Source organism: Nitrosomonas sp. (assembly GCF_019752415.1).
Taxonomy (GTDB): Bacteria; Pseudomonadota; Gammaproteobacteria; order Burkholderiales; family Nitrosomonadaceae; genus Nitrosomonas.
In genome coordinates this window covers 1-57,671 of sequence record NZ_JAIEME010000034.1, presented here as the reverse complement: position 1 = coordinate 57,671, position 57,671 = coordinate 1, and the positions used below count along the sequence as shown (strand labels likewise).

Here is a 57,671-nt window from a genome sequence, read left to right as displayed (position 1 = left end):
TGAATAATCCTTATCCAGATACCGGTCCGCATCATCCAGGATGTTTTGGTATTCCGGATGTAGCAATATTACTTCCAATACAATCGTTTCAATACCGGATAATATTTCGCGCTGACGGTATTTGCGCCATGTATCAAAAAATAATTGGCGTGCCTGCTCTCTGGATGGTTTAAACATAGCGTGATTTGGGGTTAAATTTTCTTGTCTTTAAATTCGCATAAATGATTAATTGTGCATACGGTACATTCCGGCTTTCTGGCTTTACAAACGTACCGGCCGTGCAGAATCAGCCAATGGTGTGCATCCAGACGGAATTCTTTGGGCACTGCTTTAAGTAGTTTTAATTCTACCTCCAGCACATTTTTTCCGGGCGCAATAGCCGTGCGATTAGCAACCCGGAAAATATGAGTATCCACGGCGATAGTCGGCTCACCAAAAGCGGTATTCAAAATTACATTTGCAGTTTTACGCCCGACACCGGGTAATTTCTCCAGTTGCTCGCGCGTGCGAGGTACTTCGCTACGATGTTGCTGCATGAGTAACTGGCAGGTTGCCAGAATATTTTTTGCCTTAGTTTTATATAATCCAATACTTTTAATAAATTCGGTCAAACCTGTTTCGCCCAACGCAAGAATTTTTTCCGGTGTGTTGGCCCTGGGGAACAATTTCCGAGTTGCCAGATTGACGCTTTTGTCGGTGGCCTGCGCCGAAAGAATGACAGCAATCAGCAGCTCAAACGGTGAGCAGTACTCCAGTTCGGTAGTCGGATGCGGGTTTGCTGATTTCAGGCAAGCAAAAATTTCATGACGTTTAGCTGAGTTCATGTGATTTTATTGGCCAGATTATTTTGGACAGCCTCGGATCGTGCGGCTATTGCCCGCTTTATTGCAGCTTGAACAATTGCCTGTTTGCGCGCTTCCGCGGCTGCACTGATTATTTCCGGCTGCACGGTATTTTTGTGTTGGAGTGGTTTTTTCTTCGCTTGTTTTTCTCGCGCTAGTCTTTGCAACCTGAATTGATACCGTGAGCGTGCAGCATCCGCAGCCTGTTTTCTAACTGCATCGGCGGACAAACTGAATGCATCATTCCTTTTCTCGGTTACCGGAATCAGACTAATACAATCCATCGGGCAGGGCGCGATACATAATTCACACCCGGTACATTCTGCGGCGATCACTGTGTGCATTTGTTTGGCGGCACCGGCGATAGCATCGACAGGACAGGATTGGATGCAAAACGTACAACCGATACAAATACGCTCATCAATCCAGGCGACTACATTGGGTTTGGGAAAACCATAAGAGGTGTTCAGCGGCTTGGGGGGTACGCCCAATAATTCCGCCAATTTGTGAATCCCTTCCTGATCTCCGGGCGGACATTGATTGATATCGGCGCGGCCTGCCACGATGGCTTCTGCATAGGGTTTGCATCCTGGGAAGCCACATTTTCCACATTGAGTTTGCGGCAAAATGGCATCAATTTTTTCTATGAGTTGCTGATTCATTCTTACGCTAATGAATCACTCTGTTTAGCTTTATCAGCGCAAACAGCCCGTGCAATTTCTTTGACCAAATCAGGGCCCTGATAAATCAGACCGGTATACAATTGTATCAAGCTTGCGCCGGCTTCCAGCTTATCCTGTGCATCGTCTGCCGACATAATCCCGCCGACACCGATAATCGGTATGCTGCCTTGCAGCAGGTGATGCAGTTGATGAACAATCGCGGTGGCACGTTGCGTCAGCGGAGCACCGCTCAAACCGCCGCTTTCCTGTGCCACCGGCAAGTGCTCAATACTAGTCCGTGATATCGTCGTATTGGTTGCAATCACACCATCTATTTGATGCTTCATCAGTAGCGCAGCAATTGATTCAATTTCTGTCACCTCAAGATCAGGAGCAATTTTTACCACCATCGGCGCGTATTTGCCATGACTTTGTGCGAGTTTCATTTGCTCGTATTTTAGTTCGCTTAACAAATGATCCAGTGCATTGGCAGCTTGTAATTGCCGCAAATTCTGTGTGTTCGGCGATGAAATATTGACGGTGACATAACTGGCATAGCGATATACTTTTTGTAGACCAATCCGGTAATCATTCACTGCCTGCTCAAGCGGGGTATCGAAATTCTTGCCGATGTTAATTCCCAATATACCTTTATAATCAGAATTTTGTATGTTTTCTATTAATTGATCGACGCCATGATTATTAAAACCCAACCGATTGATCACAGCATTTGCTTCGGGAACCCGGAAAATTCTTGGGGGCGGATTACCTGGTTGAGGCCGTGGCGTCACTGTGCCGATTTCAAGAAAGCCAAATCCCAACGCAGCAAGCGCATCCAAATGTTCGCCATTCTTATCCAACCCCGCAGCAAGTCCGACTGGATTGGGAAAATCCAATCCCATGACGTTACGCGGCTGACAGGCAATAGCTGTGTTTTTTAGTAATCCAAGCTTTCTGGCTTGTTCGATAGCACTGAAAGTAATGCGATGAGCGGATTCAGGGTCCAGTTTAAAAAGTAGCGGGCGAAGGAATGTGTAGAGCATAGGGGATTTTATCCTGAACGATTGCAACTTGAGAAATTTTCACGAGAAACTGCTGTTGTCCAGCAATTGCCACTGACCGTTCGTCAAGACTTCCAGCGGTTGGAAATTGGCTTTATAGCACATCTTTCGATTTCCTTTGATCCAATAACCCAGATACAGATAAGTCAAGCCAAGTTTCCGGCATTGTTCGATCTGCCATAAGATGTTATAGGTGCCAAAACTTGCATTGGCGACATCCGCATCGAAGAAAGTATAAACCGATGAAAGCCCATCCGGCAGGACATCGACAATACTGACCATGCGCAGCTGGTCTCCTTCATGGAACTCAATCAGCCTGGAATTTACATGGCTTTGTAATAAAAAACTGTGGTATTGCTCGCGGCAATCATGATCCATACCGCCACCCGCATGGCGTTTTATCTGGTACTGTTGATAAAGCGCATAATGCACCGGTTTGTAATGCAATGGGAGCTGAATGGCTGTCAAATGCTGATGCTGTTTCCAAGTGCGGCGCTGTGTGCGATTGGGCGTAAAGCTATTCACGTTAACACGTACAGAGAGACACGCACGACAATGCCCACAACTGGGACGATAGGTGTAAAGGCCGCTGCGGCGGAAACCAGCCTGTATCAAATTTCCATAAGTCTGATTATCAATGAGATACTCTGGCGCGGCTACTTCAGAACATGCCAGTTCACCGGGTAAATAACTACAAGGATAGGTACTGGTGGTGTGAAATTTAATCACGGTATGCCCATTATTCAATTTGAACACGATCAAAGTGCCATTTGCTGCCGGGATTGGATCCGTTGATCAAGGTATCCAGCTTTTGACCGAATTCCACTCTTGAAATTTCCCGTGCACCCAAAGATGCCAGATGGCCGGTTTTAACCTGACAATCAATCAAGCCGTACTCCCAGCATTGTAATTGCTTTACCAGATGGGCGAAGGCAATTTTTGAGGCATCCGGAACAAGCGAAAACATCGATTCACCAAAAAATACCTTACCTAATGATACGCCGTATAGCCCGCCGACCAGTACGCCGTCTATCCAGGTTTCTATAGAGTGTGCCAGCCCCTTCTCGTGCAGTACTGTATAAGCAGCAACCATTTGCGGGTGGATCCATGTCCCTGCTTGTCCTTTGCGCGGTGCAGCGCAGGCATGCATAACCTGAGTAAAACTACAATCGGTACGAATCTGATAGTGGTCTTTTTTAAGTGTCTTGCGTAAAGAACGAGAAATCTTTAATTCATTGGGAAACAACACCATTCGCGGATCCGGACTCCACCAAAGTATCGGATCATCTTCATTAAACCAGGGAAAAATGCCTCTGCTATAGGCCTCAAGCAGACGCTGTGGCGAAAGATCTCCGCCAACTGCTAATAATCCGTTGGGTTCGCTGAGCGCGTTCTCTACGGGTGGGAACGATGAACAGGTTCTACTGCCGGAAATCATAAATTTTCAAAGAATAGATATTGATTGATATTAACTTGATATAGATCAAGGTTGCTATTTTAACGTTTAATTACCATCGGTTTCCGATTACAAATCAATAACCAGAATAATTAAAATATAACAGGAGAGACGTAAGTGAAAAATCTTTTAAACAAAGTGCAGCTGGCTTCGCGCATCGCTGCAGGTTCGTTTTTTATGGTTGCTGTGATGGCGGCACCGCAAGCTTCAGCGCATGATGTCGCTGCTGAGCGTATCAAGCAATTAGAACAAAGCCTGCAGGCCATTCAAGTTGAATTGCAAAGAATGAAATCTGAATCCGCTCAAGCAGCACAGAAGGTTAAAAGTATAGAACAAACTACGAGTCAGACAGAACAGAAAATAAATAGTCTTGAAGAGAGAAAGGCTGCATTCGTAGAAAGGACAGACATTAAAACGGAACGCATCGGTTCGGATATAACAGAAAAAACCCGTATGCTGCATTTCCGTGGTGGTTTTGCACATATGATGAATCATCGCAACGGCGTATCCATACAAAGTCAAGTATCACCGGTTGGTGCGCAGGATCAACCTGATAAACAGGGTTGGTATGTGGGAGCAGGTATTGATTGGGGCCTGACCAGAGACATGTGGGGGCTTATGCCAAAAACAACCGTTTTTGCAGAACTGATGTTTGAGTATAAGCAATTCGGCGCGCATGTTCTGGGTAACGGTGCGGTAGGTAATGCGCCGAGTGTGCTAGCAGGCGGCGCAGTAAATCCGATTAATGTAACGGTTAGCCAATTTACGGTATCCGCATCACCTAAAATCAAATTTTTCGAAGGCTCAAAAATTAGACCTTGGGTTATTCCTGCAGGTTTGGCAGTTCACGTCATGAGCCCACCATCCGAGTCTATTACGGTTTTGGCGCCTGGCGTTCAATTTGGCGCGGGTGTTGATTACAACATCTGGAAGGACTTTTTTATCGGTATCGAGGGTCGCTATCACTTGACAGCCGGCAGGACAGATAACGTTAATTTGAGCGGCATGACTGCTGGCGGTTATGTGGGTATTGGGTTCTAAAAAATTTAAATACTGCATTCAAGAAATTGAGAGTGATGGTTTAACAGGTAGTTGAATAAACAGAAATCGAATTTTTTTAGTTTTTCATCGTTGCTTTTAGTTCCGTTCGCAGCCAGAAGAGTATGTATGCGTAACGAAGCCTTGGCACCTCGCTAATTGTTTAGTGAGGTGTTTTTTTTGGTTATGGCCGGGCTCTGTATGTTCCCATTCAGCAGTGCGTTGCGGTATCAATGGAAATGTTCCTGGTAGGATGCTACTCGAGTAACACCGCGAGACTTAACCGGAGATACTGAGGTAGTATCAGATCAAATAATTGTAAAGCCTGCTGCTGTGATAGTAGGTATTCTTGTTTATCCATCCGGGCTCAATTCCCCGCTCCTTGGAACGCAAGCTGGTTGAAAAACCAGCAGATTGAAGAGCGCAGGTAATACCCTGTTGCTTGCGGAGAGGTGCTTTTATTGGCGTCATCGTTTTTTTTGTAAGTGCCTGAACAAACGATCGATCCAAAAAATTGCAAGGGAGCAGACAGATTCCTTGATCGCTCCATATTATCTGAAAAACCATAAAATCAAGCGTGCAAGGTCGATTCATATTAGAATCGCGCTTCTTTCTGTTAAATTCTGAATCAAAAACATGCATCCAATGCTAACCATCGCGGTGAAAGCCGCGCGCCGTGCCGGTAGTATTATTAATCAGGCTTCACAGAATCTGGATTTGCTTAATGTGTCGAAAAAATCACACAGTGATTATGTCAGTGAAGTGGATGGTGCGGCTGAAGACGCTGTTATCAAGGTTTTGCTAGCGGCTTATCCCGATCACGCGATTTTGGCGGAAGAAAGCGGTCACCGGGGTGATGAAAAGAATTCAGAATATCAATGGATTATTGATCCACTCGATGGCACGACCAATTTCCTGCATGGCTTTCCCAAGTATTCGGTGTCCATCGCAGTCAAGCACAAAGGTGTGCTCAGTCATGCAGTGGTTTACGATCCAACCAATAATGAATTATTTACGGCTAGCCGGGGTGGCGGCGCCTTTCTGAATGATCGGAGGATTCGCGTCAGTAAACGCACCCGGCTTGAAGATTGCTTGATCGGTACGGGTATTCCGTTTCGTGATTTGACGCATCTGGATGCTTATATTGCCATGCTCAAGGATATTATTCCGCGCACTGCGGGGATTCGCAGGCCGGGTTCTGCTGCACTGGATCTGGCCTATGTGGCGAACGGACGTTATGATGGTTTTTGGGAAATTGGTTTGGCGCCATGGGATATGGCCGCCGGTTGTTTGCTGATTACCGAAGCGGGTGGGTTGGTCGGTGACCTGGAAGGCAATGAGACACAATTGGAAAGCGGACAAATTATTGCAGGCAATCCCAAAATATTCGGTCAATTGCTGCAGGTGATTGCGCCCCACCTCACGCCCGCGTTAATCGAAGTGCAGCAGTCGGCAAGATCTCAGTGACCGGATTCTTCCGGTTCTTCCAAAGGCAAGTCTTGATTCTTGTCGCTGGAATCAATCAAGGATTTCATTTCTTCCAGTGGTGGAAGTTCTTCTAGCGAGCGCAGATTTAGATCATCCAGAAAATGTTGTGTCGTGGCAAACAATCCCGGTTTTCCGGGGACGTTACGATGTCCGACAGCTTCAATCCAGCCGCGCGCAATGAGTGTTCTGAGCACCGAACTGGAAACACCCACGCCACGGATTTCTTCAATATCACCGCGTGTCACGGGCTGGCGATAGGCAATAATGGCGAGGGTTTCCAGAACCGCGCGTGGGTAACGCGGTACTTTTTGCGGGGTCAACCGATCCAGATACGGTTGCATGGCCGCTTTGGTCTGGAACCGCCAGCCGCTAGCTACCGTGACCAGTTCAACGCCGCTATCACTCCATTTTTCGCGTATTTCTTCCAGTAATTTGGAAAGCACGGCAGCGCTTATTTCATTATGGAATAGCTTTCTTAACTCACTAATGGGCAAAGGATCCTGTGCCGCCAGCAATGCTGCTTCCAGAATCTGCCTGGTTTTCGCGAGACTCAGCGAGTCCAATGGATCAGGCTGATGAAGCGGCATCAATGGCGCAGACATAAATCATTCCAGAATCTTTTACCTGAGAAATTTCCAGCAACAATTCCTTGGCCAGTTCCAGGATTGCCAGAAAAGTGACGACAACTTCGGCAACTGTCGCTGAAGGGCTGAACAAATCATAGAATTCAACTTGTTTGTGCCCGCGCAGATCGCGCAGAACCTGACTCATATAGGCTCGCACGGAAAGGGTTTCACGCTTAATCTGATGATGGCGATTGACTTTGGCGCGTGTCAGAATGGCGACCCAGGCATGGTGCAAATCATCCCTATGGATATTGGGTAATTGTGCGACGGTATTTTGTTCGATCCACACCTGTATGGTGCTAAAGTCACGCTCAACTTGCGGCAATTCATTGAGGCGTACTGCGGCTTTTTTCATTTGTTCGTATTCGAGCAAACGTCTTACCAGCTCGGCGCGCGGATCGTGCTCTTGTTCCGTTTCAGTCTTTGGATTGGGCAAAAGCATGCGTGATTTGATTTCAATCAGCAACGCGGTCATGAGCAGATATTCCGCTGCCAGTTCCAGTTGATCAACGCGCATCATTTCAACGTAGGCCATATATTGCAAAGTGAGCTCGGCCATCGGAATATCAAGAATTTCCAGATTATGTTTGCGGATCAGATATAACAGCAAGTCCAGCGGGCCTTGGAAAGTATCCAGGAAAATTTCGAGTGCGTCAGGCGGGATATACAAATCCTGCGGAATCTCCAGCAACGGTTCGCCGCAGATTTTAGCGAACGGCTGGGGTTCAACAGAATCAATAACGGAATTCACTGCTGCCCCTGTTGCTCATTGGCTGATCGAATCAATTGCCCGGCTGAGAGGTTTATCAGGAATAACTGAGTCCCATGGCTTCGCGGATGTCACGCATGGTTTCTTCCGCCAGCTTGTTGGCTTTCTCGCAGCCGTCGGCGATGATATTGCGCACCAGGGTGGGATCTTCTTCGTACTTCATAATGCGCTCATACATCGGCGCCTGTTCAGCCAGAATCTTGTCGATGATGGGTGATTTGCAATCCAGGCAGCCAATTTCCGCATTCTTGCAACCGCGCTGTACCCATTCGCGGGTATTGTCGTCGGAATAAACCAAATGGAATTGCCATACCGGGCACTTGGCAGGATCACCGGGATCGCTACGACGAACCCGTGCTGGATCCGTCGGCATGGTGCGGACTTTTTTCCGGATGCTTTCCGGGTCTTCACGCAGGCTGATGGTGTTGTTATAGGATTTGGACATTTTCTGACCATCCAGGCCGGGCATTCTGGAGGCGTCGGTGAGCAGCGTTTCGGGTTCGGTCAGAATCATTTTGCCGCCGCCTTCCAGATAACCAAATAAGCGTTCCCGGTCGCCCAGACTGAGATTCTGTTGCTCATTCAGTAATGATCTGGCCTCTTCCAACGCATGTTCATCGCCCTGCTCTTGATACAGATTACGTAGCTCGGCATACAATTTTGATTTCTTTGAGCCCAGCTTCTTGATGGCTAATTCGGCTTTTTCTTCAAATCCGAGCTCTTTGCCATAAATATGATTGAAGCGGCGTGAAATTTCGCGGGTAAATTCCAGATGCGGCGCTTGATCTTCCCCGACGGGAACCCGATTGGCGCGGTAAATCAGGATATCCGCGCTTTGCAGCAGCGGATAGCCAAGAAAACCATAGGTGCTGAGATCTTTCTCGGACAATTTTTCCTGCTGGTCTTTATAGGTAGGCACGCGTTCCAGCCAGCCGAGCGGTGTCATCATCGACAGCAATAAATACAGTTCGGCGTGCGCAGGGACTTTGGACTGAATGAACAAAATCGCCTGCGAAGGATCGACGCCCGCAGCCAGCCAATCAATCACCATATCCCAGACATTCTGTTCGATAATTTCCGGCGTATCGTAATGGGTGGTCAAAGCATGCCAATCCGCGACAAAAAACAGGCACTCATATTGCTGCTGCAACTTCACCCAATTTTTTAATACGCCATGATAATGTCCTAAATGCAGGCTGCCAGTGGGGCGCATGCCTGATAAAACGCGATCAGCAAACATTTTGATATCCTAAATGTAAAATGTTGTTAGATATATAACCCAAAAATTGATACGATAATTATTTTAGCCCAAGTAATAACAGGCCCGATCACAGCACCCAGAACACCGCTGAACAACAATCCCAATAATATGATAAAGCCGTAAGGTTCGATACGGGAGAACAGGTAAGCTAAGCGGTGTGGCAGCAAACTGATGGCCATGCGGCCACCGTCTAAAGGCGGTAATGGCAGCAGGTTGAGTACCATCAGGATGACGTTGATTTCGATCCCTGCGATTCCCATCAGCGCCAACGGTTTTGCGAAACTGCTTTCGGGCATGGTAATGGCCAGTTTAATCATCAAAGCCCAAAAAAACGCCATCAGCAGATTGGCACCGGGGCCGGCTGCGGCTACCCAGAGCATGTCGCGTTTCGGTTGGCGTAAGTTGGAAAAATTAACCGGCACCGGTTTGGCCCAGCCAAATAAGAATCCCGCACCGACCGTCATCTTGCTGAGAACGAATAACGTCAGCGGTACCAGAATCGTGCCGATGAGGTCAATATGCCGGATCGGGTTGAGGCTGATGCGCCCCTCGTTAAAGGCAGTAAAGTCGCCAAAATGTTTGGCAATATACCCATGCGCCGCTTCGTGCATGGTGATGGCAAAAATAACCGGTAAGGCATAAATGGCGATGCCTTGAATAATTTCATCCATGACTGAATCCAAAGGGTTCGAGACTGCCTTTACCTGGGCGGATCAATTCGGGTACATCGGTCGTCAAATCAATCACGGTGGTCATTTCTATTCCGCAGGAACCGGCATCCATGACCAGTTCAACCTGATGCTCCAGGCGTTCGCGGATTTCTTCCGCATCATTCAGCGGAAACTCATCTTCCGGTAATATCAAGGTAGAACTGAGTAATGGTTCGCCGAGTTCTTCCAGCAGCGCCAGAACAACCGGATGATCGGGAATGCGCAGGCCGATGGTGTTGCGTTTCGGGTGTTGCATGCGGCGCGGAACTTCCCGCGTTGCCTGTAAAATAAACGTGTAGCTGCCGGGTGTCGTGGCTTTGAGTAACCGGTACTGGCTGTTGTCGACTTTGGCGTAAGTTGAAATTTCCGCCAAATCCCGGCATACCAGCGTGAAATGATGACGCTCATCCATTTGCCGGATAGTGCGGATACGCGCCATCGCATTTTTATCGCCGAGATGGCAACCCAGGGCATAGCAGGAATCCGTGGGGTAAACGATGATTCCGCCACTGCGAACGATTGCGACGGCCTGTTTGATCAGGCGTAAATGCGGTGTGTCGGTGTGAATAGAAAAAAATTGGGCCACAGTAAGGACTGTATCTGGATTAAATGAGTGTTATCAGTTTATCAACAATTGTTATACAAGTTCGGTTGCTATTGTGTTTTTCCAGTGATGCCAGACGGGTGTGCATCCCTGCGGAAATTCGGCTAATTGTCCCAGATCGTGAAAGCTTTCTCCCGGACCATGAAAATCAGAGCCGCATGAGGCCATCAGATTCTTGTTTTGCGCATGTTGCGCAAAGTGACGAACCTGCTCGGGCGTGTGACTCGACGTGACCACCTCAATGGCCGATCCACCCAGCACACAAAATTCATCAAGTAAATCATTGAGTACATTTTTGCCTAGATCGTAGCGTCCCGGATGCGCAATGATTGCACACCCCCCGCTGCCGCAGATCCAGCTTACCGCATCACTGAGCGCCGCCCATTCGTGCGGAGTATATCCCGGCTTGCCTTTCACCAGATATTTTTTAAATACGGATTTTACGTCTTTGGCATAGCCTTGCTCAACCAGAAAACGGGCAAAGTGTGTGCGTCCGATCAAACGCCGTTCGCCCACATGGGCATAAGCGCCTTCCAGGCTGCCGTGGATACCGATTTTTTCGAGTTCCGCAGCGATATTTGCGGCACGTTGCGAACGGCCTGCGCGGATAGCGGTCAGACCTTCGATGAGTGGCGTATACTCTGGATCGATGTCCAGTCCGACAATGTGCAAGGTACGACCGCGCCAACTGACGGATATTTCCACGCCGTTTATAAATGTGATATTTTTCGCAGCGGCTGTCTGGCGCGCTTCTGCCAACCCTGCGATGTCGTCATGATCGGTCAAAGCCAGCGTTTCAACACCGCGTAGCGCGGCGCGTTCGACCAGTTGAACGGGTGTTAATAAACCATCAGAAATTGTGGAATGACAATGCAGATCAATATTGAGCATGAAGATACGTTGCGCAAAGCAGGACATGCATCATAGCAAATAACCCCGTTTAAGAGAAATAATTGAGCTGGATAATTAAAGAGATAGTTAGAACTATGAAGAAATGCATATTTCATAAGGAGCTCGAATGACCATACCGCCGACCGTTCGCGATCATATTTCGGCTGCGCCGCATCGCAGTCTGTTTCTGGCTGGCGCGCTGCAAGGCGTGCTGACACTGCTTTGGTGGGTGTTTGATCTGACCGGGCGCTATGCCATTGCGGGATCCGCCACGGTTTGGAGCATCGCCCCGACCTGGGCGCATGCTTTCCTGATGGTCTATGGGTTTTTCCCGTTCTTTATTTTTGGTTTTTTGTTTACCACGTATCCGAATTGGATGAACGGTGACAAAGTAAAGCCGAGTGAGTACATGGCCACCTGTTGCTTAATGGCGCTCGGTGTTGTGTTGTTTTATATCGGGCTATTGACGCACAAAGTGATCCTCATCATGGGCATCGAGCTTATGCTCGCCGGTTGGGGCGTTGCGGTTTATGTGTTATTCCGCATCCTGTTGGGCACCGCGCCTGCTCAGGACAAACGCCATGCGCGCGTAATCAGTGCCGCGCTACTCATGGGTTGGCTGGGTATGGCTGCATATTTGATCTGGCTAGTTACCGAAAGCCCGGCTGCACTGGATTTTGCGCGCCATGCGGGCATCTGGTTTTTTCTGTTGCCGATCGTGTTGACCGTTTCGCACCGCATGATTCCATTTTTCTCCAGCCGGGTATTGGATAACTACGTATTGGTCAGACCCTACTGGATGCTCTGGGTAATGCTGGCTTGTATTGGTGCGCATGGCTGCCTGCAATCGCTGGATATGCCAGCCTATCTATGGATTGTTGATTTTCCGCTGGCGGGTTGTGCATTCTATTTATCGTACCGCTGGGGATTCCTGCGCAGCTTCCGCGTGAGTTTGCTGGCAGTATTGCATGTTTCATTCGCTTGGCTGGGTGTAGCCATGACGCTGTACGCAGTGCAAAGCCTGGTGTATATGCTATCCGGCAGCATGCTGCTCGGCCTGGCACCCTTGCACGCACTGGCGATTGGCTATTTTGCCAGCATGATACTGGCGATGGCGTCACGCGTCACGCTCGGGCACTCAGGCCGCCCGCTGGAACTGGATCACATTACCTGGATTCTGTTCTTAAGTTTTCAGGCGGCCGCAGTACTGAGAATATTGGCGGATATCTTGCCGATGATCGCGCCGATGTTGTATGTGGCTGCAGGACTTGCTTGGCTGGGCTGCTTCGCGTTTTGGGCAGCTAAGTATGCGCCGATTTACTGGCGGCAAAGGGTCGATGGGAAGCCGGGATAAGCTATAGACTAACCTGTGGATCTAAAAAGTTTGATAGGATGCAATCTAACTCATCATATCATTTTAAAAAACAAGGATAAATTATGAATTTAGCAATGATAGAAGTATTTTTGACGCAATATTGCGTCATTTCGAACTCCTAATTCTAGTTAGGTCCCATAAGGCAACTATGTCACTGGCCTCTACTCTTCCCGAAGTCCAAGTTCACGAAGTTGACGAGCAAACCGTTCGCGCGTACGAGCACGAGGGTCCACACTACTCGGAGGCGTTCAATCTGTTCAAAGAGGCCGCTGCGTACGTTTGCATACTCGCCAGTACGTCAGTCGGCCCAAGCCCAGTTTGGGATGTAAGGCAGGCTGTGCTCGGCGGACATCTTGTTCGCATGTTCAAGCTCATGAGATTCGTCCTCGAAGAATCCATTGAGAAGCGAGCGGAGATGCTAGCCATCTTGGTTCGGTTGCTGGCGGAGTGCGTTATCAATCTGCGGTACTTAATCCGGAATGACAATCCTGACCTCATTGACTCCTTTGTGGCTTACTCCCTCCAGCACGAGCGCGATCTGGCGAAGAGAATCAGAGAAAACATTCGTGAGAATGGCGGAGAAGAATTGCCTATCGAACGCCGCATGCTGAAGTCGATAGAGAAGACATTCTTGAACTCTGGCATCCCTGAAAGCGAATTGCCGAAGAAAAAGGTACACAACTGGGGCGACAAGAATCTCTACGAAAAGGCAAAGGACGTCCTTCTTGGCGAAGCATACCTCGCTATCTTTGGGGGACCGTCTCGCAACGTCCACGGGGGTTGGCACGACTTGCTTCAGCATCATCTCGAGTGCGTGGCGCCCGAGCAGTTCAAGGCAAACCTCGAGTTTACTCGACCGCGGCCACAGCCCATATACGCGCTCACCGGATTGATCGCGGAGACTCTCTCTGGATACACGGAACTCCTCGGCCACCCCGAAGTAACGCCTTTGTTCGCTCGCCTCAGCGACCTCCACCGTCGCAATAGAATGGCTTCGAATCTTCACGAGGAATACCTTGTACGGCGCAGAGATGAAGGGCGCTAATAAGCGAAGCACATTGCGCCGATTTTGACTGCGCACGGTGATGATGTCTTTCGTCTTATCCGCCAAAATTTCTTGCAGGCACGCAATCTCTTTGGTTTTTAGATCGTTGGTTGTAATCATTTCAGCTTGCTCAGATTAAGAGATGTCAGTGATTCTACGCAGAAGTTGTGGCGATACGGTCCATTTATTACCATCTTCGGCCAGGATGGAGACAGTTTTTTTGTTGTAACGCGTAATGATTCCGAATACCGGAGGTTCATTGTCAGGCTCGAAACAAACTTTGTCACCAATTGAGAATGCAAGCATGCTTGTGTGAGTGCGCATTTGGCGGAGAAAGCGAAGTCGTTCAACGATTCGTCTGTTAAGATCAATGAGTTCTGATTCATTCAATTGATCAATATCAATTCTCATGGATATTCCCCTTTCTTATTCGCTGGTTAACGAGAGTAAGAAAGCATTGTATCGTTTCTGATATTGAATATGCAGCAGTAGATTTATGTGATGTGTAGAGATTTTGACCTAATGAACTGACTTGACTAAACTTAGTCCAGTTAATCCCTGTGATACAAAAATACTCATATGCTTACCATCAACATCCATAAAGCTAAAATCCATTTTTATCGATTTGCTGAGAGAGCTGCAGCCGGTGAGGAAATCATCATCGCTAAAGCTGAAAAGCCCATTGCTAATTAAGTCATTGCTACTCGATACGCCGGATTGATTGCTTTATTCCCTGTAAAGAAATCATCCTTTGACTGGGCACTTCCCAGCTTCGGCACATCTTGCCATACTGAAAATTAATTTTTTAGCATCAATAAACAATCCCGTAGCAAAACCACGGGGAATCATGTGCTTAAAAAATAAAATGCTGTTTTCACCTAAATGATTTCAATTTGAGCACCATGTCATGATTGATACGATTATCTTTGATGCGGAAGGCATTGTGATTGATACGGAAGCGGTCTGGGACAGGGGGCAGGAAATTTTTTTACAGCGCAGAGGCTTTGTCTATGACCGGGAACGGATCAAACCATTGCTCACCGGGCGCACGCTTGCTGAAGGCGTTGAGGTGATGAAGCAAGCGTATCAGTTTGCAGGGGATACCGAAACGTTAGCGCAAGAGCGTGCAGATATCATGCAGGATCTTTTTATTCATGAAACCAGCTTCATCCCCGGATTTCTTGAATTCTACGAATCCGTGCACAATCGCTACAAAACCTGTATCGCCACGTCGATGGACCAAGCTCTGCTGAAACGCGTCGATCAGCGCCTTAACCTGTCGGCGCTGTTTGAGAACAAAATCTACACGCTGGATAAAGTAGGCTATCGCTCAAAGCCCAATCCGGACATTTTCCTGTATGCAGCACAGCAACTCCAATCATTACCGGAAAACTGCGTCGTCATTGAAGATGCGCCGCATGGAATTGACGCCGCAAAAAGCGCCGGGATGTGGTGCATTGCGATCACTACAACCTATGATCCCGGGAAATTAGAAAAAGCGGATTTTGTCGTCAGCGCGTACACAGAAATTGATCTTGACGCTGTGAATAAGTACGCATTAATAAAATCAGCTAACTAGCTTTCGATCAACGCCAGCGCTGCGCCGGATCCTGGCGGTAAAACAGCGCTAACTGCTCATAAACAGAGGAAAAGTGCTGCTGCGTGATGAGTGGCAACTCAAAAAATACTTCACTCAACACCGCGAAAAATTCCGCCGGACTCTCCGCCGCGTATGGATCGATGATGGTTTCATGCCGCTTTTCCACCTGATGGCAGAATTTGGCATAAGCGCTGCTGAAAACTTCATGCCAGGTATACGCGCTCATGTTGGCGTGCAACTCCGGGCAACCATTGGCGCCTTCGTACAGCATGTCAATCTTGTGCGCGAATTCATGGATGACCACGTTATGCCCGGGATGGGTATCGGTATCTGCCGCATCTTGCCAAGAAAGAACCACCGGTCCGGCAGACCATGCTTCGCCCGATGCGACGCGATGCACATGGTGCACAACGCCAAATTCATCCGCATAATCGTAATCCAGAATAAATTCTCCGGGGTACACAATAATCTGACTCCAGTTCTGATAGTACTCCAGATCAAGATTCAAAATCAGAACACAAGCCTGCAGCGCAATCGTCACACGCATTTCATCGGTGATTTCCAATTCGTGCGCGCCGTAAATCTGCTTGTCATGCAGAAATAAAGTGACGCACTCGCGCAAGCGCAGCAATTCTTCAGGGCTAAGCCCCTTCAGGCAACGCAGATGAATCATCTTTTGCCAGATGGAATCGGATATACCTTCTTGCTGAAGAATGTGGTTCCGGTGCCAATTCTTTAGACTCCACGACATGACGGTAATCTCCTGGTTGAGTTATTTGCAGTCATACACCAACAGTTGGATTGCAGTAATCCTGACAAATCAGGTGGCAAGCATTATTATTCTAATTATTTTTTAATTTCAAGCCAATAATGCCAACGGGAGATAGGTGTGGTCCAAGAATTCGACATCTTTCTTTCCCACAACAGCAGCGATAAACCGGCTATCCGTGAAATTAAGCGATTGCTGGCGCACGGTAGGGTGACGCTGGTGCGGGCGGAATATGATCTGGATTGTTGGACTGACCATTTCACGAATGGTAATTTGATGGCTTTTGCATTGCCAAAGCTTAACTTCGGGTGCGTGTATTTGTAGCAGCGGGATTTTCAGCAAGCCGTCCGTTGGCTAGATCAAGCCGTAGTCGGCTTGCGCACAGCAGGATATCAGGACATGCTACCTCGCGGCCTGCTTGCTCGTGCCGCGTCGTATCGTGACACCCGCAATCCCAAACATGATTTCACCCGCGCCCGCCAAGACTTGCAAGAAGTGTACGACATCGCTGAACCGAGCGGCATGCGGCTGCATTTGACCGATTACCATCTGGAAATGGCGCGGCTGCTGATTGCGGAGCGAGGGAATCCCCCTCGATCCCCCTTTTTCAAAGGGGGCCAGGGGAGATTTCAGTGCAAGAGCATGTAGCGCAAGCGGCGAAACTGATCGAAGAAACCGGCTACAAACGGCGCTTGCCTGAACTGCAAGAATTGCAGCAAATAATCCGTGAGCAGCCATTCAGTTAACGTCTTTTCATCGCTATTCGGATTTATTCTGTACTTGGGCAGAGTAAACCTAAACTAGCCGGGCTGTTTTGTCGTGCGCAAGTAAGGCTTGATGGTTTTAAACCCTTGTGGAAAGAGTTTTTCTGCTTCTTCATTGGAGACACTGGGTACAATGATCACGTCTTCCCCTTTTTTCCAATTGACTGGTGTGGCCACTTTGTATTGCGCAGTCAACTGCATCGAATCAAGCACGCGCAGAATTTCATTAAAATTGCGGCCGGTGGTCATCGGGTAGGTCATCATTAATTTGATCTTTTTATCCGGCCCAATGATAAATACAGAACGAACGGTCGCATTGGTTGCGGCGGTACGCCCTTCCGAGGTGCCTGATTCATCCGCAGGCAGCATGTTATACAACTTGGCGACAGCGAGATCGGTATCACCGATGATCGGGAATTTAACCGCGTGACCTTGCGTTTCTTCGATGTCTTTCGCCCATTGCTCATGGTTATCAATGGGATCAATACTTAAGCCAATTACCTTGCAATTACGTTGTGCAAATTCTTTTTCCAGACCGGCCATATAGCCCAATTCGGTGGTGCATACCGGCGTAAAATCTTTGGGGTGAGAAAACAGGATAGCCCAACTATCACCGATCCATTGATGGAAATCGATTGTGCCCTGAGTGGTTTTTGCAGTGAAATTTGGCGTGATGTCGTTGATGCGTAATGACATGATTTTCTCCTTTATTAGAATTTCTGAATCAGCCAGAACAGGCTTTAAACATAATAATTTTACAATTACATCATGGAGATTATCACGACAATGATTAAAACGAAATCCAGTCTTCTTCAGGTATGGATAGAGAATCTGTTTAAAGACAGAGATCGCGTGCTAGATGACTTATTCTGATAATACTACCAATGCCTACGCTCCTTATAAATTGATGAAATAGCAGCGTATGTACTTTCAGCCTGAGAACGAATGCGTTATAGTAAAATGCTTATGATTTTGGCTAATCCGTTGGGTTTAGTCGTGTCGAAATGGACGATTCTTGTCTTTGATTAAAGAAAGACTGATGGGTCGTCTGGATAGGCATTACACAGAAAAGGAAAATTTATGGCAAATTGGTTTGAAAATAATTCATTGTCCATTGGGCGTACGCCCCTGGTGCGTCTTAACCGGGTGACTGACGGCGCACCGGCATTGGTATTGGCAAAAATTGAAGGACGTAATCCGGCGTATTCGGTGAAATGCCGCATTGGCGCTGCAATGATTGACGATGCGGAACGCCGGGGATTACTCGGTCCTGGGAAAGAAATTGTCGAGCCGACCAGCGGAAATACCGGCATTGCGCTGGCTTTCGTTGCGGCCGCGCGGGCGATTCCGCTAACCTTGACAATGCCGGAAACGATGAGTGTGGAGCGTCGTAAATTACTGGTTGCGTTGGGCGCCAAATTGGAATTAACCGAAGGAGCGCGCGGGATGAACGGCGCTTTGGCGAAAGCGGAAGAGATTGTTGCTTCTGATCCGGGCCGTTATGTGTTGTTGCAACAGTTCAGAAATCCAGCCAATCCGGCTATCCATGAAAAAACGACTGGTCCGGAAATATGGGATGATACCGATGGCGCCGTCGATATTTTTGTAGCGGGCGTGGGAACCGGTGGCACGATTACCGGTGTTTCCCGTTATATCAAGCAAACCAAAGGCAAAGCCATCACGTCGGTGGCGGTTGAACCCGCGGCGAGCGCGGTGCTGTCACAGAAACGCGCGGGTGTGTCATTAGCGCCTGGGCCGCATAAAATTCAGGGAATTGGTGCAGGTTTTGTGCCCGATAACCTGGATCTTTCATTAGTCGATGAAATAGAACAAGTCAGTAATGAAGAGGCGATCGTGTATGCCCAGCGCTTGGCACGGGAAGAAGGCATTCTGGCCGGTATTTCCTGTGGCGCAGCCGTAGCGGCCGCGGTGCGTCATGCCAAACGTCCGCAGAATGCAGGAAAAACCATTGTGGTTATTTTGCCGGATTCTGCTGAACGTTATCTAAGCAGTATTCTTTTTGAAGGTATGTTTGATGAGCGGGGTTTGACGACATCGTGAACGATATCAAGAAAACGCAAGATCCCCTTTTGCGGAGCGCTTATTTGGATGTGGAGAATATTGTTGCTGAGTTGCGCGCTTTGCGTATGGCCTCGCTGCAGAGCCGTAACCGGGGGCATGACAAGCCACCCAAGTTGCCGTCGCGCAAGATTCTGATGGGTGTCGCTGAGGGTTTGAGTGCGGCCTTGTTTCCTAATCGACTGGGGTCGTCGGAATTTGCGGATGAAGGCATCGATTATTATGTCGGGCATACGCTGAACATGACATTGCGCGAACTAATGGTGCAAATTCAACATGAACTGCACTATAACGCTGGCTTGGAAGTTCTCAGTAATGAAGATCGTGAACAATCTATCGCTATAACGCAGGCATTTGCCAAACGGCTACCGGAGGTCCGGAGTCTGCTGGAAAGCGATATTATTGCAGCTTATGAAGGCGATCCGGCGGCGCGTAATGTGGATGAGGTGCTGGTTTGTTATCCTGGGATAATGGCTATTACGCATTACCGGCTGGCGCATGTTTTGCATGGTCTAGGGGCGCCATTGATCGCGCGCATGTTTTCAGAAATTGCGCATTCAGTATCCGGTATAGAAATACATCCGGGTGCGCAGATTGGTGGCAGGTTCTTTATTGATCATGGTACCGGTGTGGTGATTGGTGAAACTGCGATCATTGGTCAAAATGTGCGCTTGTATCAGGCTGTCACCCTGGGAGCTAAACGTTTTCCGGTGGATGAGAATGGGGCTTTGGTGAAGGGAAATTTGCGCCACCCTATTGTTGAAGATGATGTGGTCATTTACGCAGGTGCAACAATATTGGGGCGTATTACCATAGGACGAGGCTCGACGATTGGCGGTAATGTGTGGTTGACGCGCAGTGTGCCGCCGGGCAGTAATATTTCACAAGCCCAGATGCGGCAAGAAGTGTTCGAGGGCGGTGCCGGGATTTAAATAGCATTGCCCGAAACCAAATGGGTCATTTTTATTTTATCGCAACATAATAATAAGTTGCAGGTTCATATCCTGTTGAATCAAAATTGGGTATCGGTGGGATTACCGATCTGCTGCTTTGAGAGGTGAGTATGACTACGAACAAAATAATTCTCACGCTGGACGACGCCAAGAAAATAGCCGCAGGTGCAGAAGCGGAAGCCAAGCGGAATGAATGGCCAGTTGTCATTGTTATCGTGGATGACGGCGGTCATTTGCTCTACTTGCAACGCCTTGATCATACCCAATTCGGCAGTATTAACGTGGCCATTGAAAAAGCGCGTGCCGCCATTGCATTTCGCCGCCCAACTAAAATCTGGGAAGAAAATATTGCGGAAGGACGCCTGAGGTATCTGAATTTACCCGGCACATTGCCCATTGAAGGCGGATTGCCGATTACTGTCAACAATCAATTTGTCGGCGCGATCGGTGTCAGTGGTGTACGATCATTCGAGGATGCGCAGATTGCGCAAGCCGGGATTGATGCACTGTTATTATAGAACGGGAGTATTCGAAGTTCGGTATGGTTTCTACGGGTGCGTCTCTTCATCGGTTTGGGTTAAATAGATGAGGGTGATACCAATTATCGCAACTAAGCGGAATGCAGCTTGTTGTCCATTGGCCGTTTCTGATTGCCACATCAGGAACCATTCTCCGCCAATCGTCATCAATCCCGTAAACCACAGAATAAAACCGAGTGTTAATCCCAGGATTGCCAGACCTTTTGCCTGATTAAAGGAAGCGGGATCTTTAAGGTTTTGAGATAAACGCAAACCGCCCAGCCAGCCAAGTCCCGCAATGACGACTTCCATTCCAATGATAAGACCATAAACCGTATGATGAATGAGTGGGGAATGCATAGCCCGCCACATTCCCTGGTTATCAGGAAAGGTTGTATCCATCGTAAGGACGTGAGTCACGAGGGAAAAATTAGAGTTGTAATCAGTCAGATTGTTGAATGCTACCAGCGAGGCATACAGTGCAAAAGCCAAGACCATCACTGTTTTTGATAATCTCGTATACATGGCGTTAAAGATTGGATGCGACTAATAAATTATTGCTTAATATTATCGGAGGAAGTTGTGCGGGTTAGTATAAGCGATAAAAATTAACCCAGCCTGATCGCTGAACCCGGAACAGGCGCGTTCCGGCCGGATTAATTTAATAACGCTAGATTGCAAGAAACTTAGGATGCTTGCTGGATACCTGCCAATAACCAGGTGGCATCAGAATTCCTCAGATCTTTCTGTACATGCCAGATTTCATCAAATGCTTCTGGTTCGCCATTGGGTGCATCGCGTAGCTGACCGGTGAAGCGGACACTGGCGATTGCCAAATCATTGGTGGTTTCAACTTCCAGCAGATTGGCATCAATAAACAGTACTTCCGTTTTCTGCTGCGTATCACCTCGTTCATTTATTTGCGCACTGATTTCCGCAAACATTTCGGGGGTTGTGTAGTCACGGATTTCATTGACATCGCCATGGTCATGCGCAGTTTGTAAGCGCATGAACGAAGCCTTTGCATTGCGTATGAATGGTTCCACTTTAAAGTCTGCCGGAATATTCGGCTGACGGTAAGTAGTTTCGCTGCTATCCGCTGTTGCGGTTCCTGCTGGTGTGGTAAATGGCGGCGTGTTAAAGCGATCTTGCGTGTTTGTATTGGTGCCTGAATATTGCATCGAAGGCGTGGATTCCGCAGTTTTGGGTTTACGCAGCATGCGGATAACAAAGAACGCAGCGCCGATTAGTAACGCCAGCATGACCATATCCATCATGTTGATGTTCTCAAACGCGCCACCCATAAAGAGCGCGGCCAGTAAACCACCGGCTGCAAGACCTGCCAGTGCGCCCCCCCATTTACTTCCACCGCCTGCAGCTGCTGCCGCAGGTGCGGCTGCCGGGGATTTCTGGGAATTAGGTGCAGCTTGCTGCTGGTTAACCGATTGACGTTGTGTGCCTATATTTTTCCCGCCGCCCATACGCTTTGCTTCCGCATCAAAAGCAAGCAACCCGAAACTGAATATAGCCAAGGTCAGAAAGGTGAGTGTTTGCTTCATAGTTGTATCTCCCAAACTGTTATTAAAGTAATCAGTATAGCACCGGGTTTGCGTTGGCAGCTATACTGAATTTTTTGATGCCCTAGTATCTTGTCTGGCGTTGGGTAATTTCCTATTGAAACAAATGCTTAATCGATTGTTTCTAGCGCAGCAGGATCAAGCGGGGTATTGCATCACTGCCGATCCATACAATCGCATTCTGATCAAATTGCTGTCCCAATGTTTGAGCGGTATTCAGATCCAGTCCGGGCACAAAAAAACTTTTTTCTGCAGGCCAACTGTCAGCCGGATCAGTATTTAAGCAGTCAATGATCGGATAAGAATGGCGATGCAATAAATTCCTGAGTGATTCGTGCGCAGCACAGTTTTTTTCATTGCTTAACCGCCGACTGTATGGATTATAGGCGCTGATAATAGCCGCGCAAGACTGTCCCGAGGAAATCAGGAGTTTTGCGAGTGGTTTTGAGTATCGATCAATTCGTAGGGAAATTGAGTCAGAGTCAGAGCCAGCACCAATCTGATAATTTGCGCAAAGGTAGCCTGCAATAAGATTCTTGGCGATAACCGATTGAATCAAAATTATGTACTTGGATGAGCAACAGATCAGGTAATCAGGCTGAACTGAATCTTGTTTTTTTGCTATTCAAGTTAATGGCTACTGTGCTCATGATCATGCGAGTGGACTTTGGCTGAGCTGATGAGATTCTCATATTGCTCAGGTGTCATATGGCTCATTTTGACAACAAAAGCCGCCATCGCCCAGATCGAATCATCATCGTGACTAAGACCCCAGGCTGGCATGGCGGTCATTTTTAAGCCATTTTTTATTACCCAGAAATATTCTCTGATGTGTTCTAATTTTTTGACTGGGTCATTGACTGATTCTCGTTGATGGAAGATGGGGGCTTGTGGATACAAACCTATCGACAGTTCTGTCGGCTTCAAACCGGGGGCCAGATGGCAAGTTGTACACATGGCATTGTAGTGTACGGCACCTTTCAGCAGTACCTCTGCATCATCAAGGGGAGGTACTTCCAAGTGCTTGGCACGCGCTTCGATGGAGCTCTCACGTACCCATTCGATAATCTTTTCCGTGATGCCCCAGTGTTTTTCTGTGGCGGCCATATTGTAAGCGCCGGATCCAAGGGTAATGAATGCCAGTATGAGTGATGCCAATATCAGACTAAGAATCGTTTTCATTTTTTGACCTCAACAAATGATTGGGTGTTTGCTTTCAATGGGAATGAATTTGCAATCTCTGAGTCATCAGATTTACTAATTTCCAGTTTGGTTTGAATACTGGCGTGATCAAGGTGCGGCGCAAACATTTCGATAAAATCGAAGACATAACCACGTATATAGCTGTTGCGGCTTATACCAATGCGTGTCGTACTGGGTTCAAACAGATGACTGGCATCGACAGATCTGAGGTTTTTGTCTCGTTTAGGATCAAACGCCATGTTTGCCAGTATACCAACACCTAACCCCAGTTCTACATAAGTTTTGATCACATCCGAGTCTATAGCGGTCAGCACCACATTGGGCTCCAATCCCTGGTTTGCAAACGCCTGATTGATTTTTGAGCGCCCGGTAAAAGCAAAATCATAAGTAATGATCGGATATTGAGTAATTGCTTCCAATGTGAGTTTTTTTAGCTTCAGAAGCGGGTGCTTGGGTGGCACAACGACACATCGGTTCCACTGATAACACGGTAGCAATGTCAATTCTTGAAATTGTTCAATGGCTTCCGTAGCAATCGCAATATCCGCTTCGCCCGAGGTCACTAAAGCAGAAATTTGCATCGGACTTCCTTGCCGCAGGATTAATTTGACTTTTGGGTAACGTTCTGTAAAGCGCTTGATCACCGGGGGTAAAACATAGCGTGCTTGTGTGTGTGTTGTCGCGATAGTCAGTGTGCCACCGGCTTCATTAGTAAATTCCTCCGCGATTTTTCTTAGATTATCGGCATCGCGAAGCATCCGGGTGGCCGTTTTTATGATCAATTGCCCGGGTGGCGTTATTTGCACAATACGTTTACCATTGCGCAAAAAAATATCTACGCCAAGCTCCTCCTCAAGCATTTGTATTTGCTTGCTGATGGCGGGTTGAGAGGTATGTAATTTTTTTGCCGCTCTGGATAAATTCATATTCTGATTGGCGGTTTCACATAAATAGCGAAGTTGCTGGAGTTTCATAAGTCGTGCCTGTTAATAATAAGTGGTTATATCGATCTAACATAACATTATTTTGAATTATAAAATTGTATTGTTATGATGCTATTTTTTTAAAAATAAGTAGAAAGATAGCTAATGAAATTACCTATTAGATGCATCGTGTTAGATTTCCTGATTGACTCCAGCACAGTCAAAGTAAGTAAATATTCTTTGTGATGTTCTTATTGTTCGTGTTTTGATATTTGGTACAGTTTAGCTAACTGTACCATTTCACATCAATTTTTATGTGAAATGCGTGTATTGCATTTTGTCTGTGATTAAACGGCATAAGACGATTCCCGGTTCGTTTTTTGATAGAATAGCAATATTGCTATATTTTGCCCCCAGCAGTAGTGGTAGGTATCAAACTGGCCCTTGAAAGTTGGAATTAAAACCAGGCAGTGTGATCAATGTGCAATAAATTTAAGGCGACAAATAAGAAGTTGTTTTGTGTGTCAGAATGATAAGTGGCTGTGATGGTGAGTTGCTGATTCATTGACAAGCTTCAGCGGCTTCCCGTTAATGAAACAAAGGATTGATTGATGAGTACAAATATTGAGAATAAACCTAAACAGGTCTCATGGTTTAATGGTTGTGGCGGGCGCATTGGTGTGGTGGTGGGTGAGAGTGGTGAACATGCTTATATTGGTATGGCATTAAGGCATGACGAGGATGATGATGTAAACCATATTATGAAGTATGGTGCTAAATTCCCCTTGGATGCAGCATTATTGTTGCCCGTATCCAAGCGTTACACGCAATCAGAATCCTAGATATCAGTTTAATTTCTGACTATAAAAATATTTTGTTGCATACCTACTGAGCAGCATAAATGAATATGCGGAGAAACTAAAAATGTATCGCTATGATGAGTATGATCAACGAATTGTGGATGAGCGTGTCAAGCAGTACCGTGATCAGGTACTGCGGCGTCTTTCCGGTGAGTTAACTGAGGAAGAATTCTTGCCTTTACGGCTACAAAATGGTTTGTATATGCAAATACATGCCTACATGTTACGTATTGCGGTGCCTTATGGTTTGATCTCGTCGAAGCAGATGCGCATGTTTGCCCATATTGCCCGCAAATATGATCGTAATTACGGGCATTTCACGACACGCCAGAATATTCAGTTTAATTGGCTAAAACTGGAAGATACCCCCGATATCTTGGCTGATCTGGCTTCGGTCGAAATGCATGCCATTCAGACATCCGGTAACTGCGTGCGCAATATTACATCGGATGAATTCGCCGGTGTGGCTCAGGATGAAGTGGTAGATCCACGCCCCTATGCAGAGATTTTGCGCCAGTGGAGCACTTTTCATCCGGAATTTGCTTATTTGCCGCGAAAATTTAAGATTGCCATCAGTGGTGGAAAAGAAGATCGTGCTGCTGTTTATGCGCATGACATTGGCTTATCCGTCACAAAAAATGCGCAAGGCGAAATCGGTTTCCGGGTGCTGGTGGGTGGAGGATTGGGGCGTACGCCGATCATCGGCAGTGAGATTTGTGAATTTGTGCCCTGGCAACATATCTTGACATATGTAGAATCCATTTTGCGAATCTATAACCAATATGGGCGCCGGGATAATAAATACAAAGCGCGTATCAAGATACTGGTAAAGGCGCTGGGGATTGATGAATTTAAACGTCAAGTCGAAGCCGATTGGGCGGATCTCAAGGACGGCCCCGGCACTTTAACCAGTGAGGAAGTCAATCGCGTTGCCACGTTCTTCACTGATCCGGCTTATGAAAAATTAACCGATCATGATTCGCAACTGAATGAATTCAGAGCAGATAGCCGCTCATTTTCTAACTGGATGTTACGCAATGTGAAGGCGCATCGTGTTCCCGGTTATGCGATTGTCGTCTTGTCGTTGAAGAAGCCGGGCACTGTACCCGGCGATGCTACGGCGGAACAGATGGAAGCCATCGCAGACTTGGCGGAGCGCTATAGTTTTGGTGAATTACGCATCACGCATAAACAAAATCTGGTCTTGGCGGATGTCCGGCAGAAGGATTTGATCCGTTTATGGCAAGAAGCGACTGCGCAAGAACTGACCGCGCCCAATATTGGTTTGCTGACTGATATGATTAGCTGTCCCGGCGCGGAGTTCTGCACGTTGGCCAATGCACGTTCCATACCGCTGGCACAGTTGATTGCCGAGCGTTTTGAAGATTTGGATTTTCAGCATGATATTGGTGAGATATCACTGAACATCTCAGGTTGTGTCAATGCCTGTGGACAGCATCATATCGGCAATATCGGCATTACCGGAGTGGAAAAGAAAGATCATGATGAGTGGTATCAGGTATCACTGGGCGGTGCTGAAGGTAACCTGAGTTCGATCGGAAAGATTATCGGCCCATCCTTTACATTTAACCAGGTGCCTGAAGTGATCGATCGTCTGCTTCAGGTTTATCTGCGAGAACGGTTAGAGGCTGAAAGTTTTATTGATACGGTGCGCCGCATTGGTCATGCGCCCTTTAAAGAGCATGTGTATGCAACCGATTTAACGGTCACGGAAGAAGAAATTGCAGACAAACATGTTGTGGTTCCAGCGCAATATTCAGTGCCTTATTTTTCCCCAAGGTTTTAATCAATATGATTATAAAAAATAAAACAATCGTTGCAGATGATTGGATTGTTCTGCGTTTAAATGAACAGCAGTCAGCTGAAAATGTAACGGTTGTGGAAGGTAAGGTGATTGTTCCGCTGCCAGTGTGGCTGCAGCAACGTGATGCATTGCAACACCGTGCTGAAATTGGTGTTTGGCTGGCGAGCGCCGAGCGGCCGGAGGATTTGAAAGGCGATATACACAAATTTTCTGTGATTGCAGTTGATTTTCCGAAATTCTCGGATGGCCGTGGTTATTCAATAGCCTATAACTTGCGTGCGCGCCTCGGGTATACAGGGGAATTGCGGGCGATCGGTGATGTCTTGCGTGATCAATTATTTTATATGCAGCGCGTGGGTTTTGATGCTTTTGCAACACGCCCGGATCGTAACATTGAAGACGTATTAAAAGGATTGACTGATTTTTCTGAAGTTTATCAAACTTCTTTTGATCAGAAACTGCCATTATTCCGGCGAGTTCAGCGCAAGGGAAATCCGGCGGCGGATATGGTCAATGAGTGAGTTGCAGCACAGGATTGAGCAGGTTGTTGCAATCCTGACCGAAACAGTGCGCGACTTCGCACCGGTTACCTTTGCGAACAGCCTGGGCGCTGAGGATATGGTGTTGACTGATATCATTGACCGGTATCAGCTTGCTATTGATATGTTCAGTCTGGATACCGGGCGGTTGCCGCAAGAAACCTATGATTTAATGCAAACAGTGCGCGAACGGTACAAAACGACACTGCGCATCTATTTCCCCAATGTAAAACAAGTGGAAGCCTATGTGGCCGAGAATGGTGTCAATGGTTTCTATCAAAGCATCGAGCTGCGTAAAGCCTGCTGCCATATCCGTAAAGTAGAGCCATTACGCCGCGCTTTACAAGGTAAGCGTGCCTGGGTGACTGGGATACGGCACGAGCAGGCAACCAGCCGATTGAGTTTGAAGGTATCTGCCTATGATATGGGCAATCGTATGCAAAAAGTGAACCCGTTGCTGGAATGGTCTAACGCGGAAGTCTGGGAATATCTGAAGCACTATGAAGTGCCTTATAACAAGCTGCACGATAAGTTTTATCCCAGTATCGGTTGCGCACCTTGTACGCGTGCGATTACACCGGGTGAAGATATCCGTTCCGGACGTTGGTGGTGGGAAACGCCGGAAACGAAAGAATGTGGATTGCATACCGGCAAGGTTATTCCGTTAAAATAGATACGATTGCTAGTAATGTCATGAATCCTTTTTTGCAAACTGCGTGACTAGGATTTGCCTTAAACTGAGTATTAAGAGAAAGAAAATGAACAACCATCCCTTTACCCATCTTGATGCGCTGGAAAGCGAAGCGATCCATATTATGCGCGAAGTGGCGGCAGAATGCGCCAATCCCGTTCTGCTGTTCTCCGGTGGTAAGGATTCCATTGTTTTGTTGCGCTTGGCTGAGAAAGCATTTCGTCCCGGGCGCTTCCCGTTTCCTCTGATGCATATTGATACGGAACATAACTTTCCTGAGGTCATCGAATTTCGTGATCGTCGCGTCAAAGAGCTGGGTGAGCGATTGATTGTGCGCAGTATGGAAGACTCGATTAAAAAGGGTAGAGTAGTGTTGCGCTCTGAGACTCAGAGCCGCAATGCTTTTCAATCGGTGACGTTGCTGGATGCCATTGCAGAGTTTAAATTTGATGCGTGTATCGGTGGCGCACGCCGGGATGAAGAAAAAGCGCGCGCCAAAGAACGAATCTTTTCATTCCGCGATGAATTTGGTCAATGGGATCCCAAAAATCAGCGTCCGGAGTTATGGGATCTTTATAATACCCGGACACATTCCGGCGAGAATATCCGAGTGTTCCCAATCAGCAATTGGACTGAACTGGATGTGTGGGAATATATCTCGCGCGAGAATCTGGAAGTGCCCGAGATTTATTTTGCCCATACGCGCGAAGTGATCCGGCGTGCTGCGGGTTTGTTGCCGGTTTCTCATCTGGTGCAGCCGCAAGCGGGTGAGAAAATTGAGCAAATGACGGTGCGCTTTCGTACCGTGGGTGATATGAGCTGCACTTGTCCGGTAGAATCTGATGCTGCTAATGTGGATGAAATCATTGCGGAGACAGCGATGACGAGAATTACTGAACGTGGTGCCACCCGAATGGACGACCAGACGTCGGATGCATCCATGGAATTGCGCAAAAAAGAAGGTTATTTCTAATATTGATACAGTAGTGGTGGTGATTGGCTGAAAGAACACCGCATTCAGTCAATTGAATAAACCGTTTTCTACTATTCCAGACCACTTGTTTTTATTTTTTGCGGTGATACGAATTTCCAGAAGGCTTCTAAATGTCGGCAATTGAAAAAATTTCGTTTGATCAAACCGGGTTATTACGCTTTATTACAGCCGGTAGTGTGGATGACGGTAAAAGTACTTTGATTGGCCGCTTACTGCATGATTCAAAGTCTATTTTTGAAGATCAGTTAACCTCCATTACCAACACGACACGTAAGCGTGGGTCGGAAGGTGTCGACTTGTCTTTGCTGACTGACGGATTGCAGGCCGAACGTGAACAAGGGATAACCATCGATGTCGCTTATCGTTACTTTGCGACACCCAAACGCAAATTTATCATTGCCGATACGCCAGGCCATGAGCAATATACGCGCAATATGGTAACAGGCGCATCAACTGCCAATCTGGCCATTATTCTGATTGATGCACGCAAGGGCGTGCTCACGCAATCGCGCCGCCATGCGTATCTGGCAAGTCTGGTTGGGATTCCACATCTGGTTGTAGCCATTAACAAGATGGATCTGGTGGATTATTCTCAATCGGTATTTGAGCGTATTTGTAAGGACTTTGCCGCTTTTGCTGAAAACCTTAACCTGCATAATATAACCTATATTCCAATGTCAGCACTCAATGGGGATATGGTGGTTGAACGCGGTGATCATCTCAATTGGTATCAAAATTCAACGCTGATGGATTTGCTCGAAAATGTATCGATCGAGGATGATATCAATCGTGAAGATTTTCGTTTTCCTGTGCAATGGGTGTGCCGGCCACAAACTAAAGAACTACATGATTTCCGTGGTTATATGGGACGAATTGAATCGGGTTCCATACGCGTAGGCGATAATGTCACCTTGCTTCCATCCGGTTTAACCTCGCGCATCAAAGAAATTCTTAGGTACGAGGGTCCTATTAGTCAGGCGAATGCTCCCCAATCCATCACGTTGACCATAGAAGATCATTTAGATATTTCACGTGGCGATATGCTGGTGAAAACAGGTGATGCACCGCAGGTTAGCAAAGCGTTTGATGCGATGTTATGCTGGCTTTCCGAGCAACCGCTCGATCCAAGCCGAAAGTATCTGGTCAAGCATACGACTCGTACAGTTAAGGCAGTTATAAGCCGGATTGATTATCGTGTCGATGTGAATACTCTGGATCACCAAACGGTGAGTACTTTAAATATGAATGATATTGCCCATGTTGGACTGAAAGTACAGTCGCCGATTGTCTGCGACGAGTACGCACGCAATCGTGCGACCGGGTGTTTTATTGTCATTGATGAAAGCAGTAATAATACGGTGGCAGCCGGAATGATTTCTCCTGCTTGAAAGAGAAGCGCAAATCGAAAAAAGGACAAACTGTCATGTTGATGTCCGCTTCCTGATTAAAAGAAACTAACAGAATGAACTTAATTCAAGATACACATCAGGAACTAAAAGGATTTACTATCCTGGTAGTCGAAGATAATGAACTGAACCAAATGGTTGCGAAAGGATTGCTGGAATACAATGGCGCGTCTGTAGCTATTGCGAATCATGGAAAAGAAGCATTGGAGATATTGCGTAACGAAAAAATGGATTGTGTGTTGATGGACATTCAAATGCCCGTCATGGATGGTCTGGAAGCTACGCAAATGATTCGTGCCAATGCGCAATGGGCAGATTTATTGATTATAGCGGTAACAGCCAATGCAGACCATCAGTATAAGGATTTGTGCCGGAGTGTTGGCATGAATGATTTTCTAACTAAGCCAATCAATCCTGAATTACTAGTCAATACGCTATTAAAATGGCTGGTTCCGAAACAGGATAGTAAGGCGCGTATAGATGGCAGTAATTAGTAATAGGATTGTATTAGACACAGAGATTGATGATTGAATGGTTCTTGTACGATGAATCAGTGGCATTATAGTGGGCTTTAACAACGATTCGAATGAATAAAGTGAAGCAGACACGTGTGTTGGTGCTCGATGACGATAAATTCATGCTGGAGTTTGTTAGTCATTTATTGAGAGAGCTGGGTGTCAATGAAGTGTTGGTTGCGGAAGATGGCAAAGCAGGCCTATTTGTACTGTCTGCACAAGTCGCTGCGATTGATCTGCTAATTTGTGACATAGAAATGCCGGGGATGGATGGCATTGAGTTTCTGCGCAACATAGCTGATCAAAATTATAGGGGCAGGATTGTATTATTTTCAGGGATAAACCCTGATTTGCTCAAAGCAACAGAACGTTTGGCCACTGCACGTGGATTGAATATCATTGGTACATTGGCTAAACCGGTTACAGTGGGTTCTTTGGCAGCGATACTGGAACAGCTCGCTTCGCCAGCCTTGAAAAGCATTGATTCATTCCGGATGAGACAGATCTTTGATGTAGAAGAGATTAAACAAGCACTGATTGCTGATCATATTGACTTATTTTACCAACCAAAAGTTGCTGTTTCCAGCGGTCATGTGACAAGCGTTGAATGCCTGGCACGCTGGCGCCATGCAGAATACGGTTACGTTTCACCGGACAGTTTTATTCCAGTTATCGAGCAGTGTGGGTTGATTAATGAATTGACTCGCAATGTTTTAACAAAAGCCGCTCAGCAATTGGATGTGTGGTTACAGCAAGGGCTGGACTTAAAGGTTTCCGTCAATGTTTCAATGGAAAATCTGGATCGATTTAATTTACCTGAGGTTTATGAAAAAGCGGTGCGTGATTGTAATGTGCCGATTGACCGCATGATTCTGGAAATCACTGAAAGCAAATTGGGAAAAGACTTTGCGCAAACTCTGGATATTCTGACACGGATAAGACTTAAAGGTTTTGGATTGGCCATTGATGATTTTGGCACAGGTTATTCGTCTATGGAAACGCTAAAGCATATGCCCTTTACGGAACTCAAAGTAGACCGAATTTTTGCGCATGGTGCTGCGGCAGATCCAGCCACTCGCGCAATGCTTGAGTCGAGTATAAAATTAGGCAGGGTTTTTGGCTTGAATGTGGTGGTGGAAGGAATTGAAATTAAAGCAGACTACGAACTGGCCGCAGCGCTTGGCTGTGATGAGATTCAAGGTTATTTCATTGCAAAACCGATGCCGCCCGATGAATTTATCAAGTGGCTATCTGAGTATGAAAAAATAAATCACAGGCATTGATAAAGATTCAGTGCCTTGCACAAATTGCTCACAATAACTACAAGTATTATCAGAAATAATAACGACCTGTACTGGTGTTAGAAATAAATAATAAAATTTTGAACGATTGATTATGACAAAAATAGATGCCACGCTGCACATGCAACAAGAAACAACGATAACTTCATCGAATTTTAACTTTGGCTTCACAATTACCGATCTCTACCGTCGCAGTGGTTTGGTCAAACTGGATCAGATATTTCTGGATTTTCTTCGTACCGGCGATGAATCACTGTGTAAAAAGCTGGAATATGCGCGCGTGCATCCCGATGAATTGCTACCGAAAGATGATTCTGCATTATTGATAGAGATTGCGCCTTGGGTGGAAGATTTTATTGCCCGGTTGTTTAATATAGAGACGGAAGTGCAACAACTGGCTGCAAAGCATCATGAGCTGGCCCCGTTATATTTCTGTAAACGGCAATTTGTTCAGCGCCGGGCCAAAGGAAAAGTCAGCGATGAAGAATTGGCTGGTATCGATGGGTTGGCACTAGAAAAAGAATTGGCGGCAGAGTTTGGTGGAACCTTTTCAGAATTGGTTTTTGCCACCCATGTGACGCAATGGATGGATGCAGAAGCAGAGAATGAGTTGCGGTTAAACAAGGCGTTGCACTATGCGGCCTGGGCACTGAGGACACCTGCCGGACAACAACATACGCAGCAGGGTATTTTATTCAAGTCGCCAGCGAAATTAGATTTTCAACATTTATTGTCCCTGGATACGGATGAATCAGCCGGATACCGGGTGCATCGGCTTGGGCATTTACGTGAGCGTAACGGCTTTGCGCTGACCGATGCGGGTACTGATCTCATGGGTGCGCTGGATGAAGCCAATTACTGCATCTGGTGCCACGAGCAAGGTAAAGATTCGTGTTCCAAAGGTTTGATACAAAAATCCAAATCGCCGGATGAACCGCCTACCTTCAAGAGAAGTGAATTGGGCGCCTTGTTGGCAGGTTGTCCCTTGGAGGAACGCATTTCCGAATTTCATAAACTCAAGACGCAAGGTGTCGCGGTAGGTAGTCTGGCGATGATTGCGCTGGATAATCCGATGTGTGCCGGAACCGGTCATCGTATTTGTAATGATTGTATGAAATCCTGCATTTATCAAAAGCAGGAGCCGGTTGATATCCCGCAAGCCGAAACACGGACGTTGAAAGATGTGTTGGCGCTACCCTGGGGATTTGAGATCTATAGCTTATTGACACGCTGGAATCCCTTGAATCTGCGCCGGCCGGTACCGAAACCGGCATCTGGCCGCAAGGTTTTGGTGGTTGGAATGGGACCTGCCGGTTATACGCTGGCGCATCATTTAATGAATGAGGGTCATACCGTCGTAGGAATTGATGGACTTAAGATCGAACCTCTGCCAGAAGAAATCTCGGGTGTGAATCAACAGGGTGAACGTGTACCATTTAAAGCGATTCGTATTGCCAGCATTCTGGAGGAGAATTTGGATCAGCGCATGCCGGCTGGTTTCGGCGGCGTGGCTGAGTACGGAATTACCGTGCGCTGGAACAAAAATTTTCTGAAATTAATTCGTCTGTTATTGGAGCGCCGGGAAGAATTTGCCTTGTTCGGAGGGGTGCGTTTTGGCGGCACCTTGACGACCGAAGACGCGTTTGCCATGGGTTTTGATCATGTTGCACTAGCAGCGGGCGCAGGACGCCCTACCGTGTTGGATTTGCCGAATGGATTGGCACGCGGTGTCCGCGCGGCATCGGATTTTCTGATGGGGCTGCAATTAACGGGTGCTGCACAGAGTGATTCCATTGCCAATATGCAATTACGCTTGCCGGTGGTGGTGATCGGCGGTGGTTTGACGGCTATCGATACGGCGACTGAGGCGCTGGCCTATTATCCATTACAAGTAGAAAAATTTTTGCAACGCTATGAAATTTTGTCGGCTGCGAAGGGAGAGGCTAATGTTCGTGAGGCTTGGGATGCTGAAGAAAAAGAGATTGCAGAAGAATTTCTGAGTCATGGACGAGCCATACGGGCGGAACGCCAAGCTGCACAACAGGAAGGAAGGACGCCGGGTGTTATCAAATTACTGCAATCCTGGGGTGGCGCAACCCTAGCCTACCGGAAACGCCTCGCAGACAGTCCTTCCTATACGTTGAATCATGAAGAAGTTGAGAAGGCTCTGGAAGAAGGTATCTGGTTTGCCGAAGGTATGATACCGGTGCGGGTCAATGTGGATGCTTGGGGGCATACGCAATCGGTAAGGTTTTCGGTGCAGAAGCGGGATGAAACTGGACAGTGGCATGATGCTGGCGAAGTGGAATTACCGGCGCGTGCCTTGCTGGTTGCTGCGGGAACTCAGCCTAATACGGTGTTGGCGCGGGAGGATGACAAACAATTTAAGCTCAATGGTCGTTATTTTGCGGCTTGCGACGAAGAAGGCAATCCGGTGCAACCGGCGTATGCCAATCCCAAACCGGAGACACCGATGGTGCTACTCAGTCGCTACGGAGATAGCCAAGATGGACGTTTCATCAGTTTCTTCGGTGATTTGCATCCATCTTATTCTGGTAACGTAGTGAAAGCGATGTCCAGTGCCAAGCAAGGTTACCCGGTGGTGAGCCGAGTGCTGGAACGCGTTAAGCCAAAATCGGATCAGCCAGCAGAACATTTCTTTGCGCAACTGAATAGTCAGTTGCGGGCAACAATTTATAAAGTGGAAAGACTGACTCCCAATATTATCGAAGTGGTAGTGCATGCGCCGATGGCGGCAGAACATTTTCAACCGGGCCAGTTTTATCGGTTCCAGAACTATGCCACGCTGGCAACCGTTGCTGGCGATACTCGATTAGCAATGGAAGGCCTTGCATTGACGGGGGCATCCGTAGATATTGAACGCGGTTTGGTTTCACTCATTGTTTTGGAAATGGGCGGATCTTCTAATCTGTGCACGTTGTTGAAACCGGGCGAACCAGTTGTGCTGATGGGCCCCACCGGCACGCCGACAGAAATTCCAGCGGGTAAAACCGTGGTGCTAGTGGGTGGCGGTTTGGGTAACGCGGTGCTATTTTCTATTGGCGCAGCGGCACGTGCTGCCGGATCGAAGGTTTTATATTTTGCAGGTTATAAAAAGCTCATTGATCGCTATAAGGTGGCCGAAATTGAAGCGGCAGCGGATATCGTCGTATGGTGCTGTGACGAATCTCCAGGCTTTGAAGCAACGCGTCCGCAGGATAAAAGCTATGTGGGTAATATCGTACAATCCATGGTTGCTTATGGCAGCGGTGAATTAGGCGTGCAACCGGTGGCATTGGCTGAAGCCGACCATATTATTGCGATTGGTTCAGACCGCATGATGGCTGCAGTAGGCCTGGCGCGTCATAACCAATTGAAGCCTTACTTAAAAGCAGATCATTTTGCCATTGGCTCAATTAACTCTCCGATGCAGTGCATGATGAAGGAAATTTGTGCGCAGTGCCTGCAACCGCATCAGGATCCTGAAACTGGAAAAATTACTTACGTATTTTCTTGTTTTAATCAGGATCAACCGTTGGATCAGGTGGATTTCCCCGGACTGGCAATGCGCTTACGTCAGAATACGGTGCAGGAGAAGTTGACAAATCAATGGATCGGACGTTGTGTAAACGGCTTGGGATAAAATATTTTGTTTGGGCTTGGATTTTTACACAGGATTTTGCAACGATCTCGGAGGGTAAAATAAAGTGACTGAGCGAGCAGAGAAAGCGCCATTGCGGGAGGAGCCCGTAGCAGTTGATATGGCAGCATTGCGTCAGATGTTTCATAACAATAATGCGTTGGTGCGAAAATTCGGGCTTAAATTCATTGAAGTTGCCAATGACACGTTAGCGGAAATGAAAGAGGCGCAGTCTAAAAAAGACTTGCCAACACTCGGTCGTTTAGGGCATAAACTAAAATCTTCTGCCAGAACAATCGGTGCCTCAAGTTTCGCTGATTTATGTGAAGGGCTTGAGAAAGCCAATACCGACAGTAATTGGTCCGATGCGGAGTCATTGCTGGAAAAGATCCCGTCTTTACTGGAAAAGATTACGCAACAATTAGAAAACGAATTCAGTGAAATGAGTGATTAAGATCCCCCGAAGGGAAGTGAGTGATCAGAAAATCAAGCAATATCAAGTTTTTCCTAATCCATGTAATGCATTACGTGCAAATTGATTTATAATTCGCAGTTCGTTAAAAGAATTCAGGGCGTCTCTAAAAATTCAAAGTTCTAAACAACACGAGGCACGAGCAACAAAGTGTTGAGATGTAATTTGGATTTTTTAGAGCTGCCCTTGAGCACAAATTTTGGTTTTTGTTTGTAAGCAGGTTGGCAAGAAAAGGGAGATCATCAATGCATATAGGCATACCAGCAGAGATTCGCGGCGGAGAAACGCGTGTAGCAGCGACACCGGAGACCGTGAAAAAATATACTGCCAAGGGTGTTCATAAAGTTTTAGTGCAGTCAGGTGCTGGCGCAGGTGCCAGTATACCGGACTCCGCCTATCAAGAGGCGGGGGCAACGATAGTCACTGATGTGGCAGAGTTGTATGCGCAATCACAGATTGTACTCAAGGTACGTGGCCCGGAATCCAGCGAATTAGCGATGGTGCGTAAGGATGCTGTATTGCTGGGTCTTTTGTCGCCGCATCATAAAGAGGGCGTTGACGCATTGGTTCAACATGGATTGACTGCATTCGCGATGGAGAAGTTGCCCCGTATTTCGCGTGCGCAGAATATGGACGTTTTATCCTCACAGGCAAATATTGCGGGCTATAAAGCAGTGATCATGGCGGCAAACGTTTATCAACGGTTCTTCCCCATGCTGATGACGGCAGCGGGTACGGTGAAAGCAGCGCGCGTTCTGATTTTGGGCGCGGGTGTGGCTGGTTTGCAAGCGATTGCAACAGCGAAAAGGCTGGGCGCCGTGGTTGAAGCTTTTGATGTGCGGCCGGCAGTCAAAGAGCAAGTGGAAAGCTTGGGTGCCAAATTTGTAGAAGTGCCACTCAGTGAGGAAGAAAAAGCCAAAGCTGAAACCGCGGGCGGCTATGCGACCGAGATGTCGGAAGACTATAAACGGCGTCAGGGTGAGTTGGTGCATGAACGCGCGAGCGCTGCGGATATCATCATTACAACCGCGTTAATTCCCGGTCGTCCGGCACCTGTTTTGATCAAGGAAGAAACCGTGCAAGCGATGAAACCAGGTTCGGTAATTGTGGATATGGCGGTTGAAGCAGGGGGCAATTGCCCGTTATCCGAATTGGATAAAACGGTCGTTAAACACGGCGTGCATTTGATTGGTATTGCAAATCTTCCGGGCTTAGTGGCAGCGGATTCCAGTACCTTGTATGCACGAAACCTAATGAATTTTCTGAATTTGATGCTGGATCCAGAAAGCGGTGAACTTAAAATAGATCGTTCGGATGAGGTTATTGCAGGGACATTGCTTTGCTCGGGCGGAGAAATCGCCAGTAAAGCATAATCGGCAACGGACTCAAAAAGCACGCAATATTAATTGCTACATTTAGAACGTACGGTTAACGAATTTAAAGGAGTAATCATGATTGGTGAAATTGATCCATTTATTATCAATCTAACAGTTTTTGTGCTGGCGGTTTTTGTTGGCTATCATGTTGTATGGAATGTGACTCCAGCGTTGCATACCCCTTTGATGTCAGTGACGAACGCTATTTCTGGCATTATTCTTGTGGGCGCGATGTTAGCGGCTGGCCCGGCTGAGACGGATTGGGGAGTGTGGCTCGGTGCCGTTGCGGTAACACTGGCTGCAATTAATGTTTTTGGTGGATTTCTGGTGAGTCAGCGGATGCTGGAAATGTTCAAGAAAAAAGACAAAAAAGGAAGCGCATAAATGTCAGCAAATATGGTAGCACTTGCATATTTAGTGGCTTCAGTATTTTTTATACTGGCCCTAAAAGGGCTAAGCTCGCCTGAATCTGCACGCCGTGGCAATTTATTCGGTATGGTTGGTATGGCGATTGCGGTTGCCACAACCTTAACGCTTACCCAGAATTGGCCCCTGATTTTAGGGTGTATTGCAGTGGGCGGTATTATTGGCGCGCTTGTTGCGCAGCGTGTGCAGATGACGGCAATGCCGGAATTGGTTGCGTTTATGCACTCACTGGTTGGTTTGGCCGCCGTGTTTATTGCGATTGCAGCGGTGAATAATCCGGTTTCATTCGGTTTGCCGGAAATTTTACCGGGTGGCAGTAAACTGGAATTGTTTTTGGGCACCTTTATTGGTGCCATGACATGGTCCGGTTCAGTGATTGCGTTCCTGAAATTATCCGGCCGCATGAGCGGTACCCCAATTGTTTTCAGCGGCCAGCATATGATTAATTTATTGCTGGCAATCGCGATGATCGGATTTGGTTTGTGGTTTTTCTTTAGTGAAACGACCAACTGGAACGCATTTATTGCAATGACCGCCATCGCATTCATTTTGGGATTCTTGATTATTGTTCCTATTGGCGGCGCTGATATGCCGGTAGTGATATCCATGCTGAACTCCTATTCGGGCTGGGCTGCGGCAGGTATTGGTTTCTCTCTGGGTAATCCGATGTTGATCATCGCAGGATCACTGGTAGGCAGCTCGGGTGCGATTCTCTCGTATATTATGTGTAAAGCCATGAACCGGCCATTTCTATCGGTCATATTGGGTGGTTTTGGCAGTGACGGTGGAACCGCAGCGGCGGCAGATGATGGGGTGCAGAAGACATACCGCAGCGGCAGTGCGGAAGATGCCGCTTTCTTAATGGGTAATGCCGACAGTGTCATAATTGTGCCTGGCTATGGTTTGGCCGTTGCAAGGGCGCAACATGCCGTCAAGGAATTGGCTGAAAAATTACATGAAAAAGGCGTTAATGTCCGCTTTGCGATTCATCCGGTAGCCGGACGTATGCCGGGACACATGAATGTGTTGCTGGCAGAAGCCGAGATTCCTTATGAGCAAGTCCTGGAGATGGATGAAATCAACAGCGATTTCTCAAACACAGATGTTGTGCTGGTGTTGGGTGCGAATGATGTGGTGAATCCGGCAGCGAATGTTCCCGGTAGTCCGATTTATGGCATGCCGATCTTGGATGCGCATAAAGCGCGTACTGTGATGGTAGTTAAACGCAGTATGGCTGTGGGTTATGCCGGTCTTGATAACGACCTGTTCTATATGGATAAAACCATGATGATATTTGGAGATGCCAAGAAAGTTGTTGAGCATTTGGTCAAGGCACTGTGACGCACTGAAAGGTTTTTATTCAAACAACAAAGGCGCAATTATTGAAAAATAATTGCGCCTTTGTGTTATCTAGTGCTGATTCAGAATTGTTGCGTAACAGACTTATGTTCCGCAGAAAGTTTGATACACGCGCTCTGAAGGTGCCGGTGGGACGCGGTAATCAGTATATTCCGGCGCATCGGCGTATGGCGCTGTCACTGCCGCAAGCAACCGTTGCATCAGCGCATAATCACCCCGTTCAGAGGCGGCTGCCAGCGCTTCTTCAACGCGGTGGTTGCGCGGTATGATCGCAGGATTATTCGCCCGCATTAAGCCCAAAGCAGATGCTATCGATTCCGGTTGGCGCGATAGTCTCGCCTGCCAGCGTGCATGCCAGGCAACAAAATCAGCATCTTGAAACACCGTATCTTCAGGAAAAGTCTCATCAGCCAGCGCACGAAAGCTATTGGTGTAATCGGCTTGGTGTGTGTGCATCCAGGTAAGCAGGCTTGCAATCAGCTCGCTATCTTCGGCCTCTTCAGTGAACAATCCCAGTTTTTTCCGCATTCCCGCCAGCCAATGGGCTTGGTATATCTCCGGGAAAGCGTGAATAGCTTGTTCCGCTAACGCCACTGCTTTTTCCTGCTCGGGGTGGATGAGCGGCAGCAATGTTTCGGCGAAGCGCGCAAGGTTCCATTGCGCCATATGCGGCTGGTTACGGTAGCTGTAGCGGCCACGCTGGTCAATCGAGCTGAATACCGTATCCGGATCGTACGCATCCATAAATGCACAAGGACCATAATCAATCGTCTCGCCGCTAATGGTCATATTATCCGTATTCATCACGCCGTGAATGAAACCCACCAGCAACCACTGGGCGACGAGCGACGCCTGGCGTTCAATCACGCTATTTAACAGCGAAAGATAGGGATTCTCCGCTTCGGCAAGATCCGGGTAATGACGCTGGATAACGTAATCAGCCAAGGTTTTAATCCCCGCTTTATCCCCAGTTCCCGCGACATATTCAAACGTGCCCACACGGATATGACTCGCCGCCACACGGGTGAGAATCGCGCCGGGAAGCATGGTTTCCCGCATCACAGACTCACCGGTGGCAACTACCGCAAGACTGCGTGTGGTGGGTATGTGAAGCGCATGCATCGCTTCGCTGATGATATATTCGCGCAACATCGGCGCAAGCGCTGCACGACCGTCGCCGCTCCGTGAGAACGGCGTCTGGCCAGAGCCTTTGAGCTGAATATCATACCGTTCGCCCGCCGGAGTAACATGCTCGCCAAGCAATATCGCCCGTCCATCTCCCAGCATCGATAAGTGGCCAAACTGATGACCGGCATAGGCTTGCGCAATCGGCTGCATCGAGTCAGGCAAAGCATTACCGGAAAACAGCAAAGCGGCTTCCACTTCGGGTAAAGTGCGGAAATCCAATCCTAACGATTCTGCGAGTGCATGATTGACTATCACCACACGCGGTGCACGCACTGGCACGGGATGAAGCTGCGCATACAGCGATTGGGGCAAACGCGCATAACTGTTATCAAATCGCCAGCCAATATTATCGTTCGCGGGTTTTGTATCTGTTTTCATGAGCGCTATCTCGTATGTTTTATCCGGGTATTGTCTTTCAAACAGGCACTGTAAAGCATTAGCCGATGAGACAGCTGATGCGGGCATAGGTTGCAAACAGCTCCGCTGCGGAATCTCGGTACAATCGCTGGAAGTAAGCGGTTATTGCTGCTCATCCGTCATCAATCGATTCACTTCAGCGAACCAACTGCAATCGCGATAAGGCTTGTCCTGCAACAGCTTCTTATAACCGTCCGGCAAATTACGCACAACCGCCTGAAATTCGAGTTTATCCTGCTCGGTGATGATAGTGGGGCCAATAAACGGAGTCTTATTGCGGCGCAAATCCAAATTGAACACCGGCATGTGCGGCAAGCCAAAAAAGTCGACCATATTTTTTAACACCGCTTCTCGTTTTAGATCCACGTCAACATCAATAAAAAACACCCGATCTTGCCAGTGATTGTTCCGAATCAATTGTATCGCCCGGTATTCGATTTCCAGCCATTGCAGCACATAAAACTGAAAACGGCTAACAGGCCTGTTAAGTGTCGGCGGAAAGTGCTGAAACAAATCTTCCTGTCCGGTTAACGCCCAGCGAAACAAGCGCTCACCAGTATCGTTCGTATAATCGGCAAACGGAATATGCACTTTGCGTATCATCTGTTCGCGCACCAATTCGCTTTTTGCCACCAGCAGTGGATTGCGCACCAGATGGATAAAGCCGGGATTGTCTAACAAGGCTCCGGCGTGGCGGTTAAACGCCTTCAGGAAAGCATGATTCGACTCAAAATAAAACGGTTCTCTGCGGCTCGCGATAAAACGGCATTTGCGCTCCAGCACCGGCAATAATGCACGGTCGTTATGCAGCGTATTCCATGCAATCGGCTTGCCAAACAGCGTGGGATTGCCAAACGTGAAATAAGGCTCGTGCGTGCTGTAACACTGTGTGATGTTTTGGGTGAAGAAGTCAGCGAGATAGCTGGTGCCGGAACGGCCGCTGGCAAGGGTGAATAGTACAAGCGGAGTGTTGCGCATACACCCTTTCAGGAAGCTATCGCCTGCTCAACCACCCCATCCGCCAGCTTTTTCTGCAATTGGCTGGCCTGCGTGATGCGGGATTTGAGTTGGTCGCAGAGGGTCATGAGTTCATTGACTTTGGTTACGATGCGGTGTTGTTCGGCGAGGGGTGGGAGTGAGAAAACAAATTGTTCAATTTCTGATAAATAAAGACAAGGCTGTGCACCTCCACGTTTCCTTGCGTGAATTGACTCCTGAAGAAGATTTGAATCCATTGCTTGCTTTAAATAGAAACTGTTAAGCAGCAGTGGTTTTATCAGTGCTACGCTTCTAACTAACGCAAAATCCGAATAATCAGGTACGAGAGAAGTTCGTCCGATTGTTCCACCCACAGAAACAATGAGCAAGTCGCCAGTGTCCGGGCAGCAGCGTTCCCTAGATTTCAGGTAATCCTGTTTAGAAATGAAATCGCAATTATCTAAATCCAGATGACCATCACGAACATTTTTAGCGGAAAGTAGCCTGAAGCCATCTAAAATTCTCGGTGGTGTTTTGTGATCACCGTCAGTTATCTTTGATGTAATCTCACATAGCCTTACCCACTCCCATCCGCGCGGCAATTCAAATGGCTTTTCCTCCTCTGAAATCGGTGGCAATGGTTTATCTTTCTTGATTTTTCCCTCAGCAACCAACTTGGCCTTTTCCGCCTGTATGCGCTTCAACAATTCGCTAGCCGGTTCATCGTTCGAGTTTTGCGGAACGAGTTTGCCCATCACAGCCAGCTGCAGCAAGGTTTGTTTGAGTGCGTCGATACTGGCTTCGGTGGTGAACAGCGTGTCGAAATGCGCAGCGATGCGCTGCCAGTTGGCGTTGAAATCATCCGCGCTGTGCGATTGGGTCAGTGTGCCGAGCAGGTGGCTTACCAGTTTTTCGTGTGCTTCGGCTGCATTGTTGTGCTGCGTTTCCAGTTGATCGCACAGCGCCATCAGTTCATCGACTTTGGCGACGATGCGGTGTTGTTCGGGGAGAGGAGGTATTGGAATTATGAATTGACTTAATTTTCCAATGCTCAATCCTTCACGAGATACACCGACCTGAACATCCATAACTGTTTGTTGAACATGTTTTGAAATTAAAACCAAATGAAGAAACAACAAAATTTCTTTAGATACTGGACGTACAATTGTTACATGTTGACTTACATTTCCTGTTTCAAAGTTATCAGGAACGATCGCACAGCGTCCAATTGATGCACCTGTGATATTAAAAAGAAGATCACCTGCACATACTTGTGTGCCTGACATTTTTTGATGTGTTTCTGATGTAATAAAGGCTACATCATCTAGTTTCAACCCATTATCCCAGACATTTTGAGACCGTAAAAAAGGAATACCTGAATTAACATAAACTTGCTTACCACCCAATGGTGTACTGCCAGCTCCAATCTTGCTTAATAGTTCAATTGCTTTCACCCACTCCCACCCCTGCGGCAATTCAAACGGCTTCTCCTCATCCGCAATCGGCGGCAATGGTTTGTCTTTCTTGATTTTTCCCTCAGCCATCAACCTAGCCTTTTCAACCTGTATCCGCTTCAACAATTCACCAGCCGGTTCATCATTCGGATCTTGCGGCACCAACTTGCCGCGCACCGCCAGTTCCAGAATCAGTTCGCGCAGTTTCTTGATGCCATACACGCTGGTTCCATTGCCGCCACTACGGCCACGGCCGGATTTCTTTTCTGTTTCGGCGGTGGTCCAGATTTCTAGGTGATTGGTTAATAGTTGAATTCCTTCTAAATTCCAAATCTCTCCTGGCAACCCTGGAATCCCCCCTTGCCCCCCTGAAATCCCCCCTAGCCCCCCTTTTTCAAAGGGGGGGATGCGGATGGTGGTTGGTGGTGTTTTTGATGTGGGTGCTTCAGCGTTTTGCTTTTTGTCAGAAGCAACTCCCGGAGTTTCAGCGCTCATGCTCCACCCCCCTTTGAAAAAGGGGGGCAGGGGGGATTCGCTTTTCCACCGCCTCAAAAATCACCCGCATCACCGCATCCAATTCCTGCATGATCTGCCGGTTATCAAAACGCAATACCAGCAACCCTAATGATTCCAGCGCCCGGTCTCGTTCCGCATCACTGGCCTGATGATCCGGTTCAAAATGTTGCGAGCCGTCCAGTTCGATGACGAGATTGGCTGCTGCGCAATAAAAGTCGACGATGTAGTTGGCCAATGGCTTCTGGCGGTAAAACTGCACGCCCAGAATTTGCTTGCGGCGCAATTTTGACCAGAGGAGCTGTTCGGCGTCGGTCAGGTTGCTGCGCAAGGTGCGGGAAAAGGTTTTTAGGATTGGTTTGTAGGGTTGTATCATTTTTCCTGCTTCTCTTTGAATCCCCCCTGCCCCCCTTTTTCTAAGGGGGGTGGGTGCTTGTCTGGGCTGAGGGATTTAGGGATTAATGCCGCGTCTAGTATATTTTTTAACTGGTTGCGCAGTTCAGTCATGTCCTTTTGCATGGCGTGGTATTGCGCCAGCAGCACGTTCGGGTCATGGATTTCCTGTTCGCTGATGTGCGGGTTTTTGCAGTCGAGGTTGTAGTTGCGCGCTTGGATGTCTTCCAGGCTGACTTTCCAGGTAAATTGGTTGGCTTCGCGGTGCTTGAAGCCATTGGCTTCAACTCCCCACCAGGCTGCTTCGGCGTCGAATTCTTCGATTTTCATCGGTTTGGTTTTGTTGTAGCTTTTCACACCGGGTGGGTACGGATGCTCGTAAAACCAGATGTGTTGGGTCGGTGTGCCTTTGCTAAAAAACAGCAGGTTGGTTTTGATGCCGGTGTAGGGGCTGAACACGCCGTTGGGCAGGCGCACGATGGTGTGCAGGTTGCATTCTTGAAGCAGCTTCTCCTTGATGCGGGTTTTAATGCCTTCACCAAACAGGAAGCCATCGGGCAGAACCAGCGCGGCGCGGCCGCCGGTTTTGAGCAGTTGCATAATCAACACTAGAAACAGGTCGGCGGTTTCGCGCGTGCGGAATGCCGCCGGGAAATTGGTTTCGATGCCGTCTTCTTCCATGCCGCCAAACGGTGGATTGGTGATCACCACATCCACACGTTCTTTCGGTGTCCAACTGATGAGCGGGCGTGCCAGCGAGTTGTCGTGGCGGATGTTGTTCGGCACATCGATGCCGTGCAGGATCATGTTGGTAGTGCACAGCAAGTGCGGCAGCGGTTTTTTCTCGACGCCGAAAATACTGGCCTGGAGTTGCGCTTCATCGTCCACCGTTTTCACATCGTGTTTGCGCATGTGTTCAATCGAGCAAGATAGAAAACCACCGGTACCGCAGGCCGGGTCCATGATTTTCTCGCCGAGGCGCGGGTTGACCATGCGTACCATGAATTCGGTGACCGCGCGCGGGGTGTAAAACTCGCCGGCATTGCCGGCCGCCTGCAAATCGCGCAATAATTGTTCGTACATATCGCCGAACAGGTGGCGCTCCTGCGCTTTGTTGAAATCAACGCCTTCCTGAATTTTGTTGATCACTTGCCGGACCAACTGGCCGGATTTCATGTAGTTGTAAGCATCTTCAAACACCGAGCGGATCACATAAGCGCGCTGGTCGCCGCCTTTGGCTTCGAGTTGCTGCAAACCGGGAAACAGATCATTGTCGAGAAACTGCTTAAGGGCATCGCCGGTCATGCCTTCGGCGTTGGCCGCCCAGTTACGCCAGCGGTATCGCTCCGGCAATGGCGACTGGTAATCGTCTTGCAGCAGCTCCCACTCTCTTTCGCGGTCGTCAAAGATTTTCAGGAACAACATCCATACCAATTGGCTCAGGCGCTGCGCGTCACCGTCGACGCCGACGTCTTTGCGCATGATGTCTTGGATGGATTTAATGGTGGCGGAAATGCTCATCGTGGAATTTTGTATTATTTTGTATTAATTAGGTTAATCAGGCGTAGAGATTGTCTTCCAGCTCGTGCAGCGCAGCCAGATAGGCGGATTTGCCGCCGAAGACGGAGACCAGTTCGCTGGCCGTCCCCATGTCTTTGAATGGGTCGAGCGTGAGGATTTTGATGTCTTCGATGTTTTCAATGCCGGTATCGGCGTATTTTTCCAGCAGACTTTCCAGAACCTGGCGTGCTTGTTCGCTGTACTTGGCAAAGTAGTTGCGCTTTTTCACTTGCTCCGCACGTTCGCGCCGGGTCAGCGGCGGCTGGTCAAAGGCGACATGGCAGATCAGATCAAACGCATCGAAATCCTTGCCCACTTCTTCCGCCAGCGGTTCGAGCAACACGCCGTGTTGTTGCAGTTCCAATAAAATAGAGGCTTTGCGTTCGGCCTGGCTCCAGCGGCGCAAGAATTCATCAAGCGAGGCATAATCTTTGCGTACTGTCTGGCGCGTGTAATCCTTGAGTGATTCGGTGATCAGTTTACCTTCCGGGCCGTAATACTGCACGCGTTCGGCAACGATGTACACGGTGACATCGCCCAGGGTGTATTTCACGCGCTGAGGGGCGGACTCTTCAAATCCCCCCTCGGTCCCCCCTTTTTCTAAGGGGGGAAGTGGGTTGCCGTTTTCATCCCGGTTAATTTCGAGTTCTTCGTCCGGTGGTACGGGGGATTCGTTGCTTGCCGGTTCGTAGATCATCACGGGATCGCCGTCGAAATCCTTGTCGGCGAAAAGTTCGGTTGCTTTTTTGAAGTCCATGATGGTGAACCAGAATTTGTTGTAATCCTCGTTGATGCGGGTGCCGCGCCCGATGATTTGCTTGAATTCGGTCATCGATTTGATGTGCTGATCCAGCACTACCAGTTTGCAGGTTTGCGCATCGACGCCGGTGGTCATCAGTTTGGAGGTGGTGGCGATCACCGGATAGCGTTCTTCCGGGTTGATAAAGTTGTCCAATTCAGCCTTGCCTTCGATTTCATCGCCGGTAATGCGCATGACGTATTTACGATTTTCCTTGACCCGCTCGGGATTTTGATTCACCAAAGCTTGGCGCATGCGCTCGGCGTGGTCGATGTCGTCACAAAACACGATGGTCTTGGCATAGGGGTCTGTGGCCGTTAGGAATTCGGTGATTTTCCGGGCGACCAGCTCGGTGCGCTGTTCCAGCACCAGCGTGCGGTCCATGTCGTTCAGATTATAAATACGGTCTTCAATCAACTGGCCATGCTTGTCGGTCTGGCCTTTACTCGGCCGCCAGCCTTGCAGGTCTTTGTCGATGTCGATACGCACAACTTTGTACGGTGCGAGAAAGCCATCTTCAATACCTTGCTTCAGCGTATAACTGTAAATGGGATCGCCAAAGTAATGAATACTCGAAACGTCCTTGGTTTCTTTCGGTGTGGCGGTTAAACCGATATGCGTGGCGGAGGAGAAATACGCCAGGATCTCGCGCCATGCGGAATCCTCTGCGGCGCTGCCGCGATGGCATTCGTCAATCACGATCAGATCAAAGAAATCCGGCGAGAATTGCTTGTAGATGTTTTGTTCTTCTTCGTTGCCGGTAACGGCCTGATACAACGACAGGTAAATTTCGTAGCTTTTGTCGATCTGGCGTTTGCTGATCTTGGTCATCGCTGCGCCAAACGGTTTGAAATCATTGTTTTTGGTCTGATCGACCAGAATATTGCGGTCAGCCAGAAACAAGATGCGTTTCTTGGCGCCGGACTTCCATAACCGCCAGATGATCTGGAATGCTGTGTAGGTTTTGCCCGTGCCGGTTGCCATGACCAGCAAAATGCGCTGCTGGTTTTTCGCCACGGCTTCCACCGTGTTGTTGATGGCATTGGCCTGGTAATAGCGCGGAACACGGCCGGTGCCGTCGTCAAAGTACGGCATTTCTACGGTATGACGGGCTTCGGCTGATTCCAGTCCTTTCCATTGGCAATAGCGTTGCCAGAGTTGTGCGGGCGATGGAAAGGCATCCAACGCCAGTTCTTGTTCGATCCGGTCAGCCAGTCCGGTGCGGTCATGCATCAGGAAACCATCGCCATTGGAGCTGAATACAAAGGGTACGCCAAGCGTGTCGGCATAATTTAACGCCTGTTGCATACCGGAACCCACGCTGTAATTGTTTTCCTTGGCTTCAATCACCGCCAGCGGGATATTCGATTTAAAGTACAAAATGTAGTCGGCGCGTTTCTGTTCTCCACGCGTATGCAACTTGCCGCGCACGATAATGCGGCCTTTCGTGAAACTCACTTCCTCCCGAATCTGACTGTGCAAATCCCACCCGGCTCTAACCAGCGCAGGGGTAATGTATTTGGTGCAGATATCACGTTCGGAAAGGCTCTTTTTGTCGACCATGCGGCAGGAATGTCCTTGTTTATCCGTTCAGAGGATTTTTTTGATAAGCTAAAAAATCCAGGTCTTTAGAAATAGTGTGCTTACGATTAAAGTAGAAAATATTCTTATAACACTAAACTATCAGATTATATCTGCTAGGCTAGGAGGCTGTCCGAGAATAGAGTGATCTACTGCGGAAAAGCAATTTTGGTCATATTTCCCGATTATTTTCGTTAAATAGAACAACTATTCGCCTCAAATAATCGAAAAATCTGTCTCAAAATGGCTTTTCCTCGCTACGATCACTATTATCGGATAGCCTCCTAGAACCTAAAAATTAAAAGGAGTTTTTTTGATGAGATCAATTTCCAGATTAGCTTTAATACTATTTATGCTATTCCTTTTTTCGTCCCAAGCCCAAGCAAATGAAGACATAACCACCGATGTTTATTTTAGCAGGGCAGGCATGAAGATTCTGAGTGGCGTGGCCAATGTGGCTACCGGATGGATGGAGCTACCCAAAAACATCAGTATATGGAATCAAAAAAATAACAACATACTCGGTGATTTTACTGAAGGCGTGCTATGGGGCGCTGTTCATACAGCTAGCCGCACAGCAAGCGGTGCGGTGGATCTGGTTACTTTTTGGTTGCCAACTTTTCCAACGCCAAGTCCAACCTTTGTTTGGGATGATTTCTCTAAAGAGTCAGACTATCATGGGTTTCGGATGGGTAGATGATCTGCATGGGGAAGCTGGTCTGATCAGTATGCTTTTTCGCCTGTTTTTGCCTTGCATCGGCTACCTCGAAAACGTTTTGCAACGGCCTGCTAAGCTTGTTCTCCAGTGCCCGCTACCCTATTGCGGCGCAATGGTTTTTATTGCCTATGGTTTCTTGCACTATCAAAGAGAAATAATTAAAAAATATGTATGCTACCGAACAGACACACATCAAGATTACGATCATTATTAGATTCACATTAAACTACTTAAAAGGTGAAAAATCATGATTCAAAGAAAAATCTTAACGATAGCGATTATTTTTTGTACAGTTCTTTTCGCAGGTAATGTATCTGCTTTCGATAAATCTTTTCATCCGAACCATCAATTTGTTGATAGAGAAAGTATTGGCCCAAATTTTAAAACCGGTTTTGTCATTGATAAAGAGAAGGCAGCAAAAGTAAAAACTTCAGAAGAAGAGATGCAGCTTCCTTCAGGAGTAGTTCCAAGTGACCCTTCGCCAAAGAATTCAAATATCCCGACTGGATCAGCTCGTAGGTTAATTCCATCTTTGTAGTGAGTTTTTTATTGCTTGTTGTGTCGCAGAATTGCTCCAGGAACTAATATAGATTTGATGAATCTATAAAAATATAAATCGACTCTCCTTCAGTTTGATTTAACCGCGTCAACCAGTGCAGCAATGCATAGTCGGATGGTTGTCTTAACTCCTCTTATGCCAGTGCTCTTTGAGCGCTGGTTTTTTATTTTTAGCATACCGAAATTTCGGTAATCTTCAGAAATCAGGATTCAGCAACATGGGCGCATAATCATTTTTATCTTTAGGGCACCTCTAAAAATCCAAATTTCGTCACAACACTTTGTTACTCACAAAAAATGTTTCCTTACATATCAGCTATATGCTGCGCCATCATTTTTTACTCGCGCCTCGTTTTGCTTAGAACTTTGAATTTTTAGAAGTGCCCTTAACCAGTTTCAAATTGTTTGGTTGCAATTTCCACATGGCTTGCCATGCTGATTTAAATAATCACAAACTCCGCATTGGTCATGGCCAACCCAACACCAGTCGTAGCAATTTGTACCGCAGCGCCAGCACCGCTGCCATTGGCATCGTATAACAACGCACCGGTCGCATTGTTATAGATGATGAAATCATTGGCATCCACTGCTTGTGTGCCGATCCTGAATTGGCCAGCCGCTAAAGTACCGGTCGTCGTTAATGCCGTAAATACCGCATTTTCAAGCTGGATGGTGTCATTGGCTACGTTATAGTCCGTAATCGTGTCAATGTGACCGAGTGTAGTAAACTTAAAGACATCGTTACCCGTTCCACCAGTGAGCACATTGTTACCCGTTTTTCCGTCGAGCGTATCGTTACCAGCCCCTCCATTGAGTATATTGTTTGCTGCATTCCCAATGATGCTGTTGGCCTGACTATTACCCGTCCCGTTAATCACTGAGCTGCCCGTCAGCGTGAGATTTTCCACGTTGGCGGGGAGTATATAAGTCACGCTGCTGCTGACATTATCGGTGCCCTCATTCAGAAGCTCAATGACCGCATCACTCCCATTCTCCACAAAATAACTATCGTTACCCAGTCCCCCAATTAGGGTATCTACCCCAGAACCGCCATTGAGTATATCGTTACCGGCTCCGCCATTGAGCTGGTTGGCGGCAGTGTTTCCAGTGATAATGTTAGCCTGGTTGTTGCCTGACCCATTGATCGTCGATGTGCCCGTCAGCGTGAGATTCTCTACGTTGGCGGGGAGTATATAAGTCACACTGCTGCTGACATTATCGGTGCCCTCGTTGAGATTTTCAGTGATGACATCGCCCAAATTGTCCACCACATAATTGTCATTGCCCAATCCACCTATTAAAGTATCTGCTCCAGAACCCCCATTCAGTATATCGTTACCAGCGTCTCCATTTAATTGATTGGCAGCTGCATTACCAGTGATAATGTTAGCCTGAGCATTACCCGTACCATTGATCGTCGATGTACCCGTCAGTATGAGATCCTCAACATTGGCTGATAGTGTGTAAGTCACGCTGCTGCTGACAGTATCGGTGCCCTCGTTGAGACTTTCAGTGATGACATCGCCTACATTCTCAACAAAATAACTATCGTTACCCAATCCCCCAATTAGGGTGTCTGCTCCAGAACCCCCATTAAGTATATCGTTACCGGCTCCGCCATTTAGCTGGTTGGCGGCAGCGTTTCCAGTAATAACGTTAGCCTGGTCGTTGCCTGACCCATTGATTGCTAATACACCCGTCAGTATGAGATTTTCCACATTAGTGGGGAGTATATAAGTCACTCTGCTGCTGACATTGTCGGTGCCTTCATTAAGATTTTCAGTAATGACATCACCCGCATTCTCAACAAAATAATTGTCATTACCCAGTCCACCATTCATAGTATCGGCTCCCGACCATCCGATGAGGATGTCGTCACCCGCTCCGCCATTGAGTATGTCGTTACCGGCTCCGCCATTGAGCTGGTTGGCGGCAGTATTCCCAGTAATTACATTGACCTGGTCGTTGCCCGTTCCATTGATTGCCAATACGCCCGTCAGTATGAGATTTTCCACGTTGGTGGAGAGAGAGTAAGTTACATTGCTGTTAACACTATCATTACCCTGATTTAAGTTTTCAATGACAATATCGCCCGCATTCTCAATAAAATAACTATCATTGCCCAATCCACCCGTCATGGTATCAGCTCCAGACCCGCCTATCAGGGTGTCATCCCCCGCTCCGCCATTGAGTACATCGTTACCGGCCCCGCCACTTAGCTGGTTGGCGGCATTATTTCCAGTAATAACGTTAGCCTGGTCGTTGCCTGACCCATTGATTGACAATACACCCGTCAGTAAGAGATTTTCCACGTTGTTGGGGAGTATATAAGTCACTCTGCTGCTGACAGTATCGGTGCCCTCGTTGAGATTTTCAGTAACGACATCGCCTACATTCTCAACAAAATAACTGTCATTACCCATTCCCCCAATTAGGGTATCGGCTCCTGACCATCCGATGAGTGTATCGTTATCGGCTCCACCAACCAAAGTGTCGTTGCCAATCCCACCTTGCAGCACATCATTACCCGCCATTCCCCACAATTTGGCGGGCGTAGCCATTGAAGCAGCGACATTCAGATGATCGTCATTGGCGCTACCTGTTAATGTGAGGCCCCCAACTGCTTCTCCATTGGCATCATAGCGCTGGGCATAAATACCACCGCTACTGCCATCCTGATCCTGAGATGACCAAGTCACTACAAAACCACCATCATTCAACGCTGTAATTGAAGATTGCGTATCGGTCGTAGTGGGATTGACCCGAAAATCACCGCCTTGAGCTGCTCCATTGCTGTCATAGCGCTGGGCATAAATACCCGATAAGCTGCCATCCTGACCCCTGGATGTCCAAGTCACCACAAAACCACCATCGTTCAACGCTGTAATTGAAGGGTCATATTGCCAATCGGTCGTATAAGTATTGACCCGAAATTCACTGCCTTGAGCTGCTCCATTGCTGTCATAGCGCTGAGCATAAATACCAGACCCACTACCATCCTGACCATTAGATTCCCAAGTCACCACAAAACCACCATCGATCAACGCTGCAATTGAAGGATCTTCTTGCGAATCGGTCATAGTGGTATTGACCTGAAACTCACTGCCTTGAGCTACTCCATTGCTATCATAGCGCTGGGCATAAATACCCCATGAGCTGCCATCCTGGTCCGGAGATGACCAAGCCACCACAAAACCACCAGCGGTCACCGCTGTAATTGAAGGGTGGAATTGCGTATCGGTCGTAGTGGTATTGACCCGAAACTCACTGCCTTGAGCTGCTCCATTGCTGTCATAGCGCTGGGCATAAATTCCCCGTTCGCTACCATCCTGACCCTGAGATGTCCAAGTCACCACAAAACCACCATCGTTCAACGCTGTAATTGAAGGTTCATATTGCCAATCGGTCGTATAAGTATTGACCTGAAATTCACTGCCTTGAGCTGCTCCATTGCTGTCATAGCGCTGGGCATAAATACTACCGCCTCCGCTGCCATCCTGACCATCAGATGTCCAAGTCACCACAAAACCACCATGGTTCAACGCTGTAATTGAAGGTTCATATTGCCAATCGGTCGTATAAGTATTGACCCGAAATTCACTGCCTTGAGCTGCCCCATTGGCATCATAGCGCTGGGCATAAATACCATATCCGCGACCATCCTGACCCAGAGATGTCCAAGTCACTACAAAACCACCATCGTTCAACGCTGTAATTGAAGAGTCAGTTTGCTCATTGGTTGTATAAGTATTGACCCGAAATTCTTTTGAATTTTGAATATCACCATCAGCAAAGCGGAATGTTTCTATACCCGATAGGGTATCCAGTCCTTCATCACCATTGGCTGCATTCATATCATGCACGACAATCTGCCCATTTGAATTGAGTGAAAATTCATAGTCGATCTGATTGCCTGAGAAAATGGCTATATCGTTACCAGCCCCACCCAGTAACGTATCATTCCCCGCACCACCGGTGAATGTGTCATTGTCAACACTGCCATTGAGTACATCATCAGCGGGAGTGCCGATATAATCTGCCAACACACCTTGGTAGGCTAAATGCAATGGGAATGACTGAATCATGCCAACCTGAGCTTCCAGCAACCAGTCTCCACCCAAATCAATAGCACCAGTTAAAGTTGTTGAAGCTGCAACATTCAGGCCCGTTAATCCAGCCAGTTGCTCAATAAAGGCTCGGCCTATTTTTCCTTGTGCTACTTCACAACCGTAGAGCAATAGGTCGCCACAGTGATTCAGATGCCTGCCAATCGCGTTTAATTGTTCCGTATAATTTTCCAGATTGGCACTATTTAACGGAGTAGCGCCCAGCATCAATGTCCCCGGTTTTCCGTGTGAAATAATATCTATCGAATCTAGTCCTACTCTGTCTTGCAAAACAGCAAGTATTTGCATCACGCCATCTTGGTTTGCATCCAGCACAATCCTCTCTGCATCAGTGGGTAGTTGTGAAACCAGACTTTGGTATTCGGCTACATTTGAATCAATAAAAACGATGCGATGGGTCATGGGTATTTCTCCGAAGATTTAACAGGCCGTTGAAAAACTATCTGCATTGCCGCTGCGGTGTTAAAAACAGGCTCAAAATGCTCATTTATCATGTATAACCTGCGCTTTTTCGCCTATTTTTGCCTTGCATCGGCTGCCTCGAAAACGTTTCTCAACGGCCTGTTAAGGCGCGATTCTTAGATTAAGCAAGCTATCTGTTCTTCTGCTTTGGTTGCAGTGTAGCAAAGAGCTGGGTAGTGAAGTGAAAATCATTTGTCCCTACATTCGATGATACTCTTAGGACAAATGTCCTGATTTTATGGTTTAACAGGCTAATTGAAAAAACGTATTCGAGGCAGCCGATGCAAGGCAAAAATAGGAGAAAAAGCGCAGGTTATGCTTAATAAAAATGCTATGAATCCCCAGATGGTTCTATGTTCTTATGGTAGCCATTTACTCGCTTTGTCAGGGGGAGTCATTCCAATAGTTCTTCTTATTGCAGTACTGACAACGCTTTCAGGTTGTGCGATAGAAAAGCGAGAAATACCGCTACAACAGGAATCAGCCGCTAATTATGCCGATCACCCTTTATCGACGATACCCTACAATAGAAAAGACTGGCCGCACTGGATAGATGCTGATGGCGATTGCCAGAACACCCGGCAAGAATTATTAATTGCTACCAGCCAAAAACCAGTTCAATTCAAAGATTCAAGACATTGTACGGTTATCTATGGCGAATGGTATGGAGTTTATACGGGCAAGACATTCACCAAAGCTTCGGACGTGGATATTGATCACATAGTACCGCTGGCACATGCTCATAGACATGGTGCGGGCAAATGGACAAAGGCGCAACGCAGAACATTTGCAAATGACTTTGAAAATCTTTTGGTAGTGAGTGATTTCATCAATAGATCCAAATCAGACAAAGCTCCGCATGAATGGCTGCCGCCATTAAAATCTTACTGGTGCGAGTATGGGGAGCGATGGGAGCGTATCAAGGATAAGTACAGACTGTGGTATAGCAAACAAGAGCGTATGACATTGAATCAACTGGCTGAGACTTGCTTGTAGAGTAGTTTGCTGCACTGATGGCATGCCAAAATTGAGCAATGGTTTTTACATGAGGCCGGAATTGAGTTTGTGTCAAAGCCAGCAGGGTTGCATGTAACGAGGCTATAAACGTAACTACAAATAATTCTTGACTTCAATAATAAACGTAACTGCATTTATACATGAAAGTGACTTGTGATGCTGCGAAAGATTATATTGCGTGGTTTATGTTGATCGTGAAGATGAACGAAGAATAATCAGTTTGCGCAAAGCTAACCAAAGAGAGTTTGACTATTATGAGCAAGAAATTAATTAGACCCACTGATATCGAGGAAGCGCAAATTAACGCAGCCGCCCTTGCTGATCCTGACAACCTGCCTTTAACAGAGAAAGAATTTCAGCAATTCCGGCGAACGCCAGGAAGGCCGCAAGGAAGCGGAAAGAAGGAGCAAGTAACGATTCGGATAGATACAGAAATTCTGGAACAATTCAGAGCTACCGGCAGCGGCTGGCAAACTCGCATCAATGACGCATTAAGGGATTGGATCAAGTAACACTGACAAGGAGTGTTTGTAACGGATTTGCCAATATAGATTATTACGTTTTTAAAACATAATGGGGAAAATAAGACAAGCGCAACGAATATTCAAATGTTAATTAACTTCATTTTTATAGGATCCAATCAGCATTTCAGCAAAAAAATTATCAGCACTGCCAATGGATATACAGATTTGTGACAAAATCATTGCCGCCTCTTTTGGTGCAAAAGTGTAGTCATTTCTTCCGAAAGAAATTAAAATTTTATCATCTAAGCGCCTAAGCATATTACGCGTACGATAGTCTGCTAGAAATCGTAATACATGTCTCGGTGATTCTGTTAATTGTAATATTGGATCGATCACTTGGAATTTCTCAGAATAATCCATAGGATTTAATATTCCAATGCCTGCAAATTGTGAACCGTGATAATTACGATGAAGTATAGTGAAAAATTGTAATGACCCAAATAGTCGCACAATGGCATAAGTTCTACCGCTTTTGGGACAAGCTTCAATATAAATCGTATGTGCTAACGGAGGAACGGCAGAATCAAGGAGAGAATAATGATTGTAGTCAATACGAACCTCGTGATAATTTCTCTTAGAATCAGATAGGTAAAGTAGTACATTATCTTCAATGATCGCTTGATCCATATTCATTCTGCGACAATATGCTACACACATCTTTAAAATAAAACGGCGAAAATCTTCATCAAGAGAAAGGTTAAACCTATATCTAGTAATGTTAACTTTCTCTTTAGTCGCAACAAGTTTGATTATTGATTTACCATGGGCTTCTAACTCCTTAATTTTCTGTTGGGCGGTTTTTAAATCAGGCATATCCAAGCTCATGATTCCAGATTCATTCTTGATTAGAGTTGTTTTTGAAAGACATGCCAAAATTTTATTAGTTTTTTTATCTCTTTTTAAATCATAAGATAGTCCTGTAGTTTCGTGAGTAAAAGCCTTCTTCCATAAAATTGGTTTTCGAAATGACATACCGCAGCCTTCCAGCATAAAAAAAAGGGGTGCGAATTGTTTAGATATACGTCCTTCGAAATCGTGACCAAATTGGTTATTGCAGCGCTGACATGAAAGCACAGTTTCGGTGCCACCAAGAAAATCTGAAAAAATATGATCGTCACTAGTTGCATGGGAAATACGACAATAAGGACAGAAAGAACTCTCAAGCATATAATTGATTAGAAAAATAAAAATAATCACATATTCAATTTCAAAGATCAATGAATCATTTTTGAGAAACAAGGGAATATTGAAGTTCTGATTAATACTTTGAACGTATTGGATTGAGTTTCTGTAATAGTAGCCATTTATACCTCATTCTAAGTGTACCGAAAATGTACCGAATGGGTATTCAGTGGATAGAAGGTAGGAGCTAGGTTACTGATTTATTGGCGCCCTGAAGACGAATCGAACGTCCGACCTACCCCTTAGGAGGGGGTTGCTCTATCCACTGAGCTACCAGGGCGAACTTGGTATTTTACGCTAATATCACACGATGAATAAGCCTGATCAGACGAATCCTGCGCAACCAGTCGTTTCAAGACAACTACCTAGAACTGTGATTGTTCTCGGATTGGCCAGTTTTTTCAATGATTTTGCTTCGGATATTGTTTGTGCCGCTGATCCCGATTTTGCTGGCGACTGTGTTGTCTGCAGGCCTATTGCGCTGGGATTGATTGAAGGAGTTGCGGATGCGCTGGCTTGTTTTCTGAAATTGTGGGCGGTTCGGCATTCCGATGTGATGAGCGGGCGGCGTAAAGGACTGGT

General features: G+C 47.2%; 55 protein-coding genes, 1 tRNA gene and 1 pseudogene (1 of these 57 running past the window's edge). 26 read left to right on the top strand and 31 right to left on the bottom strand.

Annotated features, from left to right (window positions below):
* The 6 genes in view from K2P83_RS06545 to aat are tightly spaced (at most 39 nt apart) and all read right to left on the bottom strand, a layout consistent with a single transcriptional unit that may run on beyond the window.
* Positions 1–177 carry the 5' portion of a DUF1841 family protein gene (locus K2P83_RS06545; protein ID WP_292927487.1) on the bottom strand. 261 nt of this gene lie to the left of the window's left edge, so the window shows 177 of its 438 coding nt (coding positions 1–177); its start codon is at positions 175–177; the stop codon falls past the left edge of the window.
* A 14-nt stretch (positions 178–191) separates the two neighbouring features.
* Complete coding sequence (gene nth / locus K2P83_RS06540; RefSeq protein ID WP_292927485.1) at positions 192–824, bottom strand: endonuclease III; 633 nt, start codon at positions 822–824, stop codon at positions 192–194.
* A complete protein-coding gene (gene rsxB / locus K2P83_RS06535; RefSeq protein ID WP_292927483.1) occupies positions 821–1,504 on the bottom strand; it encodes an electron transport complex subunit RsxB in 684 nt (227 codons plus the stop codon). Before rsxB ends, nth begins: the two co-directional genes overlap by 4 nt.
* A gap of 2 nt (positions 1,505–1,506) precedes the next feature.
* Entirely contained in the window at positions 1,507–2,547 is a 1,041-nt protein-coding gene (locus K2P83_RS06530; protein ID WP_292927481.1) for a quinone-dependent dihydroorotate dehydrogenase, read from the bottom strand.
* Between the two features lie 39 nt (positions 2,548–2,586).
* Positions 2,587–3,321 (bottom strand): arginyltransferase, encoded by a 735-nt coding sequence (locus K2P83_RS06525; protein ID WP_292927479.1) that lies wholly within the window; start codon positions 3,319–3,321, stop codon positions 2,587–2,589.
* Complete coding sequence (aat, locus tag K2P83_RS06520) at positions 3,305–4,003, bottom strand: leucyl/phenylalanyl-tRNA--protein transferase (protein WP_292927477.1); 699 nt, start codon at positions 4,001–4,003, stop codon at positions 3,305–3,307. Before aat ends, K2P83_RS06525 begins: the two co-directional genes overlap by 17 nt.
* A gap of 135 nt (positions 4,004–4,138) precedes the next feature.
* Here aat and K2P83_RS06515 point away from each other — a divergent pair, with 135 nt between their 5' ends.
* Positions 4,139–5,062, top strand: a complete 924-nt coding sequence (locus K2P83_RS06515; protein ID WP_292927475.1) for a porin family protein — start codon at positions 4,139–4,141, stop codon at positions 5,060–5,062.
* Positions 5,063–5,695: 633 nt separating this feature from the next.
* Positions 5,696–6,526 carry an inositol monophosphatase family protein gene (locus K2P83_RS06510; protein WP_292927473.1) on the top strand — a complete coding sequence of 277 codons (831 nt, stop codon included), beginning with the start codon at positions 5,696–5,698 and terminating at the stop codon, positions 6,524–6,526.
* Here the strand turns inward: K2P83_RS06510 and scpB are convergent.
* The 6 genes from scpB to K2P83_RS06480 are packed head-to-tail and all read right to left on the bottom strand — an operon-like array spanning position 6,520 to position 11,408.
* Complete coding sequence (gene scpB / locus K2P83_RS06505; protein WP_292927471.1) at positions 6,520–7,149, bottom strand: SMC-Scp complex subunit ScpB; 630 nt, start codon at positions 7,147–7,149, stop codon at positions 6,520–6,522. The genes K2P83_RS06510 and scpB overlap by 7 nt on opposite strands.
* Positions 7,115–7,924, bottom strand: coding sequence for a ScpA family protein (locus K2P83_RS06500; protein ID WP_292927469.1), 810 nt, complete (start codon positions 7,922–7,924; stop codon positions 7,115–7,117). Before K2P83_RS06500 ends, scpB begins: the two co-directional genes overlap by 35 nt.
* Before the next feature lie 55 nt (positions 7,925–7,979).
* A complete protein-coding gene (locus K2P83_RS06495) occupies positions 7,980–9,182 on the bottom strand; it encodes a tryptophan--tRNA ligase (RefSeq protein WP_292927467.1) in 1,203 nt (400 codons plus the stop codon).
* 26 nt (positions 9,183–9,208) lie between these two features.
* Positions 9,209–9,874, bottom strand: a complete 666-nt coding sequence (locus K2P83_RS06490) for a site-2 protease family protein (protein ID WP_292927465.1) — start codon at positions 9,872–9,874, stop codon at positions 9,209–9,211.
* The gene (locus K2P83_RS06485; RefSeq protein ID WP_292927463.1) at positions 9,867–10,499 is read right to left on the bottom strand and encodes an L-threonylcarbamoyladenylate synthase; all 633 of its coding nucleotides are present in this window, start codon (positions 10,497–10,499) and stop codon (positions 9,867–9,869) included. Before K2P83_RS06485 ends, K2P83_RS06490 begins: the two co-directional genes overlap by 8 nt.
* A 51-nt stretch (positions 10,500–10,550) precedes the next feature.
* Entirely contained in the window at positions 10,551–11,408 is an 858-nt protein-coding gene (locus K2P83_RS06480; RefSeq protein ID WP_292927461.1) for a 3',5'-nucleoside bisphosphate phosphatase, read from the bottom strand.
* A 127-nt stretch (positions 11,409–11,535) separates the two neighbouring features.
* On the opposite strand from K2P83_RS06480, the gene K2P83_RS06475 reads away from it, so the two are divergent.
* Entirely contained in the window at positions 11,536–12,762 is a 1,227-nt protein-coding gene (locus K2P83_RS06475) for an NnrS family protein (RefSeq protein ID WP_292927459.1), read from the top strand.
* A gap of 169 nt (positions 12,763–12,931) precedes the next feature.
* On the top strand, positions 12,932–13,828 hold the full coding sequence (locus K2P83_RS06470) for a DUF5677 domain-containing protein (protein WP_292927457.1): 897 nt from the start codon (positions 12,932–12,934) through the stop codon (positions 13,826–13,828).
* A gap of 135 nt (positions 13,829–13,963) precedes the next feature.
* On the opposite strand, the gene K2P83_RS06465 is transcribed toward K2P83_RS06470, so the two are convergent.
* Complete coding sequence (locus K2P83_RS06465; RefSeq protein ID WP_292927455.1) at positions 13,964–14,239, bottom strand: hypothetical protein; 276 nt, start codon at positions 14,237–14,239, stop codon at positions 13,964–13,966.
* A 496-nt stretch (positions 14,240–14,735) separates the two neighbouring features.
* On the opposite strand from K2P83_RS06465, the gene K2P83_RS06460 reads away from it, so the two are divergent.
* The gene (locus K2P83_RS06460) at positions 14,736–15,407 is read left to right on the top strand and encodes an HAD family phosphatase (RefSeq protein ID WP_292927453.1); all 672 of its coding nucleotides are present in this window, start codon (positions 14,736–14,738) and stop codon (positions 15,405–15,407) included.
* Between the two features lie 7 nt (positions 15,408–15,414).
* Here K2P83_RS06460 and K2P83_RS06455 read toward each other — a convergent pair whose 3' ends face one another.
* The 4 genes from K2P83_RS06455 to K2P83_RS06440 form a co-directional block, all read right to left on the bottom strand.
* The gene (locus K2P83_RS06455; protein WP_292927451.1) at positions 15,415–16,179 is read right to left on the bottom strand and encodes a M90 family metallopeptidase; all 765 of its coding nucleotides are present in this window, start codon (positions 16,177–16,179) and stop codon (positions 15,415–15,417) included.
* A 108-nt stretch (positions 16,180–16,287) separates the two neighbouring features.
* Positions 16,288–16,455 (bottom strand): hypothetical protein, encoded by a 168-nt coding sequence (locus K2P83_RS06450; protein WP_292927449.1) that lies wholly within the window; start codon positions 16,453–16,455, stop codon positions 16,288–16,290.
* 144 nt (positions 16,456–16,599) lie between these two features.
* Complete coding sequence (locus K2P83_RS06445) at positions 16,600–16,746, bottom strand: hypothetical protein (RefSeq protein ID WP_292927447.1); 147 nt, start codon at positions 16,744–16,746, stop codon at positions 16,600–16,602.
* Positions 16,747–16,997: 251 nt separating this feature from the next.
* Positions 16,998–17,657 (bottom strand): peroxiredoxin, encoded by a 660-nt coding sequence (locus K2P83_RS06440; protein ID WP_292927445.1) that lies wholly within the window; start codon positions 17,655–17,657, stop codon positions 16,998–17,000.
* A gap of 384 nt (positions 17,658–18,041) precedes the next feature.
* Between K2P83_RS06440 and cysK the strand changes: the two genes are divergently transcribed.
* From cysK to K2P83_RS06425, 3 genes are all read left to right on the top strand, one after another.
* Positions 18,042–19,022 (top strand): cysteine synthase A, encoded by a 981-nt coding sequence (gene cysK / locus K2P83_RS06435; RefSeq protein ID WP_292927443.1) that lies wholly within the window; start codon positions 18,042–18,044, stop codon positions 19,020–19,022.
* 86 nt (positions 19,023–19,108) lie between these two features.
* Positions 19,109–19,972 carry a serine O-acetyltransferase EpsC gene (gene epsC, locus K2P83_RS06430; protein ID WP_292927495.1) on the top strand — a complete coding sequence of 288 codons (864 nt, stop codon included), beginning with the start codon at positions 19,109–19,111 and terminating at the stop codon, positions 19,970–19,972.
* Positions 19,973–20,103: 131 nt separating this feature from the next.
* Positions 20,104–20,511 (top strand): heme-binding protein, encoded by a 408-nt coding sequence (locus K2P83_RS06425; protein WP_292927441.1) that lies wholly within the window; start codon positions 20,104–20,106, stop codon positions 20,509–20,511.
* A 30-nt stretch (positions 20,512–20,541) separates the two neighbouring features.
* Here the strand turns inward: K2P83_RS06425 and K2P83_RS06420 are convergent, their stop codons facing one another.
* From K2P83_RS06420 to cysB, 5 genes are all read right to left on the bottom strand, one after another.
* Positions 20,542–21,036 carry a DUF2165 domain-containing protein gene (locus tag K2P83_RS06420; RefSeq protein WP_292927439.1) on the bottom strand — a complete coding sequence of 165 codons (495 nt, stop codon included), beginning with the start codon at positions 21,034–21,036 and terminating at the stop codon, positions 20,542–20,544.
* 161 nt (positions 21,037–21,197) lie between these two features.
* Positions 21,198–22,070, bottom strand: a complete 873-nt coding sequence (locus tag K2P83_RS06415) for a Tim44-like domain-containing protein (protein WP_292927437.1) — start codon at positions 22,068–22,070, stop codon at positions 21,198–21,200.
* A gap of 142 nt (positions 22,071–22,212) precedes the next feature.
* A complete protein-coding gene (locus tag K2P83_RS06410; protein WP_292927435.1) occupies positions 22,213–22,647 on the bottom strand; it encodes a DUF3293 domain-containing protein in 435 nt (144 codons plus the stop codon).
* Between the two features lie 71 nt (positions 22,648–22,718).
* On the bottom strand, positions 22,719–23,270 hold the full coding sequence (locus K2P83_RS06405; RefSeq protein WP_292927433.1) for a cytochrome c: 552 nt from the start codon (positions 23,268–23,270) through the stop codon (positions 22,719–22,721).
* Positions 23,267–24,265 carry an HTH-type transcriptional regulator CysB gene (gene cysB, locus K2P83_RS06400; RefSeq protein ID WP_292927431.1) on the bottom strand — a complete coding sequence of 333 codons (999 nt, stop codon included), beginning with the start codon at positions 24,263–24,265 and terminating at the stop codon, positions 23,267–23,269. Before cysB ends, K2P83_RS06405 begins: the two co-directional genes overlap by 4 nt.
* A gap of 560 nt (positions 24,266–24,825) precedes the next feature.
* Here cysB and K2P83_RS06395 point away from each other — a divergent pair.
* The 13 genes from K2P83_RS06395 (at position 24,826) to K2P83_RS06335 (ending at position 39,600) form a co-directional block, all read left to right on the top strand.
* Positions 24,826–25,056, top strand: coding sequence for a hypothetical protein (locus K2P83_RS06395; RefSeq protein ID WP_013967320.1), 231 nt, complete (start codon positions 24,826–24,828; stop codon positions 25,054–25,056).
* A gap of 82 nt (positions 25,057–25,138) precedes the next feature.
* Positions 25,139–26,881 (top strand): nitrite/sulfite reductase, encoded by a 1,743-nt coding sequence (locus K2P83_RS06390; RefSeq protein ID WP_292927425.1) that lies wholly within the window; start codon positions 25,139–25,141, stop codon positions 26,879–26,881.
* Positions 26,882–26,886: 5 nt separating this feature from the next.
* Positions 26,887–27,420 carry a DUF934 domain-containing protein gene (locus K2P83_RS06385; RefSeq protein WP_292927423.1) on the top strand — a complete coding sequence of 178 codons (534 nt, stop codon included), beginning with the start codon at positions 26,887–26,889 and terminating at the stop codon, positions 27,418–27,420.
* Positions 27,413–28,111 carry a phosphoadenylyl-sulfate reductase gene (locus tag K2P83_RS06380; RefSeq protein ID WP_292927421.1) on the top strand — a complete coding sequence of 233 codons (699 nt, stop codon included), beginning with the start codon at positions 27,413–27,415 and terminating at the stop codon, positions 28,109–28,111. Before K2P83_RS06385 ends, K2P83_RS06380 begins: the two co-directional genes overlap by 8 nt.
* 85 nt (positions 28,112–28,196) lie before the next feature.
* Positions 28,197–29,102, top strand: a complete 906-nt coding sequence (gene cysD, locus K2P83_RS06375; protein ID WP_292927419.1) for a sulfate adenylyltransferase subunit CysD — start codon at positions 28,197–28,199, stop codon at positions 29,100–29,102.
* 131 nt (positions 29,103–29,233) lie between these two features.
* Complete coding sequence (gene cysN / locus K2P83_RS06370; protein WP_292927417.1) at positions 29,234–30,511, top strand: sulfate adenylyltransferase subunit CysN; 1,278 nt, start codon at positions 29,234–29,236, stop codon at positions 30,509–30,511.
* A gap of 74 nt (positions 30,512–30,585) precedes the next feature.
* Positions 30,586–31,023 carry a response regulator gene (locus K2P83_RS06365; protein ID WP_292927415.1) on the top strand — a complete coding sequence of 146 codons (438 nt, stop codon included), beginning with the start codon at positions 30,586–30,588 and terminating at the stop codon, positions 31,021–31,023.
* 92 nt (positions 31,024–31,115) lie between these two features.
* A complete protein-coding gene (locus K2P83_RS06360; RefSeq protein WP_292927413.1) occupies positions 31,116–32,327 on the top strand; it encodes an EAL domain-containing response regulator in 1,212 nt (403 codons plus the stop codon).
* A gap of 112 nt (positions 32,328–32,439) precedes the next feature.
* The gene (locus K2P83_RS06355; RefSeq protein ID WP_292927411.1) at positions 32,440–35,988 is read left to right on the top strand and encodes an FAD-dependent oxidoreductase; all 3,549 of its coding nucleotides are present in this window, start codon (positions 32,440–32,442) and stop codon (positions 35,986–35,988) included.
* Between the two features lie 64 nt (positions 35,989–36,052).
* Entirely contained in the window at positions 36,053–36,439 is a 387-nt protein-coding gene (locus K2P83_RS06350) for an Hpt domain-containing protein (protein ID WP_292927409.1), read from the top strand.
* Positions 36,440–36,702: 263 nt separating this feature from the next.
* Positions 36,703–37,830: a Re/Si-specific NAD(P)(+) transhydrogenase subunit alpha gene (locus tag K2P83_RS06345; RefSeq protein WP_292927407.1), complete on the top strand. Its 1,128-nt coding sequence runs from the start codon at positions 36,703–36,705 to the stop codon at positions 37,828–37,830.
* 78 nt (positions 37,831–37,908) lie between these two features.
* A complete protein-coding gene (locus K2P83_RS06340; protein ID WP_292927405.1) occupies positions 37,909–38,217 on the top strand; it encodes an NAD(P) transhydrogenase subunit alpha in 309 nt (102 codons plus the stop codon).
* On the top strand, positions 38,218–39,600 hold the full coding sequence (locus K2P83_RS06335) for an NAD(P)(+) transhydrogenase (Re/Si-specific) subunit beta (RefSeq protein WP_292927403.1): 1,383 nt from the start codon (positions 38,218–38,220) through the stop codon (positions 39,598–39,600).
* 102 nt (positions 39,601–39,702) lie between these two features.
* Here the strand turns inward: K2P83_RS06335 and K2P83_RS06330 are convergent, their stop codons facing one another.
* From K2P83_RS06330 to hsdR, 6 genes are all read right to left on the bottom strand, one after another.
* Positions 39,703–41,184: a protein adenylyltransferase SelO gene (locus tag K2P83_RS06330; RefSeq protein WP_292927401.1), complete on the bottom strand. Its 1,482-nt coding sequence runs from the start codon at positions 41,182–41,184 to the stop codon at positions 39,703–39,705.
* Positions 41,185–41,325: 141 nt separating this feature from the next.
* The gene (locus K2P83_RS06325; RefSeq protein ID WP_292927399.1) at positions 41,326–42,201 is read right to left on the bottom strand and encodes a hypothetical protein; all 876 of its coding nucleotides are present in this window, start codon (positions 42,199–42,201) and stop codon (positions 41,326–41,328) included.
* Between the two features lie 8 nt (positions 42,202–42,209).
* Positions 42,210–44,150: a restriction endonuclease subunit S gene (locus K2P83_RS06320; RefSeq protein ID WP_292927397.1), complete on the bottom strand. Its 1,941-nt coding sequence runs from the start codon at positions 44,148–44,150 to the stop codon at positions 42,210–42,212.
* Positions 44,140–44,544, bottom strand: a complete 405-nt coding sequence (locus K2P83_RS06315; protein WP_292927395.1) for a DUF559 domain-containing protein — start codon at positions 44,542–44,544, stop codon at positions 44,140–44,142. Before K2P83_RS06315 ends, K2P83_RS06320 begins: the two co-directional genes overlap by 11 nt.
* Positions 44,541–46,082 carry a class I SAM-dependent DNA methyltransferase gene (locus K2P83_RS06310; RefSeq protein WP_292927393.1) on the bottom strand — a complete coding sequence of 514 codons (1,542 nt, stop codon included), beginning with the start codon at positions 46,080–46,082 and terminating at the stop codon, positions 44,541–44,543. The genes K2P83_RS06315 and K2P83_RS06310 overlap by 4 nt, the downstream gene beginning before the upstream one ends.
* Positions 46,083–46,119: 37 nt before the next feature.
* A complete protein-coding gene (gene hsdR / locus K2P83_RS06305; RefSeq protein WP_292927391.1) occupies positions 46,120–48,483 on the bottom strand; it encodes an EcoAI/FtnUII family type I restriction enzme subunit R in 2,364 nt (787 codons plus the stop codon).
* Between the two features lie 334 nt (positions 48,484–48,817).
* Here hsdR and K2P83_RS06300 point away from each other — a divergent pair, with 334 nt between their 5' ends.
* Together K2P83_RS06300 and K2P83_RS06295 are read left to right on the top strand one after the other, a co-directional pair.
* Positions 48,818–49,201, top strand: coding sequence for an exosortase system-associated protein, TIGR04073 family (locus K2P83_RS06300; RefSeq protein ID WP_292927389.1), 384 nt, complete (start codon positions 48,818–48,820; stop codon positions 49,199–49,201).
* A 265-nt stretch (positions 49,202–49,466) separates the two neighbouring features.
* Positions 49,467–49,757 carry a hypothetical protein gene (locus tag K2P83_RS06295; protein WP_292927387.1) on the top strand — a complete coding sequence of 97 codons (291 nt, stop codon included), beginning with the start codon at positions 49,467–49,469 and terminating at the stop codon, positions 49,755–49,757.
* A 460-nt stretch (positions 49,758–50,217) separates the two neighbouring features.
* Here K2P83_RS06295 and K2P83_RS06290 read toward each other — a convergent pair whose 3' ends face one another.
* Positions 50,218–54,306, bottom strand: a complete 4,089-nt coding sequence (locus K2P83_RS06290) for a DUF4347 domain-containing protein (protein WP_292927385.1) — start codon at positions 54,304–54,306, stop codon at positions 50,218–50,220.
* Between the two features lie 375 nt (positions 54,307–54,681).
* On the opposite strand from K2P83_RS06290, the gene K2P83_RS06285 reads away from it, so the two are divergent.
* Both K2P83_RS06285 and K2P83_RS06280 read left to right on the top strand, forming a co-directional pair.
* Complete coding sequence (locus K2P83_RS06285) at positions 54,682–55,362, top strand: HNH endonuclease family protein (RefSeq protein WP_292927383.1); 681 nt, start codon at positions 54,682–54,684, stop codon at positions 55,360–55,362.
* Positions 55,363–55,637: 275 nt separating this feature from the next.
* Positions 55,638–55,895, top strand: coding sequence for a BrnA antitoxin family protein (locus K2P83_RS06280; RefSeq protein ID WP_292927381.1), 258 nt, complete (start codon positions 55,638–55,640; stop codon positions 55,893–55,895).
* A gap of 99 nt (positions 55,896–55,994) precedes the next feature.
* Here K2P83_RS06280 and K2P83_RS06275 read toward each other — a convergent pair whose 3' ends face one another.
* Positions 55,995–57,146 carry an HNH endonuclease gene (locus K2P83_RS06275; protein WP_292927379.1) on the bottom strand — a complete coding sequence of 384 codons (1,152 nt, stop codon included), beginning with the start codon at positions 57,144–57,146 and terminating at the stop codon, positions 55,995–55,997.
* A gap of 147 nt (positions 57,147–57,293) precedes the next feature.
* A tRNA-Arg gene (locus tag K2P83_RS06270) sits at positions 57,294–57,369 on the bottom strand.
* 30 nt (positions 57,370–57,399) lie between these two features.
* Here K2P83_RS06270 and K2P83_RS06265 point away from each other — a divergent pair.
* Positions 57,400–57,671, top strand: a pseudogene (locus K2P83_RS06265) (MFS transporter); the annotation flags it as partial.

Excerpts from the sequence above, each read along its gene's own strand:
- nth (WP_292927485.1), bottom strand. The coding sequence starts at position 824 with ATGAACTCAGCTAAACGTCATGAAATTTTTGCTTGCCTGAAATCAGCA.
- rsxB (WP_292927483.1), bottom strand. The coding sequence starts at position 1,504 with ATGAATCAGCAACTCATAGAAAAAATTGATGCCATTTTGCCGCAAACT.
- K2P83_RS06530 (WP_292927481.1), bottom strand. The coding sequence starts at position 2,547 with ATGCTCTACACATTCCTTCGCCCGCTACTTTTTAAACTGGACCCTGAA.
- aat (WP_292927477.1), bottom strand. The coding sequence starts at position 4,003 with ATGATTTCCGGCAGTAGAACCTGTTCATCGTTCCCACCCGTAGAGAAC.
- K2P83_RS06510 (WP_292927473.1), top strand. The coding sequence starts at position 5,696 with ATGCATCCAATGCTAACCATCGCGGTGAAAGCCGCGCGCCGTGCCGGT.
- scpB (WP_292927471.1), bottom strand. The coding sequence starts at position 7,149 with ATGTCTGCGCCATTGATGCCGCTTCATCAGCCTGATCCATTGGACTCG.
- K2P83_RS06495 (WP_292927467.1), bottom strand. The coding sequence starts at position 9,182 with ATGTTTGCTGATCGCGTTTTATCAGGCATGCGCCCCACTGGCAGCCTG.
- K2P83_RS06490 (WP_292927465.1), bottom strand. The coding sequence starts at position 9,874 with ATGGATGAAATTATTCAAGGCATCGCCATTTATGCCTTACCGGTTATT.
- K2P83_RS06480 (WP_292927461.1), bottom strand. The coding sequence starts at position 11,408 with ATGCTCAATATTGATCTGCATTGTCATTCCACAATTTCTGATGGTTTA.
- K2P83_RS06475 (WP_292927459.1), top strand. The coding sequence starts at position 11,536 with ATGACCATACCGCCGACCGTTCGCGATCATATTTCGGCTGCGCCGCAT.
- K2P83_RS06470 (WP_292927457.1), top strand. The coding sequence starts at position 12,932 with ATGTCACTGGCCTCTACTCTTCCCGAAGTCCAAGTTCACGAAGTTGAC.
- K2P83_RS06465 (WP_292927455.1), bottom strand. The coding sequence starts at position 14,239 with ATGAGAATTGATATTGATCAATTGAATGAATCAGAACTCATTGATCTT.
- K2P83_RS06460 (WP_292927453.1), top strand. The coding sequence starts at position 14,736 with ATGATTGATACGATTATCTTTGATGCGGAAGGCATTGTGATTGATACG.
- K2P83_RS06455 (WP_292927451.1), bottom strand. The coding sequence starts at position 16,179 with ATGTCGTGGAGTCTAAAGAATTGGCACCGGAACCACATTCTTCAGCAA.
- K2P83_RS06450 (WP_292927449.1), bottom strand. The coding sequence starts at position 16,455 with ATGGTCAGTCCAACAATCCAGATCATATTCCGCCCGCACCAGCGTCAC.
- K2P83_RS06445 (WP_292927447.1), bottom strand. The coding sequence starts at position 16,746 with ATGGTAATCGGTCAAATGCAGCCGCATGCCGCTCGGTTCAGCGATGTC.
- K2P83_RS06440 (WP_292927445.1), bottom strand. The coding sequence starts at position 17,657 with ATGTCATTACGCATCAACGACATCACGCCAAATTTCACTGCAAAAACC.
- cysK (WP_292927443.1), top strand. The coding sequence starts at position 18,042 with ATGGCAAATTGGTTTGAAAATAATTCATTGTCCATTGGGCGTACGCCC.
- epsC (WP_292927495.1), top strand. The coding sequence starts at position 19,109 with ATGGCCTCGCTGCAGAGCCGTAACCGGGGGCATGACAAGCCACCCAAG.
- K2P83_RS06425 (WP_292927441.1), top strand. The coding sequence starts at position 20,104 with ATGACTACGAACAAAATAATTCTCACGCTGGACGACGCCAAGAAAATA.
- K2P83_RS06420 (WP_292927439.1), bottom strand. The coding sequence starts at position 21,036 with ATGTATACGAGATTATCAAAAACAGTGATGGTCTTGGCTTTTGCACTG.
- K2P83_RS06415 (WP_292927437.1), bottom strand. The coding sequence starts at position 22,070 with ATGAAGCAAACACTCACCTTTCTGACCTTGGCTATATTCAGTTTCGGG.
- K2P83_RS06405 (WP_292927433.1), bottom strand. The coding sequence starts at position 23,270 with ATGAAAACGATTCTTAGTCTGATATTGGCATCACTCATACTGGCATTC.
- cysB (WP_292927431.1), bottom strand. The coding sequence starts at position 24,265 with ATGAAACTCCAGCAACTTCGCTATTTATGTGAAACCGCCAATCAGAAT.
- K2P83_RS06395 (WP_013967320.1), top strand. The coding sequence starts at position 24,826 with ATGAGTACAAATATTGAGAATAAACCTAAACAGGTCTCATGGTTTAAT.
- K2P83_RS06390 (WP_292927425.1), top strand. The coding sequence starts at position 25,139 with ATGTATCGCTATGATGAGTATGATCAACGAATTGTGGATGAGCGTGTC.
- K2P83_RS06385 (WP_292927423.1), top strand. The coding sequence starts at position 26,887 with ATGATTATAAAAAATAAAACAATCGTTGCAGATGATTGGATTGTTCTG.
- K2P83_RS06380 (WP_292927421.1), top strand. The coding sequence starts at position 27,413 with ATGAGTGAGTTGCAGCACAGGATTGAGCAGGTTGTTGCAATCCTGACC.
- cysD (WP_292927419.1), top strand. The coding sequence starts at position 28,197 with ATGAACAACCATCCCTTTACCCATCTTGATGCGCTGGAAAGCGAAGCG.
- cysN (WP_292927417.1), top strand. The coding sequence starts at position 29,234 with ATGTCGGCAATTGAAAAAATTTCGTTTGATCAAACCGGGTTATTACGC.
- K2P83_RS06365 (WP_292927415.1), top strand. The coding sequence starts at position 30,586 with ATGAACTTAATTCAAGATACACATCAGGAACTAAAAGGATTTACTATC.
- K2P83_RS06360 (WP_292927413.1), top strand. The coding sequence starts at position 31,116 with ATGAATAAAGTGAAGCAGACACGTGTGTTGGTGCTCGATGACGATAAA.
- K2P83_RS06355 (WP_292927411.1), top strand. The coding sequence starts at position 32,440 with ATGACAAAAATAGATGCCACGCTGCACATGCAACAAGAAACAACGATA.
- K2P83_RS06345 (WP_292927407.1), top strand. The coding sequence starts at position 36,703 with ATGCATATAGGCATACCAGCAGAGATTCGCGGCGGAGAAACGCGTGTA.
- K2P83_RS06340 (WP_292927405.1), top strand. The coding sequence starts at position 37,909 with ATGATTGGTGAAATTGATCCATTTATTATCAATCTAACAGTTTTTGTG.
- K2P83_RS06335 (WP_292927403.1), top strand. The coding sequence starts at position 38,218 with ATGTCAGCAAATATGGTAGCACTTGCATATTTAGTGGCTTCAGTATTT.
- K2P83_RS06330 (WP_292927401.1), bottom strand. The coding sequence starts at position 41,184 with ATGAAAACAGATACAAAACCCGCGAACGATAATATTGGCTGGCGATTT.
- K2P83_RS06325 (WP_292927399.1), bottom strand. The coding sequence starts at position 42,201 with ATGCGCAACACTCCGCTTGTACTATTCACCCTTGCCAGCGGCCGTTCC.
- K2P83_RS06320 (WP_292927397.1), bottom strand. The coding sequence starts at position 44,150 with ATGAGCGCTGAAACTCCGGGAGTTGCTTCTGACAAAAAGCAAAACGCT.
- K2P83_RS06315 (WP_292927395.1), bottom strand. The coding sequence starts at position 44,544 with ATGATACAACCCTACAAACCAATCCTAAAAACCTTTTCCCGCACCTTG.
- K2P83_RS06310 (WP_292927393.1), bottom strand. The coding sequence starts at position 46,082 with ATGAGCATTTCCGCCACCATTAAATCCATCCAAGACATCATGCGCAAA.
- hsdR (WP_292927391.1), bottom strand. The coding sequence starts at position 48,483 with ATGGTCGACAAAAAGAGCCTTTCCGAACGTGATATCTGCACCAAATAC.
- K2P83_RS06300 (WP_292927389.1), top strand. The coding sequence starts at position 48,818 with ATGAGATCAATTTCCAGATTAGCTTTAATACTATTTATGCTATTCCTT.
- K2P83_RS06295 (WP_292927387.1), top strand. The coding sequence starts at position 49,467 with ATGATTCAAAGAAAAATCTTAACGATAGCGATTATTTTTTGTACAGTT.
- K2P83_RS06290 (WP_292927385.1), bottom strand. The coding sequence starts at position 54,306 with ATGACCCATCGCATCGTTTTTATTGATTCAAATGTAGCCGAATACCAA.
- K2P83_RS06285 (WP_292927383.1), top strand. The coding sequence starts at position 54,682 with ATGCTTAATAAAAATGCTATGAATCCCCAGATGGTTCTATGTTCTTAT.
- K2P83_RS06280 (WP_292927381.1), top strand. The coding sequence starts at position 55,638 with ATGAGCAAGAAATTAATTAGACCCACTGATATCGAGGAAGCGCAAATT.